Origin of the sequence: Dysgonomonas sp. (assembly GCF_035323175.1) — a bacterium.
Taxonomy (GTDB): Bacteria; Bacteroidota; Bacteroidia; order Bacteroidales; family Dysgonomonadaceae; genus Dysgonomonas.
Genome location: NZ_DAOKYH010000002.1, coordinates 403,700 through 461,370, shown reverse-complemented (window position 1 = coordinate 461,370; position 57,671 = coordinate 403,700). Strand labels below are relative to the sequence as shown.

Here is a 57,671-nt window from a genome sequence, read left to right as displayed (position 1 = left end):
AAAACAGCTTCAAGAATTAAATACCCCATATTATTTCTACAAAATAGAAAATGCTGCACATGAAATTGCCGAACGACCGATGAAAGAAAATATAAATGAGATCTGCTCATTTATTGATAAGTTGATTATAGGTAAAGGCAACCTAATAATAAATACAGGTGAGATGGAAATCGACAAACCCGAACTGAAAAAAGATTTCGACTTAATGGATTATATAAAAGCAAACTTTGGAGGGTAGCTTTTTAATCGTTATCTCATTTTATACAAACTCGTCGGGAAGATTTACTAAATACAGTTTCTTCCCGGCTCGGGTAATTGCCGTGTAGAGCCAACGATAAAAATTTATCCCTAAGTGTTCTTCCGAAATATAGCCTAAGTCAAGAAAAACGGTACTCCATTCACCCCCTTGTGCCTTATGGCAGGTGACAGCATAAGCGAATTTTACTTGTACCGCATTATAAAAAGGGTCGGTTTTAAGTTTTTTCATTTTACCTGCCTTTGTAGATATATCAGAGTAATCTTCTAATATATTTAGGAATAATTCTTCTGCACGCTCACGAGGTAAACCCGAAACATCAGAGTAAAGCGTATCCATAAGTATCTTGATTTCGAATTCTATATCATAATCGAGGCTCCTAACCAAGACATCACAAAAGCGGAATCCATACAATTCTTGTTCACGGCGAACACGAAGCACTTCTACTATTTCACCATTCGCTAAGAAATCTATTCCTTCTATGTTTTCTGTCCAATAATAATTGTTTTTGGTGATCATCAGCATATCTCCCGCCGATAATTCCTCCTCTCTGTATAGAATCCTGTTGCGTACCCCCTGATTGTAGATGTTGCATCGCTTATTGGAGCGGGAAACAATCATCGTATTGTCTAGCCCTTCTCTATCATAAGATGCGGATATCTCATCGATAAGATCTTCTCCGTTGATACGTACAATGTCCTCAAAATTATCGAGTATGAGCTTAGGATATGCTCCCGTTTCTCCCTTGCTCAACAGATTACGTATATTGGTGGCATTATAAAGGATGCCGGAACTTTCAGCTTGTCGCACGATCTGTGACAACATAGCCTCATGAACATCGAGTCCATAACCTTCGAGTACAGCCGTTTGCAGGGCAGGGCTGTCTTCTTCCATAACGGGTGGCAACTGTGCCGAGTCGCCAATAAGCAGTAAGCGGCAGTTTTCGCCTGAATAGACATAATGAATCAGATCATCGAGCAGATGCCCTGTACCAAAGAAGGATGCATCCATTCCACTGTTGCTGATCATAGAAGCTTCATCCACAATAAAAAGTGTGTCTTTATGCAGATTATCCATCAGTCCAAAGCTTCCAAAGTCTCCTGCATACTTCTGTTGTCGGTATATTTTCTTGTGAATGGTAAAAGCCGGATGGCTGGCATAGGATGAAAATACTTTTGCTGCTCGTCCCGTAGGAGCTAGCAATACTGTTTTTTGCTTAAACTCAGTCATTGTTTTCACTAAGGCTCCCAGCAAGGATGACTTTCCCGTTCCTGCATATCCCCGCAACAAAAACAGAGTCTCTTCTTTTTGCAAAAATAAGAAGTTTACGATCCTCTCCAAGGCTTCATTTTGTTGGCTTGTGGGTTCGAATGGGAAATTCTCTATTATTTTACTGCGGAAGAAATCATTGATCATAGCGGAAGGAAATGGTGAATTGAAGATCAAAAATAGCAGATAAAAATATCTTTTTCTAACTTTGTGTATAGAAATACCAAAATATGTTTTTACCGGAAAGTATAGACCTCGGACAATCAGATAGATATGTGTTGTCGATACGTATAACGCCCTATAGCTTTATGTTCTCTATTTCAGATCCAGAGACAAAAGAGAACTATTGTCTGCGTGAAACATCTTTTTCGATGAGCGATAACCTTCTGGCAAATATTCAACGGATCATTTTTGATTTTAATTTTCTTACGCAGGAGTTTAAGCAGACGAATGTCATTTTCGTTTCTTCAAGCTATGATCTGATTCCTGCCCGATATTTTGATCTTAAGGATAAAGAGCATTTGTATAATTTTACCCATGTTGAGAAAGCAAGCCATCTATCTACGGGTTTTATCAAAAACCAGGATGTGACTACATTGTTTAATTTGGATAAAGATATTTTTGACTTTCTATCCAGAAGCCTTTGGGCTCCGCACTTTTTTCATCATACTAATTTGCTTATCAATTACTTTGAAGATAAAAATAAGCTTAAAGGGAATGCTTCGAGAATGTATTTAAACTTTCACGATAATTTCCTTGATATTATTTGTTTTACCGGGCCAAAGTTGGTTCATAGCTTAACATATACGAATGAACAAATAACAAATCAGCTATATTATATTCTTAAACTTTGGGAGCAATGCAGATTCAGTCAACTGGATGATTATCTCTTTATAGTCGGTAATCCCGATCTGCAATTGGTGAAACTTCTGCAACAATATATAAAAAACATTGAGCAACAGAATATTCCAAGTGAGATTTTCTTGTGGAATGAAGACGCTCAAAAAGCTCCATTAGACTTACTAACATTATCATTATGAGAATTATCAGTGGGAAATATAAAGGGCGTAGATTTGATCCTCCCAAAAGTTTCAAAGCACGTCCTACAACAGATTTTGCAAAAGAAAATATATTCAACGTCCTGAACAACTCTATAGACTGGGAAGAAACTATAGCATTAGACCTTTTTGGAGGTACAGGCAGTATTAGTTTCGAATTGGTTTCGCGAGGGTGTCCACGTGTTGTATGTGTAGAGAAAAACTTTGCTCATGCTTCATTCATCGAAAAAACAAAAGCGGAATTACAAATACAATCGGAGCTAATGCTCTCCAAGATGGATGTATTCAGTTATTTGGTGCATTGTAAAGAGCAGTTTGATTTTATTTTTGCCGATCCTCCTTATGATTTAAAGCATTTTGAAGATGTGCCTAAGCTTGTATTTGAAAAAGAATTGATAAAGCCGGGGGGAATATTTATTCTAGAACATTCTAAGGATTATAATTTCTCTAATTATCCTTTATTCGAAGATCAACGAGTATATGGAAGTGTGAATTTCAGCGTATTTAGGAATGGTTCTATATAAAAAAGAAAAGGTTGTCATCTCGACAACCAATCTTCATTGTTAACCTTAAATCTAATACCATGAAAAACACAGTACAAAGATAGTGTATTTTTCATGTTGTAAAACATATTGTATAGTTTTTTTTAATCATTTTTTTCTATATTACAATAAATGTATATTATAACGTATAATTAACGTTATATAAAACAATAACTTAGCGAATTTTACCCCGATGATAAGGATTCTATCAATACCTCAATTTTTTTTATAAAGACTTTATTTGTAAATATCGTTTCCTCTTAATCTAATAGGATAGGAGATGGTTTGTTCTGTAATATTCTCTTTATGTGTTGTTTGTCTGTGTATTTTTTTTGTAATTTATTCCCTGAATTTATGCTCGATGAAAAATTCAGTGATGAGAAAGGAGGTCTAAATTATATCTTTATAGAATGGATAGTATATAAAAAAGAAAAGGCTGTCATCACGACAACCAATCTTCATTGTTAACCTTAAATCTAATACCATGAAAAACACAGTACAAAGATAAGTGAATTTTTATGTTGTAAAACATGTTTCACTATTTTTCTTTATTCGTTTAACTCTATTTAACTTATTCGATACTGTCTGGTAGTTCTTTTTGAGCTTTAACTCCTAGATCTTTAAGCATTTCTGCCTGTCGTATGAGATTTCCATTACCTTCTTTCAATTGAGACAGAGCTTTATCGTATGCTTTCTGAGAACGTTCTATGTTTTTTCCTACATCTTGAAGCGTTTCTACAAAGCCCGCAAACTTATCGTATAAGGCAGCTCCTCGTTTGGCTATCTCTATGGCATTGCGGCTTTGGTATTCACGTTTCCACAGGTCGGCTACTACTTTTAATGAGGCTACCAAGTTTGTAGGACTGATTAATAAGATACGTTTGCGATAAGCATAATCCCACAAGGTGGAATCAAGCTGCATCGCTAATATATAAGCCGGTTCGTTAGGAATAAACATCATCACAAAGTCGAGAGATTCTACATAGTCCTGATATGCTTTTTGGCTCAGTTCATCAATATGTTGTCTTACAGAAGTAATATGTTCTTTTTCGGCAGAGATTTTTACTGCATCTATTTCAGCTTCCACATACTTAATGTAGGCACTCAGGGATACTTTGGAGTCTATGATAATTTTTCGTCCACCGGGATAAACAACTGTAACATCAGGCTGCATATATTTATTTTGCGTGTTCTGAATACGTGTTCCGTTTTCGTCAGTGATAAATTCCTGTGTGAAATATTCTTCCCCTTTTTTGAGTCCCGATTTTTCTAATATAGACTCCAGAATCATTTCGCCCCAGTTACCCTGTATCTTATTGCTGCCTTTCAGTGCTTTCGTTAAGTTATTAGCATCTTCGCTTATCTGATTATTCAGAGCAACCAGATCTTTGATACGTTCTTCGAGCGAAAAACGCTGCTTCGATTCTTTATCGTACGTTTCTTCTACTTTTACTTTAAACTCAACCAGTTTTTCGTTCAGGGGTTTCAGTATAGCCTCCATATTCGCCTTGTTCACATCGGTGAAGCGAAGGGTTTTTTCTTCCAATATCTGTGTCGCTAATATTTGAAAATCTTTATTTAGCTGAGTCCGGGTATTCAATAACTCTTCTTGCTGAATGCGTAATTGTTCTTCTCTGGACTGTAGTAAAGCTTTATTTTCTGCAATCTCTTTCACATGCTCTAATTGAGCCATTTGTAAAGACTCCTTATCCCGAGTTAAGCGAACAACTTCTTCTTTCAGTTCAGATTCTCTCTGCTTATTGTTTCTTTGGATTAAATAAATGACAATTGCAGCCAGGATCAATATTACGCCGGCATAAACTAATTCCATATTGATTTGTTTTAAAAGAAACGGAAAGTTATTTAAAAGATTCCCTTTAACAAAATTTGCCTCAAAAAACTTGTGAACATCTTTGTTCAAAGATATTTTTGTCTGGTAAATGAAGGAATGAAAATATTATACAGTAAACATTTTCCTCCGGGGAACTTCGGAGCAATCAACCTGTTTGGAATAATCATTGCTCGTAAGGATTATGGTAGGCTGACTGATGCCGAAATAAACCATGAGTGTATACATACACGACAAATGGCTGAAATGCTCGTCATATTCTTTTATATAAGCTATTTGATAGAGTGGATCGTTCGCTTGATACAATATAGGAATATGTTTGATGCTTATATAAACATTTCGTACGAACGCGAGGCGTATAGCAATATGTATAATATTGAATATCTGAAAAAGAGAAGACCTTTTACTTTTAAAAATTATTATAAAAAAACGGTATGAAACTTAGATTATTCATATATTTATTATGTACCGTGATCGTAGGGGGAGTATCATGCGTACAGAGTCAAAATAAAATAGAACAAGGTAATATGAAATACAATAAACTGACACCCGAAGAAGAAAGGGTAATAATATATAAAGGCACAGAAGCTCCTTATACAGGAGAATATGTGAATAATAAGCGGGCTGGAGTGTATGTGTGTAGAAGATGCAACGCCCCTCTGTATAATTCATCTGATAAATTTGACTCTCATTGTGGGTGGCCTTCTTTTGATGATGAAATAAAGGGTGCTGTAAAACGTGTTCCTGATGCCGATGGAAGACGAACTGAAATAATATGTACAAACTGTGATGCTCATTTAGGACATGTATTCCTCAACGAAGGCTTCACGGCAAAAGAGACAAGGCACTGTGTAAACTCGATATCACTAAAATTTATACCTCAAGAGAATAAAATGATTAAGAAAGCTTATTTTGCCTCCGGTTGTTTTTGGGGCACAGAGTATTATTTCATGAAAGCCAAAGGTGTGGCACATACCGCTGTAGGCTTTATGGGTGGGCATGTAGATCATCCTAGTTACGAACAAGTTTGTCAGAAAAATACCGGACATTTAGAAACAACGGAAGTAGATTATGATACTTCGAAAACATCGTATGAAGATCTTGTCAAGCTGTTTTTCGAAACGCATGATTTTACTCAAACAAATGGCCAAGGTCCGGATATTGGGCCTCAGTATCTATCTTGTATATTTTATGCCGATGAGAATGAAAAAAATATTGCTGAAAAATATATATCGATTCTACAAAAAAAGGGATATAAGGTTGCAACAATGCTAAAACCCTTATCTACATTCTGGAAAGCAGAAGATTATCATCAGCAATATTACGAGCACAAAGGAACAACTCCTTATTGCCATGTATATAAAAAGATATTTGAATAGTTGGATTGCCTATTAATTAATAGGTTAATAAATATATTGTTAATTTGAATACATTAAATTATTATATTTAATGTATTCATATTATTTTTGTGGCTTAACTAAAAATCAGAAAAGTATTTTAATTAAATTATTTTTTTATGCTTAAAACAATCTTATCTATTTCTGGAAAACCCGGACTTTACAAACTTGTATCGAACAGTAAGAATATGGTTATTGTAGAGTCTCTCGCAGATAACAAAAAGATTCCTATTCATCCACGTGATAAAGTAGTATCATTGGGAGATATCTCTATATACACAGAAACTGATGATGTGTCTTTAAAAAGCATTCTTGCTTCTATCAAAGAGAAAGAAAATGGGGCTAAAGTATCAATCAGTGCAAACTCAAAGCCTGAAGAATTAAAGAGATACTTCGAAGAGGTATTACCTGAGTTTGACAAGGATCGTGTTTACCCGACAGATATCAAGAAAATAATAAACTGGTATAATATAATTATCGAGTCCGGTTTCGACTTCGAACAAGAAGATAACAGCAGCGAAGAGAATACGGAAGATAACGAGTAGTATTTGCTGTCGCTAATAATGTTTTCAGACCTTAAGGTATTCTTTATGTATTTCTGAGGTCTACGTTTTATAATAGGAACCCCTTCAAAGGCCTCCCCGAAAATGGAGAAGTTTGGAGGGATTCTTATTTTGTGGGCTCTCTATTTTTCCAAAGATAGTTGCGACTATTGTCTTATATTTTATAGATAAGCCTCTTTCTATTTCCGATGTGTAGGTATACAAAAAAAGCTTATCTGATTCCAGATAAGCTTTTTTATATTATATGATTTTTATATTTTCCTTATTCAGTAGGAGGTGTTGTAGGCTGTTGCGTAGGAGCCGGAGTAGTTGTACTTGCTGCACCTTGACCTTGATTAAGAGGTAAAGTAGTAGACATATCAGGCGTTCCTGTAGCAGGAGTAGTTGGTATGCTTATATCCGGTTTTGCTGTTCCTAAACCACCTTTAGGTCTGATCATAACACAAACAATACTCATTATCATGATGAAACCAGCCAATCCCCAAGTTGCTTTCTCCAAGAAGTCTGTGGTTTTACGAACTCCCATGATTGCATTTGAAGATGAAAATCCTGATGAAAGGCCTCCGCCTTTTGAGTTTTGAACAAGAACTATAAGTACCAAGGCTATAGCTGCTATCACAATTAATATGGTAATAAGTGCGATCATTTTTTATCTTTAGATTTTGAATTTATAATCAATTTTTCGAGAAAACTCAATTGGTCTGCAAAGTAAATATTTTTTTTTGGATAATTCAAACTTAAATGTTTAATTATTTTGTATGCTTTCTCATACTTCTGCTGCTTTATATATATTTTGGCAAGGGTTTCGGTGAAAAACAAGTCTTCATTTAATTCATCCTGATCTTCATTGCTGTCTTTTAGTTCATAAGTATGATCTCGGAGCGACTCATCTTCTTTCTCTATTTGGATGTGGATGCCATCTTCTTCCGATTTAGTAATGAAGGTATCTATAATATCTTGATGCTTGAGTTGCAGGTTACTCTCTTTTTTGTTCTCTTCTTCGTGAGGCTGATACTGTATGTATGAAAAATAATCGGTTGTGGCTATGCTCGAATGGGATATACTATACTCCAGTTGCATGTCATCGCTGATTGTTTCGCCTCGAGATTCAAAAAAAGCATTTAATAGAATGTTCGTCTTATCTTCAGCAATTTCTTTTTTACCTGTTTCTACAAAGAATTGTTGATATTCTTCACTGAATATATAATAGAACAGAGCTCTTCTGTCAGTTATTGTAATACTGAGCCTTTCCAGTTCTGTTTTATATCTTTCAGGTTCGTTTATATACACAGCTTTTAGATATATGAAAATGGCAGCTTGAAAAAAAGGGTATTCGAAAGCAATTCTCTCCAGACTTCCGATATCGGATTTGGAGGGAGATTTTTTTTGAATAATAAATTCATTAAGCTTCTGAATATCCATGTTTAAGATCTTATAGCAATATTTAAGATTATTGTTTATTACCAATTAGACATGGTTGCATTAAATATCTGGTCTACTATCTCTTTTGTGAGTTCTTCTCCGAGTTTATCTTGTACATCGGTAAGCATTTTGCTGCTCTCAAAATCTCGATATGCCGAGATGGTCTCCTCTTTATCCTCTTCCGGTCTCACATTGTTTCTAAATCGGAATTTAACCGCCATCGTAAGTCGAGTCTGCGAAGCCAGATTGTTTTCCTGCACAGCCAGAGGTGTCAGATCCCAACGTACAATCTCGCCTTCTATTTCCATTGACGGTGCTACGCTGGTAAACTGTAGTTTGGTTCCGCGTATAAACACATCTTTCATTTCCTCGTTAAACATTTGAGCTAACATAGGATATACGTTAGGCGACTGGTTTTGGAAGTCGCGAATTTCTAAAGTGGGTGTTTCGGAATAGTTAATGTTCGAACCGTTAAACTTGTATGAGATTGTACAAGCCGTCATCATGATTGACACTAGAATCAACAGGCCGATTTTTTTCATAAATTTTCCAGATTATATTCTTTTATTTTTCTGTACAGTGTACGTTCCGATATTTTCAGGTCTTGAGCCGCATTCTTACGCTTTCCGTTATGACGATCCAACGCTTTTATAATCATGTCTTTTTCTACATCCTGTAGAGAAAGTGTTTCTTCTTCATATTCGGGAGCTTCTATTATATCTACGTCAGCAATATCATTTCTGGTAGGGGTAATAGTATGAGGATCATTTTTTATAGTCAGAGGTGTAGTTGCTCCTTTGTCAGCTGCACTTACTACCATAGTGGGTAAAGTGTTATCGCTTTTGCTGATTGTGGATGCAGATACAGCATCTGAGGCTTTTAGATTTCCGGCAACAATATCATGAACAATTTTTTTCAACTCGTTCATGTCTTTTTTCATATCAAAAAGTACCTGATAGAGTATTTCTCGCTCATTACTAAAGTTTTTAGGATCATTATGTCCCGCAGAAGTGTGTATGGGAATTAAGCCAACCTCGTTTGCCGGAAGATAAAGTTTTAGTATATCCGGAGTTATTTCTCTTGCCTGTTCTATAATTGATATCTGTTCGGTAATATTTTTCAACTGGCGAATATTCCCCGGCCAATAGTAGTCTTTGAGCATTTGCTTTGCCAATTCGGTTAGAACAATAGACGGCATGTTGTATTTTTCAGCACAGTCGCTTGCAAACTTTCTAAAGAGTAGAGGAATGTCGTCTTTCCTGTCTCTTAGTGCAGGTATCCGAATGGGGACAGTGTTTAAGCGGTAATACAAGTCTTCACGAAAACGTCCATTTCGTGTAGCAGTTATCATGTCCAGATTTGTAGCCGCAACAACACGTACATCTGTTTTCTCTACTTTTGATGATCCTACTTTTATAAATTCACCCGTCTCGAGTACACGAAGTAAACGAGCCTGGGTAGAAAGAGGTAATTCTCCTACTTCGTCGAGAAATAGTGTCCCTCCATTCGCAACTTCGAAATACCCTTTCCGTTCGCCTGTAGCTCCAGTAAAGGATCCTTTTTCGTGTCCGAAAAGTTCTGAATCTATAGTACCTTCGGGGATAGACCCACAGTTGACCGCAATATAAGTTCCATGTTTGCGATGGCTGAACTGATGGATAATCTGCGGAAAACTTTCTTTACCCACTCCGCTCTCTCCTGTCACCAGTACAGACATATCGGTAGGTGCTACCTGAAGCGCTATGTCTATAGCTCGGTTGAGATCGGGTGTGTTCCCTATGATGCCGAAGCGTTGTTTTACCTGTTGTATATCTGGTCTTGCCATTTTATTAGATAGATAAGTCACAAATAAACAAAAGTTTATATGTGAAGTTTAACGAAACCTGACAAAATTACATATTAATTTCAGTTTTGTCAGTCTTTTTTAGTGAAGATTTCTAAAGGTGATGAGTTTAATCTGTAGATTTAGCTAAAGCGTATGTTTTAGCCTTCAAAAACTCTCCGAATTCTTTTATATCTGTATGTTTTGCCTGTTCTTCCGGTGATATTGGCTCACCCAATCGTAAGTATATAGTTTTACCCTTTTTATTATACACTTCATGTCCTAACCTCAATGAACGGAGTCTCCAATTTACAAGATCAAGAAAGTTAAAGAACCAAGAATTTTTACCGCTAAAGTACATTGGTATCACAGGTACTTTCGACTTTTTTATCAGTTTTAGTACTGGTTCTTGCCATTCACGGTCTTCAACCTCCATCCTGAAGTTTCTTACTTTTGTCTTAGATACAGCACCGGCAGGGAAGAATCCCAATGGATGTCCGCTTTTGATATGTTCGATGGATTGTTTTATCCCTTCGAGGCTTGACTTACTTGCCATTTTTCCACTTTGGAAAGGATTAACAGCAATGAAGTTGGGGGACATTGTGTCTATCATGCCGAGAATGAAATTTACCATCATTTTATAGTCGGGGCGAACCGATGCGATTGTGGCAATGGCGGCAATACCATCTATGTGACCGTATGCATGGTTCGAGACAGTGATAAACGCAGCTCCTTCGTATTGGTTAAGCACCTCTATATTTTCGACTACTATATTGACACCAATGTCTTGTAATAAATGTTTGCAAAATTCAGGGCCTTCGTATTGCTTCGAAGTATCGTAGATGCGGTTGACTTTATTCATCCCGGTCAGCCACATAGCAAATTTTATAAGTATATTTCCAAATGGACCACGCAAAATAGGGCTCATTTTGCGAACATCATCATAGCTCAGTAATTTTTCCTTCATGCTGCTGTTTTTTTACTGTTGCAAATTTCGTTAAAATAGAAATATTAGACAAGTATTAATTAAGATTCGTCATGAAGTTCGATGATATCCAAGTCGGAGATATTGCCTTCACTCAAGTTAAACTTAAGAAGGGTTCTGACTTTATGTATTCCATATTTGCCTGCTGCACCCGGATTGATGAATAATCCGTTTATTTTTTTATCGAATATGACTTTCAGTATATGTGAGTGCCCGGTTATAAATAATTTGGGCGGATTCATAAGTAATATTGATTGTACTTTTCGTTCATACCTACCCGGAGAGCCTCCGATATGAATCATAAACACATCTACACCTTCGAGTGTGAAGCGTAACGTTTCGGGGTATGCTGCACGTACACGACTGTCATCGATATTCCCGTACACTGCCCGAAAGGGTTTGCCCAAAGCTTCGAACTTTAAAGCCAACTCCATTGAACCTATATCTCCCGCATGCCATATTTCGTGACAGTCGGAAAAATATTTTGCAAACTTCTCATCCCACCAGTTATGGGTGTCAGAAAGTAATCCTATCTTTTTCATTATAGATTGATACAAATACAAAAACAAACAGATAGGATAAATGTTCCCATCGAAGTATATTTCAAGTATGAGTCGAGTAGACGATTCTCTTTTATTTTGATAATGTTAATTAACAATTTAAAAAATACAAGAAAACTTAATAGGTACATATATTGATACCAGTGGGTACTATATAATATAGAATATGCCGTAAGGGAAACGAACGCTCCTATAATTAATAGGGCGTGGTATATCTTCGCATTCTTGATTCCTATCCTTACAGGGATTGTGATTTTCCCCGATTTTCTATCATTGTCTATGTCACGCATATTGTTAAGATTGAGTACGGCAGCTGTTAGCAAACCCAAAGCTATAGCAGGTAGCCACGGCTTGAAATCTATGGCGTGGGTATGTAAAAAATATGTTCCAACTACCGATACAAGTCCAAAAAAGATAAAAGAGAAAATATCTCCCAATCCCTTGTATCCATAAGGATTTTTTCCGGCTGTATATTTTATTGCAGCGACAATACTACCCAGTCCCAAGCCTAGAAAGAGTAAAATATATTGCCATGCCATAAACTGAAGAGCAACGTAAACAAGCAATATCCCGATCACAATAGCACATGCTATAGCTATTTTTATAGCTTTAGCCATCTCTTCGGGAGTAATGGCTCCGCTTTGAACTGTTCGTTGAGGTCCTATTCTTTCGCCTGTGATATCTGTACCTTGTTGGTAGTCACCAAGGTCGTTTGCCATATTTGATAGCAGTTGTAATACATTCGCTACCAAAATAGTCAGAACAAATACAAATATGCTGAATTTTCCTGTGCTATATGCGATCCCGCTGCCACATAGTGCTGTAGCTCCCGCCAAGAATAGTGTGCGTGGACGCAGAGCCGATACCCAAGATTTTACAGATGCCATAATTAAATTTGTGCAAAGGTATGTATTTTAGTCTGATGAGAAAAATATTATTATCCTGTCAAATTCTAATATTACCTAAAAATAGAAAGGTGACGTTACGCTTACTTCTATCTGTTTATAGTTTTCTTTATATTGTCTAAATCGAACAATACTCTTATTCCGAAATCCTTATATTTTGTTTTCTTGAATGACGCAAATACTCCTACATTAAGCAGCTTTGTGAAGTTTAGTGAGTAGCCCATCTCACTATATTTCATGTCGGCGGTGTATAAGTTTTTTAGATGTAGGCTTTCTGTAAACATTTTTCCTTGAAGAAATGGCAGTCGCTTAATTAATATATACTTGCTTTCGTAGTTGAAATTGGTTCTGACCCAATATCTGTTTGTTGAAGCAACATAATTGTCTAACAGCATAAACGATACAAAGGGAGACTTTAGGTTCACTGTTACATTCGATGTGTTGAAATGTTGATAATCCACAAAGTGTATTTTGTCTCTTTCGCCCAGAAAGCGACCTCCTTCGAGTTGGTAGTTGAAGTTGCTAAACTCACTTAGCTTTATATTTTGTTTTATGCCTCCCGATAATTTTTGATATTGAGCATTGTTGGTTTGCCATCCGGAGAATGCCTGCTCATAATTAATATAGAATGTAGGAGAAGCGTATTTCTCATATTTTTTCGCTCCATCTTTTATCGAGTAATAAGCGTAAGGGGTGTATTCTATACCTAAGTTGAATGCTGTTTTGTCAAACCTGTCGTCAGGGTATATGTTAGGCGTGATTTTACTTTTCTTACCCCAGGTGTAATCTGTATTATTCGATAATCCATGACGCCTGTCTATCTCCAGTCCTACAGATACAGATAATCCGTTCGAAATATCTATACTATTTGTTGCGGAAATAAAATCTTTCTGATAGAAGTAGTTATAATTCTTACCTCTAATTAGTGAATTTGAAAAGTTATTGAAGCGGTGAATACCTAGTGTATTGAAATCTTCACTTGTACTTCCTATAGAGATAGTAAGGTTGCCTAATCTTAGTGGCGCATAAGTAAGATTTATATTACCTCCACCTACCAATCTTTTCCTTGATAAGGCATAATATATATAAGGTGTTATTTCAAGCTTGTTGTGTTTTCCGATATTACTCGTTAACCTGAATGATTGCCCCATCCATAGCCCATCTACAAAATTATACTCATAGATACTACCTTCGAGTAGCCCGTTGAATTTAATTTTTACTTTGCTGGAGTCACTTCCTATCTGCCCTCCGTTCATTATATTTGAAAATGTCAGCTTTGGATTACGGTGCTTCTCTCTCGCCGAATCGAGATGTTGCTGTATGGAATCCCTTTTTATTAATGTTTTTATCTCCCGTTCTCCCAAAGGTATCGTTCTTACATTGGTCCAATATGCCGTATCACGCTTGGATGCCAAACTATCAGATTTTACTATATATAAGGAGTCTTGACGTGCTATTTCAAAGTTTCTTTTCTCTTTTTTGTTTTTTGTACCACTTATTACCGATTCATTCGTTTTAATATTACTATAGGTTAGAGATGTGTAGTAGTTCATTGTAGCTTTAATGCCGAAGATGTCAATATCAGATGCTATCAAATAAGTGATAGGCAGATATACATTTGGTGCTAATTCCTGAAACGAGATTGTATATGCTTGTTTTGCTCCGTATGGATTAGAACGAAGTTCCGCAGAATATATATGCCATGTATAATCTGCTATATATATGAAACCTTCAAAAAGCGAAGGGTCTTTTAATTGGGGTTCTATTTTTATTTTATTTATTGTTAATCCATTCTCTTCTATAAATCCCTCGTATCTGAATTTGTAATAAGAAAATGCTTGAGGGTGCAAGGGCGAAATGTATGAACCAATCTTGGGATTGTACAAGGAAGTGCTTAATATTCCCATCACGTCTTTCGAATCTATATTGTCGGGAATACTGCTTGAGAATGCTTTTACTGTTTGTTCGTACTTGTTGGGTGCTGTAAAACGTATTTCGTTGAAGGATTCTTGTGTAAATAGCAACTCTTTAAAATCTGATAGTTTAACCCCTTCTTCTCTTTTTGCCATTCTGTCTATCAATGACGAAACTTTAAGCAATTCAGCGTTTACCTTTATGTAGGCTTCGGCAGTATATTCTTTTACTGAAGCAGCATATAATGGTGCTTTTTCTATTGCTTTCCGCATAATAGGGTAGGCCGGGTCTTCCTGATTTGATACGGTAATTTCTTTCAGGTTGAAAGGTGTTTCATATAGTACTATATCTAATGTAGTTACTTTATCTGTACTGATCTTGATTATTTGCACTTCGGGTTTAAACCCCAAACATTTATATTCAACTTCGTATTCTCCGTTGGGTATAGTCGTTTGATAGCTTCCTGTTTCGTTACATACCAACCCTTGATTTACACCTTTTATATATACTGTGCTTCCATATAACGGTTCGCCGTTTGTGTCTGTAATTTTTCCTTTAAAGTTTTGTGCGTCCAAATGTATGAAGCAAAAAAAGGATAAAACCAAGGCAATATATAATCTCATTATTAGTTTATTATTTAGGGACACTTTTTAACATTCTCTACAAATATATCGGAAATATCGATTTATTCTTTACTTATTTCCTGTTTTTATTCGATTTAATGTTACAAAGGAGTGACATTATTCTATATTCCCCTGTGAAATAAGATTATTTTATTATTTTTGCGCTAAATTTTTTTCAAAATATTAAAGATTAAAATGCTTACAGTTGAGAAAATTGGCGGAACCTCCATGTCGCAGTTTAAAGATGTGCTGGAGAACGTCATTGTAGGAAAGAGAAAGCCGGAAGAAATGTACAATCGGATATTTGTTGTATCCGCATATAATAATGTCACTAACTGGCTATTGGAACATAAAAAAACAGGAGAGCCCGGAGTATATGTTCAATTTCTCGAAAATGCAGATTATAGCATCGGATTAGATAGTCTGTGTCAAAGGCTTTTGCTTATAAATAAGGGTTTTGAAGAAATCGGCCTGAATCTATTAGAAGCAAGAGAATTTATTACCTTTCGCCTCAAACAGGCTAAAACAATGCTTCATAGTTTAAGCAAAGTTTTGGCTTCAGGATACGTAAATGCCGAAGATATCTGTTTAGCCGCACGCGAAATTTTAGCTTCGATAGGAGAGGCACATTCAGCGTGGAATACTGTAAATATTTTGAATAACAATGGTATCTCTGCCCGGTTTATCGATCTATGCGGATTTAATGACTCTCTGCCTCTTACGATAGATGAGCGTATTCATAGAGCATTCAAAGGCGTTGATTTCAGTAAGGATGTTTGTGTTGCTACCGGATATACAAAAGGTACTGAGGGTATTATGCGTGCGTTCGATAGAGGTTATACAGAGGTTACTTTTAGCAAAATTGCCGTAGAGGTAAATGCCGACGAGGCTATTATCCATAAAGAATATCACTTGTCGAGCGCTGATCCGAATATAGTAGGTGTTGATAAGGTGGTTCCTGTAGGACGAACAAATTTTATTGTTGCCGATCAGTTGGCTGATATTGGTATGGAGGCTATTCATCCGAAAGCGTCTAAACCTTTGGAACTTGCAAATATCGATATCCGTATCAAAAATACCTTTGAACCGGAACATCCGGGTACATTGATAACAAAAGAATATGTGTCGGAAATACCGAAGATAGAGATCGTTTCAGGTACAGATAAGGTGTTAGCTGTAGAAATTCATGATCCAATGATGGTTGGAGAGGTTGGATTTGACTTGAGAATCATGCAGATATTTGCTAAATATAATGTGAGTTATATTCTCAAATCTACAAATGCAAACTCTATTACAATGGTGGTTTGGGACAATTATAAATCACGCGAAATGATAACAGACCTGGAGGCGACATTCTATCAGGTTATTGTAGAGCGTGTAGCTTTAGTATGTGTAATGGGTACCAATATTGCATTGCCCGGATTCTTGTATAGAGCCTCGAAAGCCCTGTTTCAAAAAGGAATCAATGTCGAGAGTTTTGCTCAATCTCTACGGCAGGTGAATATGCAGTTTGTAATAAAAAGAGAATTTTATAAAGACGCGGTAATTGCACTGAATGATGAATTGTGTATAGAGAAATAGGTTAATAAGGGTTTTTTTATATTTTTTTTATTGTGTGAATTGATTTTTAGTTCTATTTTTGTTTGCTGAAACTAGAGTGATCGTTTAATACCTTGTGGGGCACTTAAATAAAAAAGAATATCCACAATTACAGATATATAGACCTTTGAATTTGCTTGAACATTCTCTATTACAAAAGTTGCTTTTATTGGAAAATAAAAAACTGATTTCACCGTTACATTTGATTAGAAGTGTGAATAAAAGTGCAATGTTAGATGCGAAATACTTAAAAAATCAAAATAATAGTATATTTGCATCCTATAATAATTGACACTGTGTAATTTTATTGTTTTAAAATAAGGAGACTATTGAAAATTAAAAGATATAAATTTAAAAATTGATTCACTAAACTTAAATTATTTATTATCATTATGGAAACTAAAAAACAACAACCAAAACAAAAACCAAGATCTAAAGGCGTTTCAGCTATGATAGTCGTTATTGGATGTGCGATTGTAGCTCACCTATTCTTCTACCTAGTTGCCGGGGATAAGGCTAACTTTGACGAAAAAGGTCATCCACTACCAGGCAATTCACTAGGTGCATTATTCCAAGGAGGATGGGTAATTCCTATCGTTATCACGCTGTTACTAACAACACTTACTCTTTCTGTAGAGAGATTCTTTGCATTGAACAGAGCTAGTGGAAAAGGAAACACAGCTAAATTCGTGATGAATGCTAAAGCTAAATTAGAAGCTGGTGACATCGCAGGTGCAACAAAGCTATGTGACGAACAAAAAGGATCTGTGGCTAATATATTAAAAGCAGGATTAATCAGATATGCAGATGTTGAGAAAATTGCTGACAAGAACAATGACGAAAAAGCAGCAATGATTCAAAAAGAATTGGAAGAAGCTACAACTCTTGAACTTCCATATCTACAACAAAACTTATCAGTTATCGCTACTATCTCTACTCTAGGTACTTTGATGGGACTATTCGGAACTGTACTTGGTATGATTCGTTCGTTTGGTGCGATGGGTCAAGAAGGAGCTCCTGACTCTACAGCTCTTGCAGTAGGTATCTCTGAAGCACTTTACAATACAGCTATGGGTATCGGTACTGGTGCTGCATCTATCATTTCTTATTCTTATTTCTCTGGAAAAGTTGAAGATATAACTAACGCTGTTGATGAAGTAGGTTTTGCTATCGGTCAAACTTATACTACTCTTCACGGAGGTCTATCTAAATAATTAACAATTTTTTTTCAGAACAATTTGTGGAATTCATATAAGATTCCACTCTAATAAGTAAAAGTAAGAAAATGGGAAAGACAAAAGTAAAAAAACAGAGCACATTCATCGACATGACGGCGATGAGTGACGTTACTGTACTCTTGCTCACATTCTTTATGCTTACTGCTACCTTCTTACCAAAAGAGCCGGTACAGGTAATGACTCCACAGTCAGTATCTGAGGTGAAAGTGCCTGAATATAATGTGTTGAATATATTGATAGATCCACAAGGAAAGGTATTCTTGAATATAGACAAACCAGAAAATAAAAAGGCGGTATTGGAAAAGATGGGGCAAGATTATGGTATTACATTCACCGATAAGCAGATTAGATCTTTCATAGAACAAACACACATTGGTGTGCCTATGAACAGAATGGCTGCTTTCCTTGATATGCCATTGAGCACTCAAGATAGTGAGATAAAGAAATGGGGTGTGCCATCTGATAGTGTAAACGATCAGTTTTCACGTTGGGTACAACATGCACGCGAAATTGGAGGCGATGATATGGGTATTGCTATCAAAGCAGACCAGTCAACAGCTTATCCATTGGTGGATAAGGTATTGAAAAGTCTTGTGAAGATGAAAGAAAACCGTTATAGCCTCATAACATCTCTAAGGGGAATGCCGGAAGGCGTATAAAACATGATTTAAACATTAAAAAAAGAAAAAATTATGGCAGAAGTACAACAGTCCGGTGGTGGAGAAGAGAAAAAAGGTAAACCCAAGAAACAGACCCTGAGAGTAGACTTTACTCCGATGGTGGATATGAACATGCTCTTGATTACATTCTTCATGTTCTGTACAACATTGAGTAAACCGCAAATCATGGATATTGCGATGCCTACAGATCAGAAACTTACTGAAGAGGATGAAGTGAAGGTCAAGGAGTCTAAAGCTATTACTTTGATTCTAGGAGAAGACAATAAAGTATATTACTATACAGGTATGCCTAACTATAGTGACTATACTACCTTGAAAGAAACTGATTATTCCCCTGAAGGACTTCGTAAAGTTTTACTGGAACGCAATGCCCCTATTGTAGCAAAAATGAGGGAATTGAGACAGGAGAAGTTTGAGAAGAAAAATAAAATGTCAGAGGAAGAATTTAAAACAAGATCGAAAACAATAAAAGAAGATAAGGATGGACAAGTAGTGGTTATTAAACCAACATCCGAAGCTAGTTATAAAAATCTTGTTGATGCTCTTGATGAAATGCAAATTTGCAGTATTGCAAAATATGCAATTGTGGATATGACCGAGGGTGACCAATTCTTGCTTGAGAACCTGAAAAGTAAAGGGGCTTATGGCGCTAGTGCTGCACCACCAAAAAATTAATCACATTAAGAAAGGAGTAAAATTATGGGAAAAGATATAAAATTGAATTCCTCCGAATGGTGTGATGTAGTTTTTGAAGGTAAGAATAAAAACTATGGAGCTTACAAGCTACGTCAATCATCATCGAAGAGACATATCGTTGCGTTTTTAGTAATCCTTGCGCTTGCAATATTTGTGTCGGCTTTACCGAGTCTGGTATCAGTAGTAAAGAGCCTTACTCAAAGCAATACAGGGCCAATGGAGGATACTTTCGAGTTATCTAATATTCCGGTAGATCAAGAAATTCCGGAAGAGAATAAGATTAAACAAGAAACAGCTCCGCCGCCTCCACCGTTGAAAACAACAGTGAAGTTTGTGCCTCCTAAGATTGCAAAAGACGACGAGGTGCGTGAAGATCAGGAAATGAAGTCACAGGATGAAATCCAGGAAACTAAAATCCAAATTTCGGTGGCTGACGTGAAAGGTACAAATGATAAAACAGGTGTCGATATCGCTGAGTTGAGAGAACACAAGGTGATAGTAGAAGAAAAACCTGCCGTTGAAAAACCTTTCGTTACTGTAGAACAGATGCCAACTTTCCCGGGAGGCGAGATGGAAATGCAAAAGTATATTGCTTCCAATCTCAAATATCCGGTAGTGGCTCAAGAATCAGGTATTCAAGGACGTGTAACAGTACGTTTCGTTGTTTCTAAAACAGGAGCAATTGAAGATGTAAACGTGATTCGTGGTATCGACCCATCGTGCGACAAAGAAGCTGTACGTGTGGTTAAATCGATGCCGAAATGGATACCGGGAAAACAAAATGGATTGAATGTACCTGTGTACTTTACTCTCCCTATCGTATTCCGTTTGAAACAGTAAAAGTGAATATCTATTGAGATTTTTATAAAAAAATTGTAAATAAGACTTAGTAAAGAAGAGAAGTTGGAGTATGAAAGACACATCTTCTCTTCTTTTTCCAATAAAAAAAGGTATGAAAGAAGGAAAAAAAATATCGGGAAAAGCAATATTTGGTATATTTATGGTATTGTTTTATCTATGTGTGTCAGTTTTGATGGTATTTACCCCTATTTTTGATAATGTACATATCTTGCTTCGTGTGGCCATGGGTGTGCTGTTGTTTTTGTATGGCATATTTAGAGGATACCGTGCATGGAAACAATTTTAAACGAATTATCTGTTTTTTGTTATGAAAAATCTTAGTCTTATTGTATGTATTTTTGCTTTTATCTTTCTCTTTTCTTGTAGCGACCAGAGAAAGATAACACGAACAGATACGCCCACAAGTGGTATAGCTGAGATAGCTGTTGATGAATGCTTTGCTCCTGTAATACAAGAACAGGTTGATGTTTTTGGAGCTTTAAATCACGAAGCTCTGGTTATTCCCATATTTACCAGTGAAAATGAAGCATTTAATTTATTTATGAAAGATAGCTTGCGTGTAATAATTGCTACACGACAACTTACTGCCAACGAAACACAAATTATAAAAGAACGCAAACAAGCTCCACGTACACAGCGGCTTGCTATTGATGGTATTGCCCTTATTGTAAACAAAGAAAATATGGACACTTTGATTACAGTGTCTGATATTAAAAAAATAATGACAGGTAAGATTAAGGATTGGAAGGAGATAAATCCGAAATCTAAACTGGGTGAAATATCGGTCGTATTCGATAGCCCTAATTCCAGTACTGTCAGATTTATAAAAGATTCGATCTGTGGAGGCGAGCCTCTCAGTCAGAATGTGAAAGCGAGATCGGCAGACAGCGTTAAAAATGTCAACCTGCAAGAACGTACACCCAATCAGCAAGTGATAGATTATGTTGCTGCTGTCCCTAATGCAATAGGTGTTATCGGTGTCAACTGGATTAGCAATCCATCCGATCCTAAAAATTTAAGCTTTATTAATAGTATAAATGTTATGTCGGTAAGCTCAGAAGATAAAGCCACTGAGGAAAACAGTTTTAAACCATTTGCCGCATATTTAGTCTTAAAAAAATACCCGCTAACGAGAGATATTTTTATTATAATCTCAGATGTCAAAGGTGGATTACCTTCAGGTTTTGTTACCTTTGCTGCAGGAGAGAAAGGACAACGTATTATACTCAAGGCCGGGCTTTATCCCGCAAATGTACCTACCAGACTGGTAAGAGCAAACCCAACATTTTAGGATAGGCCTGATATCTGTCACATATAAATAAATATTAATAAAAATAGTATAGAAGATGAAAATGAAGTATTTAGTGAGCGCATTTTTGAGCTTAGCGATAAGCTTGTCGGCATTTGCGCAAAATAGCCCGGGAGCAGATTATCTGAGCCTTGGTGAAACCAAACTAGCGAAAGAATATTTTACTAAAAACGTAGGGCAGAATCCTGAAGAATCTCATTATTATCTGGGAGAAATTGCAATTCTGGAAAATAACTTGACTGAAGCTAAGTCTCAGTTTGAGCAAAGTGCGGCAGCAACTACTGAGCTAGGTCTTGGTGCTGTAGGATTGGCTAAATTGCAATTAAAGTCAAACCCTAAGGTTGCAGAAGATCAATTAAAAGAAGTTCAAAAAAAGAATAAAAAGAATGTAACTGTTCTTTTAGCCATAGCAAAAGCATATTTTGATAATGGCATGAAAGACAAAGCCACTTTGATGATTGCTGAAGCTAAGAAGGCAGATAAGAAATCACCATATTCATACATTCTCGAAGGAGATATGTTAGCCAAAGAAAACAATCCGGGCGGAGCAGCAGGTCAGTACGATCAGGCTATCAACTTTGATCCTAACTGTGTATTGGCTTATATGAAAGGTGCTAAGGTATATGAATATATTAATCGTAACACAGCAGCCGATTTGTTGAAAAAAGCGATAGAAATCAAACCTGAATATAAGATTGCTTACAAAGATCTTGCTGACTTGTATTACAGAGATGGTTTTTATCCGGATGCTATTGCTGCATACAAAGAATTCTTCAAGGGTGGTGATTACACTGTAGATGATATTACTCGTTATGCTGCATCAGAGTACTTTACACAAGGATATTCAGGTGCAAAGAATCTGATTAATGAAGGTTTGAAACGCGAACCAAACAGCTTTGTGTTGAATCGTTTGTTGATGTATATCGAAAATGAAACTAAAAACTATCAGGACGGTTTAGCTGCAGGAGACAAGTTCTTCAGTATACCTAGATCTGAGGTTGATACAGTGAAATATCTGGTTTCAGACTATATGGCTTATGGAAATATACTATCTGAAACAGGCAATAAAGCTAAGGCTATAGAGCAATATCAGAAAGCGATAAAATTAGATCCTAGCAAAGTAAGCTTGTTTAAAGAGATCGCTACAGCTTCTGCCAAAGATCAGATGTACGCTGAAGCGGCTAATTATTACAAAGAATACATCCAGATGCTTGGAGAAAGAGCAGAAGCAACTGATTATTATCAATTAGGTAGCTACTATCTATCTGCAGCATCTAAAGTTGAATCTGATAAATCGTTAACTCCGGAGCAAGTAAAAGAACAATCTATTGCGCTATACAAACAAGCAGATGCAGCTTTTGCTGTAGTTGCAGAACGTAAGCCGGATAGTTATTTAGGATTCTATCAGAGAGCACGTACAAACTATCAGATGGACCCGGACTCGGAGCAAGGGTTGGCAAAACCATTCTATGAAGAAACAATTAAAGTTCTGTTGGCTGATCCGGAACCAAGCAGCAAAATATTGATAGAAGCATATAGCTATTTGAGCTACTATTATTATTTACAGTTCGAGAAAAGCAAGAAGGCTGATGATAAAGCAAATGTAAAACTATATGCAGAAAAGGTTCTTGAGCTAGATCCTGAAAATGCAAATGGTAAAGCTTTATTTGAATTTGCTAATGGCAAGTAAATAAATAGATATAAAATATGAGAAACAGCCTGTATCAATTTTGATGCAGGCTGTTTTTTTATATAGAATAATTTTAAATTGAGAAAAAGATGTATCTTTGCACTCAATTAAGTGGATAGATTTGTATTGATTGCAACCACATGAAAAAATGCTAAACCATTTTCTGCACTGCATTATAATACATATCTTCCTGTTTTTATTACAATAAAACAATATTTATGAGTTATTTATTTACATCTGAATCTGTATCAGAAGGTCACCCTGATAAAGTGGCAGATCAGATATCAGACTCCTTATTGGACGAATTCTTGGCCTATGATGCTGATTCGAAGGTCGCATGCGAAACATTGGTAACTACCGGACAGGTGGTTTTGGCAGGAGAAGTAAAATCAAAAGCATATATTGATATTCCCGAAACGGCACGTAAAGTGATCGAGCGTATAGGGTATACTAAAAGTGAATACCAGTTTGAGGCTCAATCTTGCGGGGTGCTGTCTGCCATACATGAGCAATCCGATGATATCAACAGAGGTGTTGATGGAAAATCCGATCCGATGGATCAGGGAGCGGGAGATCAGGGTATGATGTTTGGCTACGCAACAAACGAAACAGACAATTATATGCCATTAGCACTAGACTTGTCTCATGCATTGTTGAGAGAATTAGCCGTTATACGCAAAAATGAATTGCATTTGATGCCATACCTTCGTCCTGATGCCAAATCGCAGGTAACGATCGAGTATGATGATAATGGCACGCCTTTGAGAATAGATACTATCGTTATTTCTACTCAGCATGATGATTTTGCTGACGACGAGGCAATGCAAGCTAAAATAAAAGAAGATGTGATCAATATCCTTATACCTCGTGTGAAGGAGAAGTATAAGTTCAGAGATGATATTACGAAGCTCTTTACAACGGATATTACTTATCATGTAAACCCTACCGGACGTTTTGTTATAGGAGGGCCTCATGGAGATACCGGCCTGACAGGACGTAAAATCATAGTTGATACTTACGGAGGTAAAGGTGCGCATGGCGGTGGTGCTTTTTCGGGTAAAGATCCTTCAAAAGTAGACCGTTCGGCTGCTTATGCGGCACGTCATATTGCAAAAAACCTTGTTGCTGCCGGTGTGTCTTCCGAAATACTTGTTCAGGTATCGTATGCGATCGGTGTTGCCAAACCTATGAATATTTATGTAAATACATATGGCAAGGGTACCGTAAATCTTTCGGATGGAGAGATAGCGGTTAAGGTAGAGGAGCTGTTCGACATGCGACCAAAAGCAATCGAACAACGCCTGAAATTACGCAATCCTATCTATGCTGAGACTGCTGCTTATGGGCATATGGGGCGTGAGCCGGAAACCGTAACTAAACATTTTCAATCACGCTACAATCCTCAGGGAATGACTCGCGAAGTAGAGTTGTTTACATGGGAGAAGCTAGACTATGTAGATGTGATAAAGAAAGAGTTTAATCTGTAATATAATAATATAGCACATACTTGTTCTGCAATAGAGCAAGTATGTGCTTTCAACTATATAAGAGCTTTGATTAACGATACAGTACCATACATAGGTGTAATGAAAGATAGTGTCTTGTTGCAGGATACTATCTATATTCATCGTTTTTCATTAAATCCAGTAGAAGGTGAGATTGTGAATATGACTAACAAACAATTATATTCTGCTCATCAAGATAGCATTGGAGATGTTGTAAGATATTCCGGCGATCTTCTGCCTTTCAATCTGGAACAAGTAGATGGGATTTTCTGCCTGTTGCTTTTATGCTTATTTCTTTTTACATATATATATAGTGGCGGGTTATCTTTCTTGAAAGAGAGTATCTCCTTCCTGTTTACTCCTGTAAAGGCCTCAAGAATACATAGTCAGACTACATCGAGGGAAATGATATATAGCTATTTCCTTATCTTTCAGTCTGCTGTTTTATCTGCAATATGTATTTATGATGTTTTTGTAGAGTATGAATCTTCTGTGCAAAGCAATAGTAAAGCTTTTCTGACTATTGTCACATTTATCGTTGCCATAGCTTTGTTTTTTGGAATCAAAGATTTTATTTACAAACTGATAGGTTATATCTTTAATCAGAAGAAAGCGATGAATTCGTGGCGAAGAATGCATATGGTGTCCATCGAGGTGCTGGGGATACTATATTTTCTGCCTACGTTGCTCTTGATTTATTCTAATTTTTATCATACTGAGATATTAATACTTATATTAATACTCTTCTTAATTGTTCAAATAACACTTTTTTATCAAATAATAGTCTTTTTTATTGGTCAAAAATTTAACTTTTTGTATTTGATTGCCTACCTTTGCACCTTTGAAATATTACCTTATGTGTATTTAGCGATAGGATTGATTCAATTATATAGAACCGACGTATTTAACACACTATTATGACCTTGAAAGTAAAGAAGATATTAATCTCTCAACCTGCTCCGACAACAGAGAAATCGCCTTACTTTGATATTGCCGAGAAATATCATGTGCAAATGGATTTTCGTCCGTTTATTCGTGTAGATGGCATTGATGTAAAAGAGTTTAGGCAACAGCGTATTAATATACAAGATTATACAGCAGTCGTTTTTACAGCAAGGATTGCAATAGATCATTTCTTCTCTCTGTGTGAGGAACTTAGAGTAACAATGCCCGAAACAATGAAATATTTTTGTATATCGGAAGCAGTCGCTTTGTATCTGCAAAAATATATTGTTTACAGAAAGCGCAAGATATTCTTTAGTGCAACAGGTAAGATGGATGGTCTGGCAACAGCTTTAACAAAACACAACAAAGAAAAATTTATTGTACCTGTCTCGGATGTACATACAGAAGACCTTACGGCAGTATTGGACGAGAAAAAAGTTGATTATACAAAATCAGTGATGTACAGAACAGTTAGTAATGAAATAACCGAGTCTGAGATCTTATCTTACGATATGATGATATTTTTTACTCCGGCCGGTATTGTTTCTTTATTTAAGAATATGCCTAATTTTGAACAAGGAGAGAGGGCTATCGGCTGTTTTGGTACCGCTACCGCAAAAGCTGTTCGCGATGCGGGTTTGAGGCTCGATTGTGAAGCTCCGCTTCCGGGCATGCCATCTATGACGGCTGCATTAGAAGCGTTTATAAAGGAAAATCATAAAGCCAAATAGGTTTGAAGCAAATAAAATATAAAGCTTAACTTTTGGGTTAAGCTTTTTTTATATCATTTCTGATGGTTATTGTAGATAAAGATTTGGGGGAAATAAGGCTTGTTAAGAATGCAAGAGCCAAAAGGATAATCGTTCGAAAAAAAGATGGTTATCTACAACTTACATATCCACCATCAGTAAGTATGTCCTTTGTAGAGAAGACTATTCGTGATATGAAGCCTCGTCTGATGTCGTTAGTGGAAAAAAAGACTACCCGTATTTTATTTACTCCCGATATAGAATTTAACACCTTTAGTTTTACCTTGAAGTTGATTACCGGAACATCGACCAAGAATTATTATATGAGTCTGAAAGAAGGCATACTATCCATCTCATGTCCGGCTGATATAAATTACAATGGTTCAACAGTTCAATCGACAATAAAAGGATTTGTAGAAAAAGCCCTTCGCTATGAGGCAAACAGGCTATTTCCTGCAAAAGTGAAATCATTTGCAGAAAGGTACGGTTTTAAATATACCGAAGTAAAGATTAATAAGAGTCGTACCCGATGGGGAAGCTGTTCATCAAAGAAGACAATAAACCTGTCGTTTTACTGTATGCTCTTACCTGAATACCTTGTGGATTTTGTAATCTTGCACGAACTATGCCATACGGTAGAAATGAATCATGGAGAACGTTTTTGGCAATTGCTGGATAAAGTATCGGATGATAAAGCAAAAGAGTTGACAAAGGCTTTAAAAGACCATAAAACAATGTTATAAATTAGTCGTCTAGCGATTCCTTCCCAAATCCTACAGGAAGAAGTGCTTTGGCAGATTTTAATTCATAGATTTTACTTTCACCGTACAATATTACTCTCATTGGGGAACTATGTCTATTCTCTGTTTCTAACAAAACTTGTCTGCAACCGCCACACGGGCTACAAGGGTTTACAGTAAAGGCTCCGTCATGACAAGCGGCAACAGCAATTGCTTCAATCGAAGCCTCCGGATATTGTGCATTTGCATAAAACACAGCAACCCGTTCGGCACATAACCCTGAAGGGTAAGCTGCATTTTCCTGATTGTTGCCCGTAACAATTTTTCCATTGGAAAGAAGAACTGCCGCTCCTACATGAAAGCCTGAGTAGGGCGCATATGCTTTTTCTGCAACCGCTTTAGCCTCTATTATAAGTTTTTTTATACTTTCGGTAGCCTCTTCAAAGGTGTAAACGAGTATCTTTGTTGTTAAATTTAAATTTTCCATTTTATTACTGTTACAAATAAAATACTTCTAAATATATGAAAAAAGCAAATAGCTCGGATATATCTCTCAAATTTATTATCCTTTCTGTACTTGTTTTTCTGTCTACTACATCTGCCTATTCTCAGGCAAAACGATACAAGATATACGAAGAGTATATTGAGACTTACAAAGGCATAGCTGTAGATCACATGAGAAAATATAAAATTCCGGCAAGTATAACGCTCGCTCAGGGGTTGTTAGAATCAGGTGCGGGTAAAAGTGCTTTGACTAAAAATTCGAATAATCACTTTGGTATTAAGTGTCACAACGATTGGACAGGAGGAAAAGTCTATCAAGCGGATGATACCCCGAATGATTGTTTCAGAAAATATAAAAGAGCTGAAGATTCATTTGAAGATCATTCGAGATTTCTAGCCGATAAACCACGATATAAAAGTCTGTTTGCTTTGGAAATTACTGATTATAGAGGATGGGCAAAAGGATTGCAGCAAGCAGGCTATGCAACTGATAAAGCTTATGCGAACAAACTGATAAAGCTAATTGAAGATTATGAGCTTTACCAACACGATAAAAGAGGATTCTCCAAGGAGAAAATAAGAGAAATAGAAGAGACTCAGGTAAGAAATAAAGAATATCGTCATATTCCATATAAAACACACAACCTGGTTTATGTGATAGCAGAAGCGGGTGATACGTACGAGGGTATTGCGGGCGAATTTGATTTTAAGCCAAAAGACTTGTATAAGTACAATGAAGTACCCGAAGGCTTCCCTTTGAAGGCAGGTGATTTGGTCTATTTTGAGAAAAAAAAATCGAAAGCCGATAAACCATATTATGAGCACGAAGTTCAGGTGGGAGAGTCTATGTATAGTATTTCTCAGCTGTATGGTATCAAGGTGAAAAACTTGTACAAAATGAACAAAAAAGATTTTGAATATGTCCCTACCGAAGGAGATGTCTTAAAACTAAGATAAATTTTATAATACAGTAAAGAAAAGAATGAATATAGACTAAAATGGTATTGACAGTAACCGATCGATACCATTTTTTTTGTTTTAATATTCTATTGTCTTGTTTCTGAAATTATACTACTTTTATGGTATATAACATAATAACTCTGATAAAATGAAAAATAGTCTTCTGTTTTTTTTATGTGCAATGTTCTCGTTGGTAGTAAGTGCACAAGACAACCCGAAATATCTAGTAGGAGCTGTACCCGAAGTGGACGGTAAGATTGTTTTTTCGAAGAAGATACCTGTAAAGGGACAAATCTCCGACGAACAGCTTTTTTCATTGATGGAAAAATGGGCAATAAACAACTATGATAATGCACAGACTGATGAGAAAGATTTGAATAATCGGGTTCTGCTAAGTAAGGCTGACGATAAAATGATCGCATGTTTTGGAGAGAAATATCTTGAGTTTAAGCGAAGTTCTCTTGTGCTTGATCGGGCTAAGATGATTTATCAGTTGATCTTGGAAACGAAAGATGGAGCATGCGAAGTAACGTTGAGAAATATAAAATATAGCTATTCTGATAGTAAGAAACTGCTTCCGGCTGAGGAGATGATCTCCGACAAAATAGCTCTCAACAAAAAAGGAGATAAACTAAATCGCTATTATGATAAATTCAGAATACATACTGTAGATTCTGTAAACAGCATATACAAATCTATAGACATTTATCTGAACGGTATAAATACAACAGGTGCAACAACCTCATTGCAAGCAGAGGCGAAAACTTATTCAGCTCCTGCAGTACCACAAAAAGAAAGTCCGGTAGAAGTGCCTTTAGCCGCTGCCGCTCAATCTATACCTGATCCTGTTCAGGTTGCGGCATCGATTCCGGTAACATCTAATAATACTCCGCAAACGATTGCCGCTGGTGCGGTTGCTACAATGGAAGGATTCAGGCAGATAACGCCCGATAAAATACCGGGCAATATTATCAAGCTGTTAGGAGATTGGACATTGATCACTTCGGGTACTGCCGATCAAATGAATGTGATGACTGCCTCGTGGGGTGGACTTGGTACATTCTGGGAAAAGCCTGTATCATTCTGTTTTCTCAATCCTTCACGCTACTCGGTACAAACAATGGATAAAGGTGAGACCTATACAATATCTTTTTACACTGAAGCGTATAAAGATGCTTTGCGTTATTGCGGTTCGGTAAGTGGGCGTACTACAGATAAAATAAAAGGATCGGGATTGACACCGATCAAAACTCCATCAGGTGCTACAGCATTTGCTGAAGCCTGGATGATCTTTGAATGTAAGAAAATAGTAGCGCAGCCAATTACTCCGGAAGCTGTAGTTGATAAATCTTTACCTAACAAAGATTGGAGTAAAAGCGGATATCATAAAATGTATATCGGTGAAATATTGAATGTTTGGATTAAATAAACTCAAATGAAAAAAATAGCATTAATAACCGGTGCAACGTCCGGTTTGGGCAAGGCAATTGCTTTGCGGCTCGGCAAGGAAGGGTATAACCTTATTATTACCGGACGAAGAAAGGATAAATTAGAAGAACTGGATAAAGAAATAAGCATAAACTATGGTTCTACGGTTCTCCCTCTATGCTTTGATGTAAGAAAATACGATGAGGTAGAGGCTGCTTTGGGTAACCTTCCCGAAAAATGGAAAAATATCGATGTCCTTGTCAATAATGCGGGGCTTGCTGTAGGGTTAGACCCAATTTATAAAGGCCAAGTTGATGACTGGGAAAGAATGATAGATACAAATGTCAAAGGTTTGTTGTATGTTACTCGGGTGGTTACTCCCGTTATGGTAGAACGTTGCTCGGGGCATATAATCAATATAGGGTCTATTGCCGGAAAGGCTGTTTATCCGAATGGTGCTGTATATTGTGCGACTAAGTATGCCGTGAATGCATTGCATCAAGGTATGCGTATGGATCTGCTGCCTTATAATATTCGGGTGACTCAGATTTGTCCCGGAGCTGTGGAAACGGAATTCTCGTTAGTTCGCTTCAAAGGAGACAAAGGTCGTGCCGATCAGGTATATACCGGTTATGAGAATTTGGTTGCTGACGATATTGCTGAATCTGTTTATTTTGCCATATCACAACCTCCGCATGTAGATATTCAGGATATGCTGGTGATGCCTACGGCACAAGCTACAGGGAATATGTTCCATAAAAAGGAGAAGTAGGAAGAGCAGAGCATAAAAGGCGTAGTTTCTTGTTGTAAAGAAATATATAAACTTTCCGATGTGTTTTGCATGAAGAAATAAATATTGTAATTTTGCAGTACCAAAGCGTATATAATAAGTCTTGAGTTTATTGTATGCGAACGAAAATGTAAATGGAGGGGGTATCCGAAAAAGGGTATTCCTTTTTTTTGTGTTTACCTCTGAGGTATAATGATTTAGAACTTAACATAAATAATGGATCAAAGAATAAAAGGCGGATTGTTAGTGTTTATTGGAGCGGCAAGCTTCGGGCTGCTTTCCACTATCGTAAAATTTGCATATGCCGAAGGTTACACACTCGGCGAAATCACAGGAACGCAATCTTTCTCGGGAATGGTCATTTTATGGCTATTGTATTTTATTACCAAATCGGTAAAGAAAGGTGATAAAAAAGAAACGATTGATAATACCCAACCTAATACTAAATGGTGGAAAATAGTGATTGCCGGAAGCTTTACGGGGCTGGTTGGTATATTCTATTACCAATGTGTGAAACTATTGCCTGCATCGCTCGCTATTATATTGCTGATGCAGTATCTGTGGATAAGTATGGTTATAGAGGCTGTGGTTTTCAGGAAGAAACCCGGACGTAAGCAATTGCTGTTACTTGGCATTGTTTTGATAGGGACACTGCTTGCCGGTGGAATATTCAGTCAGGAAATTATGCTCAATTTCAAAGGAGTCGTTTTCGGCTTGCTGGCGGCTACTAGTTATGCTATTTTCTTGATGACAAGCGGACGTGTAGGTAACGATCAGCCTGTACTGAAAAAGAGCGCTTTGATGATTACCGGATCATGCGTTATTACATGGATAATTTTTCCTCCATTGTTCTTCTTTAATGGAGTGTATTTCGGTGGGCTTGTTTTTTGGGGGCTGGCATTGGCTCTGTTGGGTACGGTAGTTCCTCCTCTTTTCTTTTCTATGGGTATGCCCCGTGTGGGTGTCTCGATAGGTGCAATCCTTAGTGCTGTCGAGTTGCCTGTCGCAATATCATCTTCGGCGTTTATATTGCAAGAATCGGTAGATGTATTTCGCTGGCTCGGAGTAGCCCTCATTTTGTTGGCTATAGTGGCTACAAATATTAGAACAAAAGGAATAAGCGGTTGAGTGTAATTTAAACTACAGTATAGGAAGAAAAGTAATAATGAGAGTTTATAGTTTATATGAAAAAGATTATCTATTATAAACGCTCTTTGATTTATTGGATCGTAAAAAAGGAATTGTTGTCGCATTCGTTCTCATCTATTCTTTTTAATCACAGAGTAAAAATAGTAATACGGAGTTTCTTGCGTCGTTCCTAAAGCATGAGAACAACGTATAGTATTAATTATTATTGACTTCTTCGAAAGAAGAAAAAGTGACAAATAAAAACAACTTAAAAAGTGTCACTTTTGTCACCTTTTGTCCGTAATGTATTGATTATTTGCATTGTGCTGTTTTGTGCATTTGTCACTTTTTTACTTATATCCCGGGCTCTTATTTATTAATTGAAAGAAAACTCTACCTTTGCAATTCATTTTACTATAAGTATGCGCATAGATATAATAAGTGTTTTGCCTGAAATGTTTACAGGTCTTTTGGATTGTTCTATTCTTAAGAGAGCTCAAGACAAAAGCTTAGTAGAAATAGTTGTTCACAATCTTCGTGATTATACAACGAACAAACACCGACGTGTGGATGATTATCCTTTCGGGGGCGAAGCAGGCATGGTAATGCAGATAGAACCGATCGATAATGCTATTTCAGCATTAAAGGAACAACGAGTGTACGATGAAGTAATCTATACCTCACCCGATGGAGAAGTATTTGATCAGAAAATAGCAAACCAAATGTCGTCGTATAACAATATTATTATCCTGTGTGGGCATTACAAAGGTATCGATTATCGCGTTCGCGAACATCTGATAACCCGCGAAATATCTATAGGTGATTATGTTCTTACGGGAGGAGAATTGGCTGCTGCTGTTATGGCTGACGCTATTGTCCGGCTTTTACCCGGCGCAATAGGAGATGAACAATCAGCTTTGTCCGATTCTTTTCAGGATAATTTACTGGCTCCGCCTGTCTATACACGTCCGGCAGAATATAAGGGTTGGCGTGTACCTGATATTTTGTTGTCGGGTCATCAGGCTAAGATGGATGAATGGCGCTTGCAGCAAGCTATGGAGCGCACCGAACGTTTGCGTCCTGATTTGCTCGAAAAGAAAGATTAAAATATTACCCTTACCATAACACGCTCAGTGCCAGTAGTCCATTTGGCTCCGTTTTGTATCAGGCGAATAGCTTCATTGTCACAAGTTCCGCAAAGACTTTGTTTTACTTCAAATAGATATGGGCGTCCTTGTTCGTCAACCGAAAATTCAATGGCTACTTTTCCTTTCCTGTCTTTGCACGAATCGTCAGTAGGTCGGCGCATTGCCGTTTTTAAATAGGCATTGTATCTGTTATATCCACCTATTGGTTCAGGTTTCCCTTTCTTTATAGTAAGAGAAGTATTTGCTTCGTCTTTGAAATTCTCGGGCGCATAAACCTCTACCATGCCATCGTCCTCTTGTTGGGATAATACAGTCAGAGCTTCGGTATTGATAGACTCCTCTTTGTCTAGTCTGAACTTGCTTATGTTGGGCTTATATGTTTTGGTTGCTTCGGTATTGTGTTTTGCTATTACAACTATATTCTCTACATAGTATTCCTCAGGTACGTATATGTTGATAATAGAGCTCATGCCTTTATCTTGTGCCTGTAGGTCGTTAGACTCATGGTATCCGATAATCATATATCCGGCTATAGCAAAAATCACAACAGCCGCCGCTGCTACACTTTGCCATATAGGATGATGTTTCTTGATTGTTTTTGTTTTGGCATTCAGGCGTTCCTGTATATTGTTGATACTTGCCAAGTGATCATCATCGATGCTGTCGAAACCTTCTATAGCCTCATACATAAACGGATCTTTCATCGAATCTTTTTCGATCCGATGAGCATCAACGCCTTTCCTTTGTCCTTTTATGTAATCTAAAAAATTCATTCTTTCAGGTTTTTCTCAATGCAGATTTTTAAATTCCTTTTTCCGTTTTGGATATAACTTTTTACACTCTTCAGATGAAATCCAGTTTCATCCACAATCTCAGCATAGGATTTGTCTTCGTAGAAGAACTTCTCCACCGATATGCGCTGAGGTTCGGGAAGCTGCTCCAAGCATTTGTTCAACGCATCTTCTTTGTCTTCATTCGCATTCTCGCTTAATAGATCCAAAATAGGTTCAGATTCCATAAGTTGAGAGTCGAAATTTACTATAATTTCTCTTTTATTTTCTTTTAAAATGTGAAAACAGTGATTTTTAACAACACTATACAGCCAGTTCTTGAAAATCTTTATTTCATAGCCCTGTATTTTTTGTGAGAGGTTCTCAAATATATCTATTACAGCGTCTTGCGATTGTTCGGTGTTTTGCAGATACTTCAGGCACAACCCATAGATGAGAGGTATGTAGCGTTCGTAAAGCTGTTGGAAGTATTCAGCTTTACTCGTATCTTTAAACAGTGACAAAAGTTCTTCGTCACTATACTCCTTTCTCTTATGCAGACTAAAAAAACGCAAGGCAATTATTTTTATCACAAAACTACAAGAATTTGGTTAAAATCCAAATAAATGATCCCTTTAACTACTTTGTCATAATATTATCTATTTGCTAATAAATGTAATATTAAATTGTTGGGGTAGTTAATTTTATGTATTTTTGTAAGTGATAATTAATGATGAGTTTAATTTTTTAACTTACACCCATTATGAAAGAAAAAATTGGAACAAATGCAGGAATCATTTGGACTTATCTTGATGCGGAAGGTAGTAAATCTTTAAAGGAAATCAAGAAAGCCTGCAAACTTACAGAAAAAGACATGTATGCAGCTCTTGGCTGGCTAGCCAGAGAAGGGAAAATTGCGTTTAACGAATTAAAGGACGACTTGCAAGTCGTTTTGCTTTGAAAGACCTAAACAAGCTTACAAAAGAGGGGTGCTTATTACATATAGTAAGTGCCCCTCTTTGTTTTTTTTCGGTATAATGTATTTTTCAATAATTAAGGAGCGTAATAATTTTGTTAATTCGTTGGTATTATCTATTTTTGTGTAGCATTTTGGCTATTATATGACTGAAAATGATGAAAAACTTCTTGCCGAGTTTGAGATAAGAATGAGGCAGTTAATGTATCTCTGTGATATGCTTAAAGAGGAAAATGCACAGATGAAGCAGGAATTGAAGCAAAAAGAAACAGCGATAGAAGCATTATCATTAAAGTTGGATGCGTTAAATGCTAAATATGACAATTTGAAGTTTGCAAAATCTTTTTCGTCAGCAGACCCAGAGGAGAGGATGAATGCTAAAAAACGGTTGTCGAAATTAGTGCGAGATGTAGATAAATGTATCACCATGCTGAAAGCGTAAAAGAAAAATGATGTTATGGATGAGCATTTAATTATTAATCTACGAGTGGCTGATATGAGATACCCTCTTCGTATAAAACGTAGAGATGAGGAAGTTTATCGTAGAGCTGCAGACGAAATAGATTATAAGTTAGTACAATATAAAAATTATTTTACAGGAGTTTCTACTCAGCCGTTGAGGGATGTCGACTATATGGCAATGACATCAATTCAGGCAGTGGCAGAGAAAGTTGAACATCAACTGCGAGCCGAAACTTTCGAGCATAGAATCCAAAGTTTGACAAATGAACTGGATGAATATTTGAAAGCGCAGGTAAAGTAAAGTTTTAAATTGATGATATATAAAGCACTAATTTCAGATATGAGATAAGTTTCATATTTGGGTTGGTGTTTTTTTGTTTATTGAATATAAGTTTTTATCAAAGAAAAATAGAATATGGATATATTATTGTATGGAATTACCTTTCTTGTTGGAGCAATACTGACTTGGGTGGTTTTGAATTTTATGGCGAATTCAAAATTCAAACGTCAAGTAAAAGAGGCGGAACAAGAAGCAGAGGTGATCAAGAAAAATAAACTACTTGAAGTAAAAGAGCAGGCTTTACAGATGAAGTCTGAATTTGAAAAGCAAGTGAATAGTAGGAACTCGAAACTGCAAGCTGCTGAGGCTAAGATTAAGCAACGAGAATTAAGTTTGACCCAGAAGCAGGAAGAGCTTCAACGCAAGCGTAGCGAGGTAGATACAATCAAAACTAATCTAGAGGCTCAATTAGAGGTGATAGATAAGAAAAAGCAAGATCTGGATAAGCTTCACAAACAAGAGGTGGAAAGGCTTGAGGCGTTGTCGGGATTGTCGGCAGAAGAAGTGAAGGAAAAACTGGTAGAAGCTTTGAAAGATGAGGCTCAGTCTCATGCTCAGTCTTATATCAGTGAGATAATGGAAGAGGCTAAAATGACAGCCAATAAAGAAGCTAAGAAGATTGTTATCCAATCTATTCAGCGTGTGGCAACAGAGACTGCAATTGAAAATGCCATAACAGTATTCCATATAGAGTCTGACGAAATAAAAGGTCGTATAATCGGACGTGAAGGACGTAATATTCGTGCATTAGAGGCGGCTACAGGGATTGAAATTGTAGTTGATGATACTCCGGAAGCAATTGTTCTTTCAGGATTTGATCCTGTGAGACGTGAGGTTGCGCGTTTGGCTTTGCATCAGTTGGTTGCAGACGGACGTATTCACCCGGCACGTATCGAGGAGGTTGTAGCCAAAGTGAGAAAGCAAATCGAAGAAGAAATAATAGAAACAGGAAAACGTACGACTATTGACTTAGGTATACATGGTTTGCACCCAGAGTTGATACGCTTAGTTGGTAAGATGAAGTATCGTTCATCTTATGGACAGAACCTGTTGCAGCATGCTCGTGAAACTGCTAATCTTTGTGCGATTATGGCATCCGAGCTAGGGCTGAATGTGAAAAAAGCAAAAAGAGCCGGATTGTTACACGATATAGGTAAAGTTCCAGATGATGAACCGGAACTTCCACACGCTTTGCTTGGTATGAAGTTGGCTGAAAAATATAAAGAAAAAGCCGACGTTTGTAACGCGATAGGATCTCACCACGATGAAGTGGAAATGACAAGCTTATTGGCGCCGATCGTGCAGGTTTGTGATGCGATATCCGGTGCTCGTCCGGGTGCTCGTCGTGAAATTGTTGAGGCTTATATCAAACGTTTGAATGATCTGGAGCAATTAGCTCTTTCGTATCCGGGCGTATTGAAAACTTATGCTATTCAGGCTGGTCGTGAGTTGAGAGTTATAGTTGGAGCAGATAAGATTGATGATGTGGAAACTGAAAAACTATCTGCAGATATCGCTAAACGTATTCAGGATGAGATGACTTATCCGGGACAAGTGAAAATCACTGTCATTCGTGAAACCCGTGCAGTAAGTTACGCTAAATAATAAATTAGACTTAAGATTATAAATGAAGGGAGCTTTTTCGCTCCCTTTATTGTTTTTAGAGTGTTACGGGGTGGCGGGCTAGTTATATATACTTTCTGATTGTATAGCAGGATTGACTAATGAGTGGGGTATATGTGAAAAATATTTTAAATGTAATACTGTAAAACAAATAGCTCAATGATAGTTTTGAGGATAAAAGTTATTTTGTTTACTTTTGTGACTTAGTGTTATAAGAAATAAAAAAATAAAATCATGGCGTACAAAATCGCAGTTTTTGATGCAAAACCATATGACAGAGTTACTTTTGATAGAGTAAATGAAAAATATGGATTCGAACTAACATATCACAAAGAACATCTCGATATAAATAATGTTGTGCTGGCTAACGGTGCAGATGCTGTATGTATTTTTGTTAATGCTGTCGTTGATTCAGATGTTGTAGCAAAATTGAAATCATATGGAATTAATCTGATAGCATTACGTTGTGCCGGTTTCAATAATGTAGATATTTTGGCTGCTGAAAAGCATGGAGTAAAAGTGGTACGTGTACCCGATTATTCTCCGCATGCTATAGCAGAACATACTTTGGCTTTGATGCTTTGTCTTAACCGCAAAGTCCACCGTGCTTTTTTAAGAACACGCGACGGAAACTTTTCTCTTGTTGGGTTCGAAGGTTTTGATATGTACGGAAAGACTGTCGGTGTAATCGGTACAGGCAAGATTGGTAAGGTAGCTATAGGTTTATTCAAAGGTTTAGGAATGAATGTTTTGGCTTATGATCTGTATCCTGATAATGCTTTTGCCGAAGCAGAAGGTATTAAATATGTTACTTTGGATGAGTTGTATGCCAATTCTGATATAATTACCTTGCATTGCCCGTTGACAAAAGAAACAGAGTATCTCATCTGCGATGAGTCTATCAACAAAATGAAAGACGGCGTGATGATTGTTAATACAGGTAGAGGAAAGTTGATTCATACAAGACATCTGATTGATGGATTGTTAAGCCGAAAGATTGGCTATGCCGGATTAGATGTATATGAAGAAGAAGGAGCATACTTCTACGAAGACCACTCTGATGCGGTGATGACAGATGATGTATTGGCTCGACTTTTGTCTTTTAACAATGTGATAGTAACTTCGCATCAGGCATTCTTTACTCAGGAGGCGATGGAGAATATCGCAAATACGACAATGAATAGTATTTCTGATTTTTTTGCAGGCAAAGAACTTAAAAACCAAGTAGTTTATAAAGCGTAACTTTATACATCGATTAATTTCCTTATGAACAAAGTTTTGAGTCTTCTTATTTTACTCTTTATTGCAAATGTAACTTATGCAATAGACTCAAGATTTGTTGTAGTAATTGATGCCGGGCACGGAGGAAAAGATACCGGGGCAACCAGAGGTGGATATAAAGAGAAAGATATAAATCTTGGAGTTGTCTTAGCTTTAGGTCAATTGATAGAGCGAAATCATAAAGATGTAAAAGTTGTATATACTCGAAAATCAGATGTTTTTGTAGATCTTGATAAAAGAGCTGATATAGCAAATAAGGCTAAAGCTAATTTATTTATCTCAGTTCATACCAACTCTACAGCAGCAAAGTCAACTTCAGTATCAGGCGCTGATACTTATATTTTGGGGTTGGCTCGTAGTGAAGAAAACCTACAAGTTGCCAAGCGAGAAAACTCTGTAATATTATTAGAAGATAATTACAAAACCAAATATGAGGGCTTTGATCCTAATTCGCCCGAATCGTATATTATTTTTGAATTCATGACGAACACCTTTATGGAGCAAAGTCTACAATTTGCTTCTTTTGTTCAGTCTGATTTTAGGAATGTAGCAAAGCGAGTGGATAGAGGGGTTCGTCAGGCCGGGTTTTTGGTGTTAAGAAAAACAAGTGCTCCGAGTGTGTTGATTGAGCTAGGTTTTATAAATAATCAATCGGAGGCACAGTTTTTATCAACAAAGTCGGGACAACAGTCGATGGCTACAGCTATCTACTCCGGTTTTAGAAAATACAAACGTGACTTTGATAAAAAACAAGGGAAATTAGTTGTAGAATCTACAGAAGTAGAAGATATTAGTTTTGATGATGTAGAAGAAGAAACGATAACCGTTAAGAATGATCAGAATGAAGACAGGATATCCCAAGTGTCAGTTTCTGAAAAAGTAAGAAACAATACTGCGTCATCAAATAAAAAAATAGAAAAAGATCAAATAGAATATAGAGTGCAGTTTCTTGTATCGCCTCGCAAGTTATCTGGAAATTCACCGGCTCTGAAGGGATTGTCTCCCGTGTCTTTTTATAAAGATGGTAGTGTGTATAGATATACATACGGTTCTACTACCAATTTTAATGAAATAACAAAGATACAGAATCAGGTAAGGTTGAAATTTAAAGATGCATTTGTTATAAGAATGAAGAATGGGAAGCGTATAAAGTAATAAGCACCGGATTAACTAACATACAATAGAGATACATTATGGGTAAAATATCTAAAGAAGTAAAAATAGGCATGGCTTTTGTAATTGCAATATTTATATTGTATTACGGAATCAGTTTCTTGAAAGGAATTAATTTGTTCAGGCCATCTAATTCGTATATGGTAGTTTTTGACGATGTTGCCGGATTAACACAGGCTACACCGGTAACTCTAAACGGTTATTCGATCGGTTTGGTATCTTCTATGAAATTGGATACAGAACACGGAAATCGTATCATTACTTATTTGGATATGAACAAAGGAGTGCAACTACCTAAAGGTAGTAAAATGATATTAGATGTATCTATGTTGGGCTCTGCCACAATAATTGTTAAAGAAAGCGATAATAAGATAGAGTTTATTTCCCCTTCGGACACTATAATTGGCATTCGAAATAAAGGTATGCTGGATGCTGCAGGGGGGATGATCCCTCAAATACAGAATCTCATGCCGAAGATAGATTCTATTTTGACCGGTATAAATGTGCTGGTCAATAATCCTGCTTTATCTCAATCTTTGTCTGATGTGAATCAAATAACAGGAGATTTAGCTAAAACAACAAAACAGCTGAATGTAATGATGGCAGCATTAAATAAAGATGTGCCTACAATTACCGGAAACCTTAGTCAGGCTTCAACCGATTTTGCTACTATGTCGAAACAATTCAACCAAATTGATTTGGCTTCTACTTATAAGTCTGTTGATGCAACCGTGAAAAGCTTAGAAAATCTTTCAGCAAAAATGAATTCGAAAGACGGATCTATTGGTCTGTTGCTGAATGATAGACAACTCTATGATAGTATTGTCAATACCATGAGTAACGCATCTCTGCTTCTTAAAGACGTAAAAGAAAACCCTTCCCGTTATATTAATGTCAAGGTGTTTTAAGGTCATTGTTTAGAATTATTCTAAATAAGCAAAAAACATTATTTTTTGTAAAGGTGTAACACGAATGCTTTCTGAGAGATATTTCGGAATTGTTAAAATTTTGTTACATTTCATTATTGGCTACTAAGGTCTTGATTTAGATAGGCTTTTGAAGGTACTTCCCCTCTGATTGGGTTAAAGCTCTATAAGTAGTTGATATTAAATGAGATGCTTGCTTGTGGCGAATTCCAAATTTATACCCACTTTTTTTTATTGAAAATATTTTAGAAATTTACATTCGGAAGCAATTAATAAATATTCAAATTCATATTAAATAACGTAAATGGAACAAGTGTCAGCTCAGAAATTATGGTCAAATTGTTTGAAGGTTTTTCAGGATAATGTAACTGAGGCCGCTTTCAAGACATGGTTTCTGCCTATTGTCCCACTCTCGTACGAAAACAGGGTGTTTACGATACAAGTTCCCAGCCAATTCTTTTACGAATATTTAGAAGACAAGTTCATTGATTTGCTCAAAGCCACATTATATAGAGAAATAGGCAGCGATACGATATTGCAATATCGCATACTTATGGAAAATACTACAAATACATTAGTAGACTATCGTGGCGATGCAAAATCTTCTACAGATAAGATTGTACTAGGAAAGAATACAAACAAAGTACCTAATCCATTCCAAAAAGTAGTGGCGGATGATTTCGATTCGCAACTGAATAATAAATATACATTCGATAACTTTTTTGAAGGAGAAAGTAACAAGCTGGCTCGTACCGCAGGGGAAACTATAACAAGAAATCCAGGGAAGACAGCCTTCAATCCTTTGTTTGTTCATGGAACATCAGGTGTGGGTAAAACACATTTGTGTCATGCAATAGGAAATAGCATTAAGGAACAATATCCGGAGAAACGTGTATTGTATGTATCTGCTCATTTGTTTAAAGTACAATATGCGGATGCCGGACGATACAATACGACCAATGATTTTATCAATTTCTATCAGGGCATAGATGTCCTTATTATAGACGATATTCACGAATTGGCCGGAATAGAGAAAACGCAGAATACATTATTTCATATATTCAATCATTTACATCAGAACAATAAGCAGCTTATTCTTACTTGTGATAAGTCTCCTTCGGAGCTACACGGTGTTGAAGAACGATTGCTGACTCGCTTTAGATGGGGATTAACTACTAAAGTTGATAATCCGGACAAGCTGTTAAGATTGAAAATCCTTCAGAATAAGATATTACACGATGGATTGTCTATTCCTGAGGATGTAGTAGATTATATAGCTGAAAATGTAACAGATAATGCTCGTGACTTAGAAGGTATTATTGTCTCTATAATGGCGCACTCTTTGGTGTATAACAAAGAGATCGACTTGCCTTTGGCCAGACGAGTTATTGGTCAGGCAATAAAGAAGATAGAAGCAAAGAAAATCACAATTAATACAATAGAATCTGCTGTTTGTGATTTCTATAATATCAAAAGCGAACTTATTCATACAGCATCAAGAAAACGTCAGATTGTGCAAGCAAGACAGGTAGCAATGTATCTTTCTAAGAGTTATACGGAAATGTCTCTTGCTCAGATTGGTTCTCTGATAGGAAAGAAAAACCATGCGACGGTACTCCATGCATGTAGAACAGTACGGGAGCAAATGGAAGTAGATAAAACGTTCCGAGAGGAAGTCGCTGAAATAGAAAAGAAATTAAAAGGTTGAATTTGAGAATTCAACCTTTTTTCTTTGCCTTTTTTTTCTTTGCAAAATCATGTATCCGCAAACTAGCTTTACAATATCAAAATTCTTCTTTTTTTCATAATCAACGCTTGAGATTATCTTCTTCTGAATGCATCAACTAAGAATATTGAGGTTGAAATAGATACTTAAGCCTAATATTTAGTATTTTTGTAAGTTTGGATAAGAATGCTTATATAATTATGAATCAATCAAACATAAATATAAAGAATAAACGTGCAAGTTTTGATTATGAATTTATCGAAACATATACTGCCGGCATTGTGCTTACAGGAACAGAAATAAAATCTATTCGCCTTGGTAAAGCCAGTCTGGTGGATACATTTTGTATGTTCGAAAAGAATGAGCTGTGGGTACGTAATATGTACATTGCAGAATATTTTTATGGTTCGTATAACAATCATGCTGCACGTAGTGATCGCAAACTTTTGTTGAATAAGAAAGAGCTGAAAAAAATACAGCGATTGGTAAAAGAAACAGGATATACGATCGTACCTACCCGTATTTTCTTAAATGAACGGGGTTTAGCGAAGGTAAATATAGCTGTAGCACGAGGTAAAAAACAATATGATAAACGTCAGTCGCTACGCGAGAAAGACGATAAGCGCGCTATGGATCGTGCTATGAAGCATTAATTGTATAGGTAATGTTGCAGGGATTTAAAACGATTTTATTGGAACAAAAATACATTGTTCTGGCTTCCATATTACTGTTCTTCGGTATTTATGGACTGAATCATTATTTCCCTATTACCCTCGATGATTGGACATACAGTATGACAGCCGAAGGCAATAGAGTCGGTTTCTCTGACATTATTCCGTATCAATATGTTCATTACTTCAAGTGGGGAGGACGTTCAGTTGTTCATGCGATAGCTCAGTTTATGCTTGCTGCAGGTGTTTTCTGGGGTGATATCATCAATAGCATTGGGTGTATAGTATTAGTTGTAACAATCTATTATATAGCAAATAAGGGAAACAAGAGTAATTTGTCACTTTTTGTTGGAATAAATCTGTTGATCTGGTTTCTTACGCCTGCATTGATCGAAAATGTTTTTTGGATTACGGGGAGTGCAAACTATATGTGGGGAACCTTACTTATTCTGTTGTTTCTATCTTTCTATTGCTCTGCTTACCTTACAGGAAAGTCTAACGATAGTTGGATAAAAGCCTGTGCAATGTTTTTGCTTGGTATTATCGCCGGATGGACAAATGAGAATATGGCTGTGGCGATGATCTTCTTCGTTGTATGCTTAATTATATTAGCGAAAAAGGAAAAGCAAACGCTACACAAATGGATGATATTAGGGTTTATAGGAGCTATTGTAGGGTGTGCTTTTATGCTGTTAGCGCCAGGTAATTATATAAGAAATGCAGGAGAACTTAGCAACCTGAATTCGGGAGGCACTGAACCTATATACATGTTTTATGTTTATAGGTTTACAAGCATTTTGAAAATGTCTACTTGGTATGCACTTATTCCAACAGTTATATATGCAATCTTTTTATTTCTATATTTCAAATTCAAAAAGAAAGATAGTAATAAGAAGATACTGTTTCTGTCCTTGTTATTTGCCTTTACAGCAGGTGTGGGAACGTTGGCTATGACTGGTGCTCCAACTTTTCCTACTCGGGTGTGGTTTGCTATACTGATATTCCTGTTTATTGCTACAGGGTTGTTATATGCCAATCTTGATTTCTCCATTTTATTTATAAAGAGGTCTTTATACTCAATTATTGGAGTTGCTTCTTTAGTGTTTATTTATTCATATTGGCTAAGTCTCGAAGACTTTAAACGAATACATGGAATATGGGCAGAAAGAGATCGGATTGTGCTTGCTGAAAAACAAAAAGGAATAAAAGATATTATAATATATGGACGTTTTAATGCATCTGAATCGATATTGGTACGTCCTAAAACGGGAGATATTCCTTTAGATTCGATTGTGTGGATGCAGAATGCGTATGGAAATTATATGGGTGTAAACTCAGTTAAAATTTTTGATTTAGAAAATAAATAAATTGATGCAAAAGATACAAGATATATTGAAAGAGAGGATACTTATCCTTGATGGTGCTATGGGGAGCCTTATTCAGCAGTATAAACTGAAAGAAGAAGATTTCAGGGGCGAGCGTTTTTGTGATAGCGCAATATTACAAAAAGGGAATAATGATCTGCTAAATCTCACACGACCCGATATAATAGAAGAAATTCATCGAAAGTATCTGGATGCTGGAGCTGATATTATTGAAACAAATACATTCAATGCAACAGCTATATCCCTAGAGGACTATAACATGTCGCATCTGGCAAAAGAAATAAACAGAGAGGCAGCGAAAATTGCAAAAAAAGCTGCTATAGATTATACAAACCTGAATCCGGATAAGCCTCGTTTTGTTGCGGGTTCTATTGGGCCGACCAACAAAACGGCATCAATGAGTCCTAAGGTTGAAAATCCGATCTATCGTGCTGTTACTTTTGACGACTTGTCTTCTGCTTATAAGGAACAGATAGAGGGGCTTGCGGATGGCGGTGTCGATCTATTGCTTATAGAAACGATATTTGATACGCTAAATGCAAAGGCTGCCTTATTCGCTGCCGAAGAGGTTCGCAAAGAAAGAAATATTGAACTGCCGATAATGATATCTGTGACTTTATCAGATAAAGCAGGGCGTACATTATCAGGGCAAACAATAGGAGGATTTTTGGCATCGGTCAATCATATAGACTATCTTTCGGTCGGGCTTAATTGCTCTTTTGGAGCATCGGATATGAAGCCATTCTTAAAAGAATTGGCTCGAATGGCTCCAAGTTTTATATCAGCGTATCCAAATGCCGGATTGCCAAACCAGTTTGGAGAATATGACCAGACACCTGATATAATGGCTGAGCAAATCAGCGAATTCATCGGAGAAGGATTAGTAAATATTATTGGTGGTTGTTGTGGTACGACACCCGAGCATATTGCAAAATATGCTGATTTGGTGAAGGATTCAAAACCTCACAAACCAGCTGAGAAGCCAAAATATATGTGGCTCTCAGGTTTGGAGTTGCTAGAGGCTAAGCCTGAAATTAATTTTATCAATATAGGAGAACGTCTCAATGTTGCAGGTTCTCGCAAGTTTCTTCGCCTGATAAAGGAAGAGAAATATGAAGAGGCTCTAACTATTGCTCATAAGCAAGTAGAAGATGGAGCACAGGTACTCGATGTGAATATGGATGAAGGGTTGCTTGATGGAGTAAAAGAAATGACTACTTTCCTCAACCTGATGGCTTCCGATCCTGATGTCTCTCGTATTCCTGTGATGATCGACTCCTCGAAGTGGGAAGTGTTGGAAGCCGGGCTAAAATGTGTTCAAGGGAAGGCTATTGTAAATTCAATATCGCTGAAAGGAGGGGAGGAAGAATTTCTTCGTCACGCTCGTCTTGTCCGACAATATGGAGCAGCAGTTATTATAATGGCTTTTGATGAAACAGGACAAGCTGATACATTCTCCCGTAGAATCGAAATCTGTGAGAGAGCATACAAATTGTTGATAAATGACGGATTCGATCCGCTTGATATAATATTCGACCCTAATATTTTAGCTATAGCTACTGGGATAGAAGAACACCGTAATTATGCTGTTGATTTCCTAGAAACTATTACATGGATAAAGAAAAACCTTCCGCATGCAAAGATTAGTGGGGGAGTAAGTAATTTATCTTTCTCTTTCCGTGGCAACGATTATGTTCGTGAAGCGATGCATGCCGTATTCCTCTATTATGCTATTCAGAGGGGTATGGATATGGGAATTGTTAATCCGGGACAATCAGTGGTGTATGATGATATTCCACTCGAACTTAAAAATCTGGTAGAAGATGTGATCTTTAACCGTAGACCGGAAGCTACTGACGAACTTATCGAATATGCGGAACGCATTAAAAATGAAAAGACCGGGCAGACTGAGCAAAAAGTGGAAGAGTGGAGATCGTTCCCGCTTGATGAACGTATTCAGTACTCATTAATAAAGGGTATTAGCGATCATTTGGAAGAAGACTTGGAAGAAGCTCTCAAAGTATATCCTAAGGCTGTGGATATAATTGATAAGCCTCTCATGGACGGTATGAACAAGGTCGGAGACCTGTTTGGTTCGGGTAAGATGTTCTTGCCGCAAGTGGTGAAAACTGCTCGCACAATGAAACGTGCTGTGGCCATTCTTCAACCAACATTGGAAGCGCAGAAATCATCTTCGGCTGGGAGCAATAAGGCCGGAAAGCTTGTTATTGCGACTGTGAAAGGCGATGTACATGATATAGGTAAAAACATCGTAGCTATAATTCTTGCATGTAATAACTATGAAGTCATAGACTTAGGGGTTATGACTCCTCCTGAGGTTATTATTCAGAAAGTAAAGGAAGAGCAGCCGGATATTCTTTGTCTAAGCGGACTGATTACACCATCGCTGGAAGAAATGAGTATTGTTGCTCACGAGATGGAAAAGGCAGGATTCTCTATTCCATTAATGATTGGCGGTGCAACTACATCTAAACTGCATACTGCAATAAAGATAGATCCTAAATACAATAATGGGTCGGTAGTGTATGTAAAAGATGCATCTCAGGCTCCTGCTGCTGTAAGTAAATTAATAAATCCGAATACAAAAGAAAATTATATAAATGAAGTAAAACAGGAATATTCTCAATTAAGAGATAATGCCGGAGATAAGAAGGCTGACCTGTTACCTTTGACTCAAGTTTTAGATAAAGGAATGCCAGTAGACTGGTCTGGATATACAACACCGGAGCCCATAGTAAAAGGGCGACAGGTTTTAAAGCGTATTCCGGTGGATGAGATAGTTCCGTATATCGACTGGAAGTTCTTCTTCCATTCTTGGAATTTATCGGCTCGTTATGCATCTGTGCAGCATATTGATGATTGTTCTTCGTGTAGTACAACATGGTTGAATTCTTTTCCCGAGCAGGAACGAGAAAAAGCAGCCGAAGGCATGCAGCTTTATAAAGATGCTAAGGCTTTGTTAGACCAATTGATATTTGAGAAAGTAGAGTATATAAATGCTGTTTTTGGTGTTTTTGAGGCATATAGCGAAAATGAATGTCTCTACATCAATGACGTCTGTTTTCCGATGCTGCGTCAGCAAAAAAAGAATGACAGAGGAGAATATTTGTCTCTTTGCGATTTTGTTGCACCTAAATCATCAGGGAAGAAGGACTATGTAGGAGGTTTTACAGTAACTGCCGGAGTCGGCTCGAATGAATTGATGAGCGAATTCGAGCAGCAGGGTGACGAATACAAGGTTCTATTACTAAAATCAGTTTTAGACCGATTGGCAGAAGCCACAACCGAGTGGTTGCATGCAAAAATAAGAAGAGAGTATTGGGGCTTTGCTGCCGAGGAAAATATTTCTGTAAATGACATGTTTACTCTTAAATATCAGGGTATTCGTCCGGCAGTAGGCTATCCGTCTATTCCCGATCAGTCTATTAATTTTTTGTTGAATAATGACCTGCTACAATCGAAAGAAATAGGAGTAGAACTTACCGAAAATGGCGTTATGTTACCCAATGCTTCGGTAAGTGGAATAATTATATCTCATCCTAAATCGAAATATTTTAATATTGGAAATATCCTTGATGATCAGATGGAATCCTATGTTGAAAGAAGAGGAGAGGACGCAGAGGTTATTCGCAAATTTTTAAGTGCGAATCTGATATAAATATAAAATAAGTGACAAAACAGGTAAATAAGAAACCTTCAATAAAGTGTTACTTTTGTCACTTTTCTGGAAAATAGAAATGATGATTATTTCTCATTCTAGAAATGTCTGATTCAGAAAAAATAATATTATCACAATGGAATTTTTTGATCTTCTATCCTATAGCTTTTTTCAGAATGCTCTTCTAGGTAGTCTTTTTGCCTCTGTTGCATGTGGAATTATAGGATCGTATGTTGTTATCCGCAGATTAGTTTTTATTAGTGGAGGGATAACACATGCTTCGCTCGGCGGTATTGGAATGGGCTTCTATTTTGGATGGAATCCAATTCTGTCTGCAATGATTTTTTCTATACTGTCGGCGTTTGGTATTGAGTGGCTTTCTTCAAGGCAGGGAGTTAGAGAAGATTCTGCTATTGGTTCATTCTGGTCTTTAGGGATGGCTGTTGGTATTATTTTTATCTATCTTAAGCCCGGGTTTGCACCCAACCTTTCCGATTATCTCTTTGGAAATATTTTAACTATAACAAAACCAGATATTGTATATCTGGCTGTTTTATCATTGGTGCTTATCATTGTTTTCCTGCTTTTTGGGCGACAAATACTTTTTGCAGCATTCGATCCTGATTTTGCAAAGACACGCAATCTTTCTGTCAATCTGATTAAGTATGCGATGATGATGGGTATAGCAATAACAATCGTTTTGTCTATCCGTTTGGTTGGAATTGTTTTACTTATGTCTATATTGACGGTTCCTCAGATGACAGCAAATCTATTCACTTCTAATTTTGTAAAGATGATTTTGCTGTCTATTCTTATAGGGTTCTTGGGTTGTTTGGTTGGATTATTTCTTTCTGCTGTTTTGGATGTACCGTCTGGTGTATTTATTATTTTTACTCAGATAATAGTATTCCTTATATCCCGATGGATCGTCAAATTAATACATAAGAAACAATTAATCGGTTCTTTATAGGGGAACTGAGATAGATAATAAAGTAAACTAGAAGAGTATCAGCCCTTTCCTATTATATCTTTCAGTGATATATTTTTTACACTCGACTTTCGGAAAAGCAGCGCACTGATACATATTCCTATTGCCAAGGTAAATAAAAGAGACATTGTCAACATCAGATTGTGTGACATCTCTATGAGTATCCGAGGGTTCTGCTCTACAATCGTTAGATCTGTAACCTTTATTCCGGCAAGCATAGTTTTATAAGCAAACATACCCGGTATCATCGTAATACAGGCCGGCATTGTAAATACAACAGGTGGACTATCTACCTTATGCGCAGCAAAAATGCCTATCAGCCCTATCAGTACAGACCCTGCCAGAGTTGCGGTTATTAACCCGAAATCGAGCTGAACCAAAATAAAACGGATACAATGTCCCATTCCTCCCAGCAGGCCGGCTACCCATAACAAACGTTTAGGTGAACCAAATAATATAGCCCAACAGAAGCCGACGATGAATGCAATGCCAAAGTCGCGTAGTATATTTATAATAGTAAGTTCTTCCATCTTTTTCTAAAAATTATTGATCCCCATTAATGTAATACATAAGGTCATTCCTGCGGCAATACAAAGTAAAATAAACCCTCCGAATAAGGCTCTGTTGATTGCAGACGAGAGGTAGCCTTCTATCAGGTCTATAACACAATTTATAAGAGGGACTCCGGGTATAAGATATAATACACCTGTAGCCATGGCAGCTTCGGGGTGTGCTCCGATTCCATATAGTCTTCCAAGCCCTGTAATCAGAGTGGTAACAAAAGCTGCTATCGAGATACAAATCATAGAGTTGAAATTCTTCTTAGAGAAGGCAACACGTACAAAATATCCTAAAAAAGCGGCAATAAAAGTAACCATAGCGTTCATCGAATCTCCTAATGAGAAAAGGCATAGCCCTGCGCATGAAAGTCCGACAGCTATAGCAACATATATATCTTTATAATATGGTTTAGCTTTGATTGCAGCAAATTCATTTTCTGCTTCAGTGATGGAAAGTTTCTCTTCTTTTACTTTCCACGACAAATGTGATATTTCGGTCAAAACAGCAAGGTGGACATTGTGAGGGGGCGAATTCTTAAATCTGGTGACTGTATTTGCAGGGTCGTTCATATCTTTTACAGTAATTAACAGCCCTTTGAACGTAGGATCTATATGTAGATCAAACTCCCATGTCGAAGCCATTCTCCCCAGATTACTATTGAGTCTTCCGCAGTGCGCTCCCGATGCAAGTAGATAAGTACCTATATCTAAAATGAGATCGGCTAAGCGTTGCGCTGGTATTTTTACTTTTTCTGTTGTATCTTTATACTCTAACATTCCAACCTTAATTTTACGACAAAGATATTAAAGAATATTTAATGTAGTAAACACTTATAATTGAGTTTATAAACGTGAATTTAATTTATAATAATATATAGCTTTAAATTAGTAATTTAAAAAGAAAACCATGTTTAAAAAGATTTGTTCAACCTTTTTTATATTATTATTCGTTTTTTCCATCAGTTCTTTTTCTCAGAAGAAACATACGTTTGAGATTAAGAACGGAGATTTTGTATATGACGGAAAACCGGTAAGAATAATTTCAGGCGAAATGCATTATCCGCGTATTCCTCATCAATATTGGCGTCATCGTATGCAGATGCTGAAAGCAATGGGACTGAATGCTGTGGCTACTTATGTATTCTGGAATATACATGAACCCGAACCTGGTAAGTGGGATTTTACAGGAGATAAGAATCTTGCGGAATATATAAAAATAGCAGGTGAAGAAGGATTGATGGTGATACTTCGTCCCGGTCCGTATGTATGTGCTGAGTGGGAATTTGGAGGTTATCCTTGGTGGCTTCAAAATGTAGAGGGTTTGGAATTGAGACGTGATAACGAACAATTTCTAAAATATACCCAGTTATATATAAACAGATTGTATAAGGAAGTTGGAAACTTGCAAATAACTAAAGGTGGCCCTATTGTTATGGTGCAGGCAGAGAATGAGTTCGGATCTTATGTCTCCCAACGTAAAGATATTCCATTAGAAGAGCATCGCCGATACAATGCAAAAATCGTTCAGCAATTAAAAGATGCAGGTTTCGATGTTCCATCTTTTACTTCGGATGGAAGTTGGTTATTTGAAGGAGGCGCTGTTCCAGGGGCTTTACCAACAGCAAATGGGGAAAGTAATATAGAGAATTTAAAGAAAGCCGTAGATAAGTATAATGGAGGACAAGGACCTTATATGGTTGCAGAGTTTTATCCCGGATGGCTTGCTCACTGGCTCGAACCTCATCCTCAGATAAGTGCTACAAGTATAGCCCGTCAAACAGAAAAGTATTTACAAAATAATGTGTCTATCAACTATTACATGGTGCATGGCGGAACTAATTTTGGTTTTACCAGTGGTGCTAACTATGATAAGAAACATGATATTCAGCCCGATCTCACTAGCTACGATTACGATGCACCTATAAGCGAAGCCGGATGGGTAACGCCAAAGTACGATTCGCTTCGTAATGTAATTAAAAAATATGTCAATTACTCTTTGTCTAAGGTTCCCACTGCTATACCTGTGATAGAGATCCCATCTATTAAACTTGACAAGATAGCTACATTAGACGGATTGAACTCAAAAGTAGTGGAAAATAATAAACCTATGACGTTCGAACAGTTGAACCAAGGCTACGGTTATGTTCTGTATAAAAAGCACTTCAATCAGCCAATAAATGGAACTCTGGAAATAAATGGATTACGTGATTATGCCACTGTATATGCAAATGATGAAAAAGTAGGGGAACTTAATCGATACTTTAATAAATATTCTATAGATGTCGAAATACCATTCAATTCTACGTTAGAGATCTTAGTAGAGAACATGGGGCGTATCAATTACGGATCTGAGATTGTTCATAACACAAAAGGAATCATCAGCCCTGTTGTAATAAACGGAATGGAGATAGAAGGTGATTGGCAAATGTATCAGATACCGATGGATGAAGCTCCTGATTTTAGTAAAATGCAACAATCAAGTGTGTATAGTAATACAGAATCAATAGCTAAACGTCTTCTGGGTGCTCCGGCTTTATATAAAGGAACATTCAATCTTACAGAAACCGGGGATACATTCCTCGATATGGAAGATTGGGGGAAAGGTATTGTCTTTATAAATGGTAAGAACATCGGGCGTTATTGGCATGTAGGACCTCAACAAACATTATATATTCCCGGTGTATGGCTGAAAAAAGGACAAAATGAGATTGTAATTTTTGAACAACTGCATGATAAGCATCACACAGAAGTAAGAACAACAAAAGTTCCTGTGTTGACAAATCTTAAGCTGCCTCAATAAGGTAACTACTATAGAATGAAAGGGTGAGAAATCACCCTTTCTTACTTTTATGTTACTCAATAGACATTTGCGTCATAAAAATCTCCTGTAGTATATCTAGCTCTTTCTTATAGATTGTCTTCTTGCGTTGGGCGAAATATAATATGTTCTCGAGAGGCGTATACCCTTCCCATACTAGTTGTATATTACCATCTTCTAATTCCTTTTTTGCTAAAAAGTCCGGTATAATGGCAAATCCTTCTTTGCCTGAGATACAACGTATAATAGAGCTTATATTGGGTACAATATAATTCGGTTTAAAGTCCGGCCTTTTCTTGAAATTATGTAGCCAGAAATTTCGCAAATGTTCCATATCTCCCGTTGTGCCAAACCATGTTTGTTTATTTAGCCAATCTTCTACTTTTTCAGGTTTTTGCATCACCTGATAGAATTCCGTAATATTACTTTTCGATCCAGCTATCAATGTGATTTTTTCTTTCGAAAATGGAATATACTGTATATTAAATGATTCATCTTTTTGGGGTGATATCACAAAATCCAGTAAACCTTTATCCAGATCATTCAACATATCCTGATATATACCGAATTTTGATATGAGGTTAAATGGAAGTTCACTTATAAAAGGCTCCAGTACGTGTTGGAATGTTTCAAAACACATGCCAATACTAATACTCGATTTGCCTGAATCGGCATTCCTGTAAAAATGTTTTTCTGCTTCCTCCAGTTTTTTTACGGCATCCACAATTGAGTTATAGAGCATATTGCCATGTTCGGTGGGTAGCATCTTCCGTGTTCCTCTGTCAAACAATTTATTCCCGATATGTGCCTCTAAAGAATTCAGATGCAGACTTACTCCTGGTTGTGATATATATAACCTATTCGCTGCTGATGTGAGCGAACCGGTTTCATATATTGCTTTAAAGGTTCGGAACCATTCAAAATTTACCACTTTATTTTGTTATTATAATTATAATACAAATATATAATTTATATTATTTTACTGATCGAAAAAAAGGCTTTATTTTTGCAACACTAAATATTAAAAGGTAAGAATAAACATGAAGAAAATATTTGTAATAAATGGAGCTCCTAAATTTGCCCATTCGGGCGGAGAATTTAATAAGACATTGTCAGATTGGACTGTAGATTACTTTAAAGATAAAGATTATGATGTGAAATATACTGATATCAATGATGAATATAATCTATCTGATGAAGTTGAAAAGTTTGTATGGGCAGATGTTATTGTATACCATACCCCTATTTGGTGGTTTCAGATTCCGAATGATTTTAAACGATACATTGACGAGGTCTTTACCGAAGGTCATCAAAAAGGGGTTTATTTTAGTGATGGTAGGCGCTCGGCTAATCCCACCCGCAATTATGGTACGGGAGGTTCATTGCAAGGACGTAAGTATATGCTTACTACTACATGGAATGCTCCTTTAGAGGCATTTACTATCGAAGGTGAGTTTTTTAAGCAACATAGTGTTGACGAAGGTGTTATGTTCGGGTTTCATCGGATGAATGCTTTTGTAGGAATGGAGCCTGTAAAAAGTTTTCACTTCTATGACGTGATGAAGAACCCCAATATAAAACAATCTCAAGAAGATTATGTAACACATTTGAATGATGTGTTCTAAATATTATTTTCTGCCCTAAGATTGATTAATGGTACTTATATAGAAAAAGGATAGTAATTTTTTTTACTATCCTTTTTTATTTTCAAAGAAACGGAATCTTATTCAGATTTTTGAACTTCTTGTATTATTTCCATACCTTTCATTATTGCCTGCTCATTCATTGGCAGTAAACCATGGTGACGTTCCGGCAAAGATTTTTTCAATCCTTTCATAACGTTTTCGAGTTTTACCATTGGGCTTACTTTCAATAATCCACCTAGAACAATCATATTGAATGCTTTCGTATTTTTCATCAATATAGCTGTATCCACAGCTTCAACTTTATAGATATTGATATCCTTACGTGTTGGTGGATGTTGAAATCCGTTCGGGTCATAAATTAATATTCCTCCCGGTTTTACATGCGATTCGAATTTATCCAATGACGGCTGATTTAAAATAATCGCAATATCAAACTCATTTACTATCGGCGAGCTGATGGGGCTGTCGCTCAATATTACAGTCACGTTAGCTGTACCACCACGTTGCTCCGGTCCGTAAGAAGGGAACCATGAAACTTCTTTATCTTCCATCAGACCTGAATAAGCAAGGATTTTACCCATAGATAATACACCCTGTCCTCCAAAACCTGCTATAATTATTTCTTGTGTCATGTTTCTTTGTTTAAATATTTTTCAAATCGCCTAATGGATATGCAGGAAACATATTTTCTACCATCCAATCGTTAGCTGCCTGAGGAGACATTTTCCATCCTGCATTACATGTAGATACAATTTCTACAATAGATGTTCCTTTATTCTCCATCGAGTTTTCGAACGCTTTACGTATCATGCGTTTTGCTTTCTTTACAGAGGCTGCCGTATGAACGCTCTGACGAGTAGCCAGACAAACTCCTTGTAACTGAGCCAACAAATCGAGAATCTTGAGAGGGTATCCACTCTCGTGAGTATCGCGTCCGTTAGGAGATGTTGATGTTATCATTTGGCTAAGGGTTGTTGGAGCCATTTGTCCTCCGGTCATGCCATAAATTCCGTTATTTATAAAGATTATAGCAATATTTTCACCTCTATTTGCCGCATGTATTGTTTCACCTGTACCAATGGCAGCTAAGTCTCCGTCTCCCTGATATGTAAATACCATTTTATCGGGATTCAGTCGTTTTGCTGCTGTAGCCAGTGCCGGAGCACGTCCGTGTGCAGCTTCCTGCCAGTCGATATCCAAATAGTTGTACGCAAACACAGCACAACCAACCGGAGCTATACCGATTGTTTTATCACGCAATTCCATATCATCAATAACCTCAGCTATCAACTTATGAACTACACCATGTGAACAACCCGGGCAGTAATGCATGTCCACATCGTTCATCAATGCAGGCTTGGCATATACTAGGTTAGCCGGATCTATAATATTTGTACTCATAATTGTTTAAACTTTGAATTTTAAGGTCTCAGACCTACTTACTATTCTCGCAAATGCGATAAACACTTGCCTATCTTAATATCGTTTTTCAACAATCAAATTTATTCTGCAAGGCGTCTACTACTTCGCTTGGTGTAGGAACAATTCCACCCAAACGTCCGTAATGTTCAACCTTTACTTTACCGTTTACAGCCAAACGAACATCCTCGACCATCTGTCCGGCGTTCATTTCTACTGTAAGCATTCCTTTTACCTTTGTTGAATATTTGTCAATCTCCTTCGATGGGAATGGCCACAAAGTTATTGGGCGTATAAGACCCACCTTTATTCCTTGAGCACGTGCTATCTCCATTGCCTTTTGACATATACGGGCAGCAGACCCGAAAGCAACAAGTATATAATCTGCATCTTCGCAGTTTACCTCCTGATGCAAACAAACATCTTTCTCTATCTTCTTAAACTTAGCTTGAAAACGGAGGTTATTTATCTCCATCTTATACGGATCAAGTTCCAGCGAAGTTATTACATTCGGTTTTCTATCAGCTGGTTTTCCTAGGGTAGCCCAAGGACATTGTTCGCGTATCTCTTTTTCGGTTCTTCTGCGTTTAAATTCCGGAAGTTTTACCTTTTCCATCATTTGCCCGATAACACCATCGGTAAGTATCATAGCAGGTGTTTGATATTTGAATGCGAGATCGAATCCCAATGCAACAAAGTCCACCATTTCTTGTACCGATGCAGGAGCAAGAGTTATCAGGTTATAATCGCCATGCCCTCCTCCTTTTACAGTTTGGAAATAATCGGCTTGCGATGGCTGTATTGTACCCAATCCGGGTCCTCCACGCATAACATTCACTAACAAACAAGGCAATTCGGCTCCGGCAAGATAAGACACCCCTTCGAGCATTAAACTCATACCCGGGCTTGAAGATGAGGTCATCACGGCTTTGCCGCATCCGGCTCCCCCGTAAACCATATTTATAGATGCTATTTCGCTTTCAGCCTGAAGTACAACCATACCGGTAGTATTCCACGGTGCTTCGGCCATCAACGTTTCCATTATCTCCGATTGAGGAGTAATAGGATAGCCAAAATATCCGTCTGTCCCATATCTAATTGCAGCATGAGCTATGGCTTCATTGCCTTTCATTAAAACTATTTCTTCTGACATAATTTTTGGTTAATTAAAAAAACGAATCTACTAAGCGAAAAAGCTGTATTGATTCGTCATCATTTATTCAAATTTTTTCTTGTAGACTGTGAGACATCCGTCAGGACATACATAACCACAATTGGCACAACCTATACAAGCATCTGGATTTTTCATGTAAACGTAGTGATAACCTCGGCTGTTAACTTCACGAGGTTGAAGTTCTAAAACATCACAAGGACATGAAACCACACAGAGGTCACAGCCCTTACAACGTTCTTCGTTTACAACTACTGTTCCTTTTATTTTGGCCATTTTTTCTTTATAATAATTTTTTTAGTAATCGCTAACTATAATAAAGTTCTCATTTGATCTCCACGCAAAGGTAGAGGTTATTCTTATTATATTCCTTTTTTTTATGAATAAAGATGTTAAAAAAAAGATGTCTTAAAACATATTGAGATAGCATTTTATCATACAAGATCTAATAATCTATGTCTTTAGAGATGTTTAATCTTTATTTAGTGAGGCTACCGGTTGTTATGCTTACTATTTGTATTAAATCCAGCGGATTTAACTGAATCTGTAAACCTCTTTTTCCGGCACTTATGTAAATATATTCGAACACTTCATAAGATTTATCGATATAGGTCGGAAACAATTTTTTCATACCAATAGGAGAACAAGCGCCTCTTATATATCCTGTGATATTAAGAAGCTCTTTCATCGGTATCATATCACAACTCTTATTTCCTGAGATTTTAGCAGCTGCTTTCAAATCGAGCTCTTCAGCTCCGGGTATAATACAAACAAAATAGCCGGACTTATCTCCTTTCAGTACCAGTGTTTTAAAAACCTGCTCAACAGGCTCGTGTAACTGTTCGGCCACATGTATGGCACTAAGATCGGACTCGTCAACCTGATATGGAATAAGCTTATATTCTATTTTCTCTTTATCCAA

General features: G+C 36.9%; 58 protein-coding genes (2 of these 58 running past the window's edge). 37 read left to right on the top strand and 21 right to left on the bottom strand.

The annotated features are described in order from the left end of the window. On the top strand, nucleotides 1-238 hold the final stretch of the coding sequence (locus PKC55_RS05010; RefSeq protein WP_291126357.1) for an alpha/beta hydrolase. It extends 728 nt beyond the left edge of the window; the window shows 238 of its 966 coding nt (coding positions 729-966); its start codon lies off the left edge, out of view; it ends in the stop codon at nucleotides 236-238. A gap of 21 nt (nucleotides 239-259) precedes the next feature. Here the strand turns inward: PKC55_RS05010 and PKC55_RS05005 are convergent, their stop codons facing one another. After that, nucleotides 260-1,672: an ATP-dependent DNA helicase gene (locus tag PKC55_RS05005; RefSeq protein ID WP_291126388.1), complete on the bottom strand. Its 1,413-nt coding sequence runs from the start codon at nucleotides 1,670-1,672 to the stop codon at nucleotides 260-262. Between the two features lie 83 nt (nucleotides 1,673-1,755). Between PKC55_RS05005 and PKC55_RS05000 the strand changes: the two genes are divergently transcribed. Both PKC55_RS05000 and PKC55_RS04995 read left to right on the top strand, forming a co-directional pair. Next, the gene (locus PKC55_RS05000; RefSeq protein ID WP_291126359.1) at nucleotides 1,756-2,565 is read left to right on the top strand and encodes a DUF3822 family protein; all 810 of its coding nucleotides are present in this window, start codon (nucleotides 1,756-1,758) and stop codon (nucleotides 2,563-2,565) included. Beyond that, nucleotides 2,562-3,107 carry an RsmD family RNA methyltransferase gene (locus tag PKC55_RS04995; protein ID WP_291126361.1) on the top strand — a complete coding sequence of 182 codons (546 nt, stop codon included), beginning with the start codon at nucleotides 2,562-2,564 and terminating at the stop codon, nucleotides 3,105-3,107. The genes PKC55_RS05000 and PKC55_RS04995 overlap by 4 nt, the downstream gene beginning before the upstream one ends. Nucleotides 3,108-3,696: 589 nt before the next feature. On the opposite strand, the gene PKC55_RS04990 is transcribed toward PKC55_RS04995, so the two are convergent. Next, nucleotides 3,697-4,956, bottom strand: coding sequence for a DNA recombination protein RmuC (locus PKC55_RS04990; protein ID WP_291126363.1), 1,260 nt, complete (start codon nucleotides 4,954-4,956; stop codon nucleotides 3,697-3,699). 117 nt (nucleotides 4,957-5,073) lie between these two features. Between PKC55_RS04990 and PKC55_RS04985 the strand changes: the two genes are divergently transcribed. From PKC55_RS04985 to PKC55_RS04975, 3 genes are all read left to right on the top strand, one after another. Then, complete coding sequence (locus PKC55_RS04985; RefSeq protein ID WP_291126365.1) at nucleotides 5,074-5,412, top strand: hypothetical protein; 339 nt, start codon at nucleotides 5,074-5,076, stop codon at nucleotides 5,410-5,412. Next, nucleotides 5,409-6,353, top strand: a complete 945-nt coding sequence (locus PKC55_RS04980; protein WP_291126367.1) for a bifunctional methionine sulfoxide reductase B/A protein — start codon at nucleotides 5,409-5,411, stop codon at nucleotides 6,351-6,353. The genes PKC55_RS04985 and PKC55_RS04980 overlap by 4 nt, the downstream gene beginning before the upstream one ends. Before the next feature lie 137 nt (nucleotides 6,354-6,490). After that, nucleotides 6,491-6,916: a DUF5606 family protein gene (locus tag PKC55_RS04975; protein ID WP_291126369.1), complete on the top strand. Its 426-nt coding sequence runs from the start codon at nucleotides 6,491-6,493 to the stop codon at nucleotides 6,914-6,916. Nucleotides 6,917-7,196: 280 nt separating this feature from the next. Here PKC55_RS04975 and secG read toward each other — a convergent pair whose 3' ends face one another. From secG to PKC55_RS04935, 8 genes are all read right to left on the bottom strand, one after another. Continuing rightward, nucleotides 7,197-7,580, bottom strand: a complete 384-nt coding sequence (gene secG, locus PKC55_RS04970) for a preprotein translocase subunit SecG (protein ID WP_135103754.1) — start codon at nucleotides 7,578-7,580, stop codon at nucleotides 7,197-7,199. Further along, the gene (locus PKC55_RS04965; RefSeq protein WP_291126371.1) at nucleotides 7,577-8,356 is read right to left on the bottom strand and encodes a DUF8458 domain-containing protein; all 780 of its coding nucleotides are present in this window, start codon (nucleotides 8,354-8,356) and stop codon (nucleotides 7,577-7,579) included. The genes secG and PKC55_RS04965 overlap by 4 nt, the downstream gene beginning before the upstream one ends. Before the next feature lie 38 nt (nucleotides 8,357-8,394). Next, complete coding sequence (gene lptE, locus PKC55_RS04960; RefSeq protein WP_006842353.1) at nucleotides 8,395-8,898, bottom strand: LPS assembly lipoprotein LptE; 504 nt, start codon at nucleotides 8,896-8,898, stop codon at nucleotides 8,395-8,397. Next, complete coding sequence (locus PKC55_RS04955) at nucleotides 8,895-10,181, bottom strand: sigma 54-interacting transcriptional regulator (protein ID WP_283686235.1); 1,287 nt, start codon at nucleotides 10,179-10,181, stop codon at nucleotides 8,895-8,897. The genes lptE and PKC55_RS04955 overlap by 4 nt, the downstream gene beginning before the upstream one ends. 127 nt (nucleotides 10,182-10,308) lie before the next feature. Further along, on the bottom strand, nucleotides 10,309-11,145 hold the full coding sequence (locus PKC55_RS04950) for a lysophospholipid acyltransferase family protein (protein ID WP_291126373.1): 837 nt from the start codon (nucleotides 11,143-11,145) through the stop codon (nucleotides 10,309-10,311). 59 nt (nucleotides 11,146-11,204) lie between these two features. Continuing rightward, on the bottom strand, nucleotides 11,205-11,705 hold the full coding sequence (locus PKC55_RS04945; RefSeq protein ID WP_283686237.1) for a metallophosphoesterase family protein: 501 nt from the start codon (nucleotides 11,703-11,705) through the stop codon (nucleotides 11,205-11,207). Further along, the gene (gene menA, locus PKC55_RS04940) at nucleotides 11,705-12,610 is read right to left on the bottom strand and encodes a 1,4-dihydroxy-2-naphthoate octaprenyltransferase (protein WP_324372109.1); all 906 of its coding nucleotides are present in this window, start codon (nucleotides 12,608-12,610) and stop codon (nucleotides 11,705-11,707) included. Before menA ends, PKC55_RS04945 begins: the two co-directional genes overlap by 1 nt. Before the next feature lie 107 nt (nucleotides 12,611-12,717). Then, nucleotides 12,718-15,165: a DUF5686 and carboxypeptidase regulatory-like domain-containing protein gene (locus tag PKC55_RS04935; RefSeq protein ID WP_291126377.1), complete on the bottom strand. Its 2,448-nt coding sequence runs from the start codon at nucleotides 15,163-15,165 to the stop codon at nucleotides 12,718-12,720. Between the two features lie 195 nt (nucleotides 15,166-15,360). On the opposite strand from PKC55_RS04935, the gene PKC55_RS04930 reads away from it, so the two are divergent. From PKC55_RS04930 to PKC55_RS04875, 12 genes are all read left to right on the top strand, one after another. Continuing rightward, nucleotides 15,361-16,746, top strand: a complete 1,386-nt coding sequence (locus PKC55_RS04930) for an aspartate kinase (RefSeq protein WP_135103762.1) — start codon at nucleotides 15,361-15,363, stop codon at nucleotides 16,744-16,746. Nucleotides 16,747-17,156: 410 nt separating this feature from the next. Beyond that, nucleotides 17,157-17,978, top strand: a complete 822-nt coding sequence (locus PKC55_RS04925; RefSeq protein ID WP_135103763.1) for a MotA/TolQ/ExbB proton channel family protein — start codon at nucleotides 17,157-17,159, stop codon at nucleotides 17,976-17,978. Nucleotides 17,979-18,049: 71 nt separating this feature from the next. Next, on the top strand, nucleotides 18,050-18,661 hold the full coding sequence (locus tag PKC55_RS04920; RefSeq protein WP_135103764.1) for an ExbD/TolR family protein: 612 nt from the start codon (nucleotides 18,050-18,052) through the stop codon (nucleotides 18,659-18,661). 33 nt (nucleotides 18,662-18,694) lie between these two features. After that, entirely contained in the window at nucleotides 18,695-19,357 is a 663-nt protein-coding gene (locus PKC55_RS04915) for an ExbD/TolR family protein (RefSeq protein ID WP_135103765.1), read from the top strand. Nucleotides 19,358-19,381: 24 nt separating this feature from the next. Further along, a complete protein-coding gene (locus tag PKC55_RS04910) occupies nucleotides 19,382-20,218 on the top strand; it encodes an energy transducer TonB (RefSeq protein ID WP_135103766.1) in 837 nt (278 codons plus the stop codon). Between the two features lie 112 nt (nucleotides 20,219-20,330). Then, nucleotides 20,331-20,525 carry a hypothetical protein gene (locus tag PKC55_RS04905; protein WP_228093666.1) on the top strand — a complete coding sequence of 65 codons (195 nt, stop codon included), beginning with the start codon at nucleotides 20,331-20,333 and terminating at the stop codon, nucleotides 20,523-20,525. Between the two features lie 21 nt (nucleotides 20,526-20,546). After that, complete coding sequence (locus tag PKC55_RS04900; protein ID WP_252637666.1) at nucleotides 20,547-21,530, top strand: PstS family phosphate ABC transporter substrate-binding protein; 984 nt, start codon at nucleotides 20,547-20,549, stop codon at nucleotides 21,528-21,530. A 55-nt stretch (nucleotides 21,531-21,585) separates the two neighbouring features. Beyond that, nucleotides 21,586-23,238: a tetratricopeptide repeat protein gene (locus tag PKC55_RS04895; RefSeq protein WP_135103769.1), complete on the top strand. Its 1,653-nt coding sequence runs from the start codon at nucleotides 21,586-21,588 to the stop codon at nucleotides 23,236-23,238. A 218-nt stretch (nucleotides 23,239-23,456) separates the two neighbouring features. After that, nucleotides 23,457-24,725, top strand: coding sequence for a methionine adenosyltransferase (metK, locus tag PKC55_RS04890; protein WP_291126380.1), 1,269 nt, complete (start codon nucleotides 23,457-23,459; stop codon nucleotides 24,723-24,725). Between the two features lie 99 nt (nucleotides 24,726-24,824). After that, nucleotides 24,825-25,664 (top strand): DUF4271 domain-containing protein, encoded by an 840-nt coding sequence (locus PKC55_RS04885; RefSeq protein ID WP_291029397.1) that lies wholly within the window; start codon nucleotides 24,825-24,827, stop codon nucleotides 25,662-25,664. Further along, nucleotides 25,661-26,419, top strand: a complete 759-nt coding sequence (locus tag PKC55_RS04880; protein WP_135103772.1) for a uroporphyrinogen-III synthase — start codon at nucleotides 25,661-25,663, stop codon at nucleotides 26,417-26,419. Before PKC55_RS04885 ends, PKC55_RS04880 begins: the two co-directional genes overlap by 4 nt. Nucleotides 26,420-26,481: 62 nt before the next feature. Beyond that, nucleotides 26,482-27,180 carry a M48 family metallopeptidase gene (locus PKC55_RS04875; RefSeq protein WP_291126382.1) on the top strand — a complete coding sequence of 233 codons (699 nt, stop codon included), beginning with the start codon at nucleotides 26,482-26,484 and terminating at the stop codon, nucleotides 27,178-27,180. A 1-nt stretch (nucleotide 27,181) separates the two neighbouring features. On the opposite strand, the gene cdd is transcribed toward PKC55_RS04875, so the two are convergent. Further along, a complete protein-coding gene (gene cdd / locus PKC55_RS04870) occupies nucleotides 27,182-27,664 on the bottom strand; it encodes a cytidine deaminase (protein WP_291126384.1) in 483 nt (160 codons plus the stop codon). Between the two features lie 35 nt (nucleotides 27,665-27,699). Here cdd and PKC55_RS04865 point away from each other — a divergent pair, with 35 nt between their 5' ends. From PKC55_RS04865 to trmD, 5 genes are all read left to right on the top strand, one after another. Then, entirely contained in the window at nucleotides 27,700-28,638 is a 939-nt protein-coding gene (locus tag PKC55_RS04865; protein WP_252637672.1) for a glucosaminidase domain-containing protein, read from the top strand. A 151-nt stretch (nucleotides 28,639-28,789) separates the two neighbouring features. Beyond that, the gene (locus PKC55_RS04860; RefSeq protein WP_324372100.1) at nucleotides 28,790-30,070 is read left to right on the top strand and encodes a DUF4468 domain-containing protein; all 1,281 of its coding nucleotides are present in this window, start codon (nucleotides 28,790-28,792) and stop codon (nucleotides 30,068-30,070) included. 6 nt (nucleotides 30,071-30,076) lie between these two features. Continuing rightward, nucleotides 30,077-30,841, top strand: a complete 765-nt coding sequence (locus PKC55_RS04855; RefSeq protein ID WP_291125870.1) for an SDR family oxidoreductase — start codon at nucleotides 30,077-30,079, stop codon at nucleotides 30,839-30,841. A 234-nt stretch (nucleotides 30,842-31,075) separates the two neighbouring features. After that, on the top strand, nucleotides 31,076-31,987 hold the full coding sequence (locus tag PKC55_RS04850) for an EamA family transporter (protein WP_324372097.1): 912 nt from the start codon (nucleotides 31,076-31,078) through the stop codon (nucleotides 31,985-31,987). A gap of 422 nt (nucleotides 31,988-32,409) precedes the next feature. Next, a complete protein-coding gene (trmD, locus tag PKC55_RS04845) occupies nucleotides 32,410-33,093 on the top strand; it encodes a tRNA (guanosine(37)-N1)-methyltransferase TrmD (RefSeq protein ID WP_283686250.1) in 684 nt (227 codons plus the stop codon). Here the strand turns inward: trmD and PKC55_RS04840 are convergent. Next, nucleotides 33,090-33,908: a hypothetical protein gene (locus PKC55_RS04840; RefSeq protein ID WP_283686251.1), complete on the bottom strand. Its 819-nt coding sequence runs from the start codon at nucleotides 33,906-33,908 to the stop codon at nucleotides 33,090-33,092. The two genes, trmD and PKC55_RS04840, sit on opposite strands and share 4 nt — an antisense overlap. After that, complete coding sequence (locus PKC55_RS04835; protein WP_252637678.1) at nucleotides 33,905-34,498, bottom strand: RNA polymerase sigma factor; 594 nt, start codon at nucleotides 34,496-34,498, stop codon at nucleotides 33,905-33,907. Before PKC55_RS04835 ends, PKC55_RS04840 begins: the two co-directional genes overlap by 4 nt. Before the next feature lie 170 nt (nucleotides 34,499-34,668). On the opposite strand from PKC55_RS04835, the gene PKC55_RS04830 reads away from it, so the two are divergent. The 12 genes from PKC55_RS04830 to PKC55_RS04775 all read left to right on the top strand — a co-directional run bounded on the left by PKC55_RS04830 (nucleotide 34,669) and on the right by PKC55_RS04775 (nucleotide 49,117). Next, entirely contained in the window at nucleotides 34,669-34,866 is a 198-nt protein-coding gene (locus tag PKC55_RS04830; RefSeq protein WP_006842379.1) for a winged helix-turn-helix domain-containing protein, read from the top strand. 160 nt (nucleotides 34,867-35,026) lie between these two features. After that, nucleotides 35,027-35,323, top strand: a complete 297-nt coding sequence (locus PKC55_RS04825; RefSeq protein ID WP_135103781.1) for a coiled-coil domain-containing protein — start codon at nucleotides 35,027-35,029, stop codon at nucleotides 35,321-35,323. 15 nt (nucleotides 35,324-35,338) lie between these two features. Beyond that, complete coding sequence (gene zapA / locus PKC55_RS04820; RefSeq protein ID WP_006842381.1) at nucleotides 35,339-35,644, top strand: cell division protein ZapA; 306 nt, start codon at nucleotides 35,339-35,341, stop codon at nucleotides 35,642-35,644. A 114-nt stretch (nucleotides 35,645-35,758) separates the two neighbouring features. Continuing rightward, entirely contained in the window at nucleotides 35,759-37,288 is a 1,530-nt protein-coding gene (rny, locus tag PKC55_RS04815; protein WP_006842382.1) for a ribonuclease Y, read from the top strand. Nucleotides 37,289-37,540: 252 nt separating this feature from the next. Next, entirely contained in the window at nucleotides 37,541-38,548 is a 1,008-nt protein-coding gene (locus PKC55_RS04810) for a 2-hydroxyacid dehydrogenase (protein ID WP_135103782.1), read from the top strand. A gap of 24 nt (nucleotides 38,549-38,572) precedes the next feature. Further along, nucleotides 38,573-39,742 (top strand): N-acetylmuramoyl-L-alanine amidase family protein, encoded by a 1,170-nt coding sequence (locus tag PKC55_RS04805; RefSeq protein WP_291125880.1) that lies wholly within the window; start codon nucleotides 38,573-38,575, stop codon nucleotides 39,740-39,742. A gap of 38 nt (nucleotides 39,743-39,780) precedes the next feature. Then, nucleotides 39,781-40,668, top strand: a complete 888-nt coding sequence (locus PKC55_RS04800; protein ID WP_291125882.1) for an MlaD family protein — start codon at nucleotides 39,781-39,783, stop codon at nucleotides 40,666-40,668. Nucleotides 40,669-40,990: 322 nt separating this feature from the next. Beyond that, nucleotides 40,991-42,394: a chromosomal replication initiator protein DnaA gene (gene dnaA / locus PKC55_RS04795; RefSeq protein WP_252637680.1), complete on the top strand. Its 1,404-nt coding sequence runs from the start codon at nucleotides 40,991-40,993 to the stop codon at nucleotides 42,392-42,394. A gap of 218 nt (nucleotides 42,395-42,612) precedes the next feature. Further along, entirely contained in the window at nucleotides 42,613-43,065 is a 453-nt protein-coding gene (gene smpB, locus PKC55_RS04790; protein ID WP_006842387.1) for an SsrA-binding protein, read from the top strand. Nucleotides 43,066-43,103: 38 nt separating this feature from the next. Continuing rightward, the gene (locus PKC55_RS04785; protein WP_324372088.1) at nucleotides 43,104-44,450 is read left to right on the top strand and encodes a DUF3329 domain-containing protein; all 1,347 of its coding nucleotides are present in this window, start codon (nucleotides 43,104-43,106) and stop codon (nucleotides 44,448-44,450) included. Between the two features lie 4 nt (nucleotides 44,451-44,454). After that, on the top strand, nucleotides 44,455-48,147 hold the full coding sequence (metH, locus tag PKC55_RS04780) for a methionine synthase (RefSeq protein ID WP_291125891.1): 3,693 nt from the start codon (nucleotides 44,455-44,457) through the stop codon (nucleotides 48,145-48,147). Between the two features lie 136 nt (nucleotides 48,148-48,283). After that, nucleotides 48,284-49,117, top strand: a complete 834-nt coding sequence (locus PKC55_RS04775) for a metal ABC transporter permease (protein ID WP_291125894.1) — start codon at nucleotides 48,284-48,286, stop codon at nucleotides 49,115-49,117. A 38-nt stretch (nucleotides 49,118-49,155) separates the two neighbouring features. On the opposite strand, the gene PKC55_RS04770 is transcribed toward PKC55_RS04775, so the two are convergent. Both PKC55_RS04770 and PKC55_RS04765 read right to left on the bottom strand, forming a co-directional pair. Further along, complete coding sequence (locus PKC55_RS04770; protein WP_006842391.1) at nucleotides 49,156-49,665, bottom strand: threonine/serine exporter family protein; 510 nt, start codon at nucleotides 49,663-49,665, stop codon at nucleotides 49,156-49,158. Between the two features lie 6 nt (nucleotides 49,666-49,671). Then, nucleotides 49,672-50,472, bottom strand: a complete 801-nt coding sequence (locus tag PKC55_RS04765; protein ID WP_135103789.1) for a threonine/serine exporter family protein — start codon at nucleotides 50,470-50,472, stop codon at nucleotides 49,672-49,674. Between the two features lie 130 nt (nucleotides 50,473-50,602). On the opposite strand from PKC55_RS04765, the gene PKC55_RS04760 reads away from it, so the two are divergent. Continuing rightward, nucleotides 50,603-52,495 carry a glycoside hydrolase family 35 protein gene (locus PKC55_RS04760; protein ID WP_291125899.1) on the top strand — a complete coding sequence of 631 codons (1,893 nt, stop codon included), beginning with the start codon at nucleotides 50,603-50,605 and terminating at the stop codon, nucleotides 52,493-52,495. 52 nt (nucleotides 52,496-52,547) lie between these two features. Here PKC55_RS04760 and PKC55_RS04755 read toward each other — a convergent pair whose 3' ends face one another. Next, a complete protein-coding gene (locus tag PKC55_RS04755; protein WP_291125902.1) occupies nucleotides 52,548-53,444 on the bottom strand; it encodes a LysR family transcriptional regulator in 897 nt (298 codons plus the stop codon). A gap of 109 nt (nucleotides 53,445-53,553) precedes the next feature. On the opposite strand from PKC55_RS04755, the gene PKC55_RS04750 reads away from it, so the two are divergent. Continuing rightward, nucleotides 53,554-54,138 (top strand): NAD(P)H-dependent oxidoreductase, encoded by a 585-nt coding sequence (locus PKC55_RS04750; protein ID WP_291125905.1) that lies wholly within the window; start codon nucleotides 53,554-53,556, stop codon nucleotides 54,136-54,138. Nucleotides 54,139-54,236: 98 nt separating this feature from the next. Here the strand turns inward: PKC55_RS04750 and PKC55_RS04745 are convergent, their stop codons facing one another. The 5 genes from PKC55_RS04745 to ybaK form a co-directional block, all read right to left on the bottom strand. Continuing rightward, nucleotides 54,237-54,791, bottom strand: a complete 555-nt coding sequence (locus PKC55_RS04745; RefSeq protein WP_006842394.1) for a 2-oxoacid:ferredoxin oxidoreductase subunit gamma family protein — start codon at nucleotides 54,789-54,791, stop codon at nucleotides 54,237-54,239. 10 nt (nucleotides 54,792-54,801) lie between these two features. After that, the gene (locus tag PKC55_RS04740) at nucleotides 54,802-55,560 is read right to left on the bottom strand and encodes a thiamine pyrophosphate-dependent enzyme (RefSeq protein ID WP_006842395.1); all 759 of its coding nucleotides are present in this window, start codon (nucleotides 55,558-55,560) and stop codon (nucleotides 54,802-54,804) included. Between the two features lie 88 nt (nucleotides 55,561-55,648). Next, nucleotides 55,649-56,731, bottom strand: coding sequence for a 3-methyl-2-oxobutanoate dehydrogenase subunit VorB (gene vorB / locus PKC55_RS04735; protein WP_006842396.1), 1,083 nt, complete (start codon nucleotides 56,729-56,731; stop codon nucleotides 55,649-55,651). Nucleotides 56,732-56,794: 63 nt separating this feature from the next. Then, entirely contained in the window at nucleotides 56,795-57,025 is a 231-nt protein-coding gene (locus PKC55_RS04730; RefSeq protein WP_006842397.1) for a 4Fe-4S dicluster domain-containing protein, read from the bottom strand. Between the two features lie 202 nt (nucleotides 57,026-57,227). Beyond that, a protein-coding gene (gene ybaK, locus PKC55_RS04725) for a Cys-tRNA(Pro) deacylase (RefSeq protein ID WP_135103793.1) crosses the window boundary here: on the bottom strand, nucleotides 57,228-57,671 show its 3' portion. It continues 33 nt past the right edge of the window; 444 of the gene's 477 nt are visible here — the last part of the coding sequence; its start codon lies off the right edge, out of view; the stop codon is at nucleotides 57,228-57,230.

What these genes read in the sequence shown, in the direction of transcription:
- PKC55_RS04775 (WP_291125894.1), top strand. Translation starts at nt 48,284, where the DNA reads ATGGAATTTTTTGATCTTCTATCCTATAGCTTTTTTCAGAATGCTCTT.
- PKC55_RS04840 (WP_283686251.1), bottom strand. Translation starts at nt 33,908, where the DNA reads ATGAATTTTTTAGATTACATAAAAGGACAAAGGAAAGGCGTTGATGCT.
- PKC55_RS04995 (WP_291126361.1), top strand. Translation starts at nt 2,562, where the DNA reads ATGAGAATTATCAGTGGGAAATATAAAGGGCGTAGATTTGATCCTCCC.
- cdd (WP_291126384.1), bottom strand. Translation starts at nt 27,664, where the DNA reads ATGGAAAATTTAAATTTAACAACAAAGATACTCGTTTACACCTTTGAA.
- PKC55_RS04955 (WP_283686235.1), bottom strand. Translation starts at nt 10,181, where the DNA reads ATGGCAAGACCAGATATACAACAGGTAAAACAACGCTTCGGCATCATA.
- PKC55_RS04800 (WP_291125882.1), top strand. Translation starts at nt 39,781, where the DNA reads ATGGGTAAAATATCTAAAGAAGTAAAAATAGGCATGGCTTTTGTAATT.
- PKC55_RS04830 (WP_006842379.1), top strand. Translation starts at nt 34,669, where the DNA reads ATGAAAGAAAAAATTGGAACAAATGCAGGAATCATTTGGACTTATCTT.
- metH (WP_291125891.1), top strand. Translation starts at nt 44,455, where the DNA reads ATGCAAAAGATACAAGATATATTGAAAGAGAGGATACTTATCCTTGAT.
- PKC55_RS04975 (WP_291126369.1), top strand. Translation starts at nt 6,491, where the DNA reads ATGCTTAAAACAATCTTATCTATTTCTGGAAAACCCGGACTTTACAAA.
- PKC55_RS04770 (WP_006842391.1), bottom strand. Translation starts at nt 49,665, where the DNA reads ATGGAAGAACTTACTATTATAAATATACTACGCGACTTTGGCATTGCA.
- metK (WP_291126380.1), top strand. Translation starts at nt 23,457, where the DNA reads ATGAGTTATTTATTTACATCTGAATCTGTATCAGAAGGTCACCCTGAT.
- PKC55_RS04895 (WP_135103769.1), top strand. Translation starts at nt 21,586, where the DNA reads ATGAAAATGAAGTATTTAGTGAGCGCATTTTTGAGCTTAGCGATAAGC.
- PKC55_RS04880 (WP_135103772.1), top strand. Translation starts at nt 25,661, where the DNA reads ATGACCTTGAAAGTAAAGAAGATATTAATCTCTCAACCTGCTCCGACA.
- dnaA (WP_252637680.1), top strand. Translation starts at nt 40,991, where the DNA reads ATGGAACAAGTGTCAGCTCAGAAATTATGGTCAAATTGTTTGAAGGTT.
- PKC55_RS04765 (WP_135103789.1), bottom strand. Translation starts at nt 50,472, where the DNA reads ATGTTAGAGTATAAAGATACAACAGAAAAAGTAAAAATACCAGCGCAA.
- PKC55_RS04740 (WP_006842395.1), bottom strand. Translation starts at nt 55,560, where the DNA reads ATGAGTACAAATATTATAGATCCGGCTAACCTAGTATATGCCAAGCCT.
- PKC55_RS05000 (WP_291126359.1), top strand. Translation starts at nt 1,756, where the DNA reads ATGTTTTTACCGGAAAGTATAGACCTCGGACAATCAGATAGATATGTG.
- PKC55_RS04905 (WP_228093666.1), top strand. Translation starts at nt 20,331, where the DNA reads ATGAAAGAAGGAAAAAAAATATCGGGAAAAGCAATATTTGGTATATTT.
- PKC55_RS04750 (WP_291125905.1), top strand. Translation starts at nt 53,554, where the DNA reads ATGAAGAAAATATTTGTAATAAATGGAGCTCCTAAATTTGCCCATTCG.
- PKC55_RS04930 (WP_135103762.1), top strand. Translation starts at nt 15,361, where the DNA reads ATGCTTACAGTTGAGAAAATTGGCGGAACCTCCATGTCGCAGTTTAAA.
- PKC55_RS04980 (WP_291126367.1), top strand. Translation starts at nt 5,409, where the DNA reads ATGAAACTTAGATTATTCATATATTTATTATGTACCGTGATCGTAGGG.
- PKC55_RS04935 (WP_291126377.1), bottom strand. Translation starts at nt 15,165, where the DNA reads ATGAGATTATATATTGCCTTGGTTTTATCCTTTTTTTGCTTCATACAT.
- secG (WP_135103754.1), bottom strand. Translation starts at nt 7,580, where the DNA reads ATGATCGCACTTATTACCATATTAATTGTGATAGCAGCTATAGCCTTG.
- lptE (WP_006842353.1), bottom strand. Translation starts at nt 8,898, where the DNA reads ATGAAAAAAATCGGCCTGTTGATTCTAGTGTCAATCATGATGACGGCT.
- PKC55_RS04810 (WP_135103782.1), top strand. Translation starts at nt 37,541, where the DNA reads ATGGCGTACAAAATCGCAGTTTTTGATGCAAAACCATATGACAGAGTT.
- trmD (WP_283686250.1), top strand. Translation starts at nt 32,410, where the DNA reads ATGCGCATAGATATAATAAGTGTTTTGCCTGAAATGTTTACAGGTCTT.
- PKC55_RS04860 (WP_324372100.1), top strand. Translation starts at nt 28,790, where the DNA reads ATGAAAAATAGTCTTCTGTTTTTTTTATGTGCAATGTTCTCGTTGGTA.
- PKC55_RS04855 (WP_291125870.1), top strand. Translation starts at nt 30,077, where the DNA reads ATGAAAAAAATAGCATTAATAACCGGTGCAACGTCCGGTTTGGGCAAG.
- PKC55_RS04875 (WP_291126382.1), top strand. Translation starts at nt 26,482, where the DNA reads ATGGTTATTGTAGATAAAGATTTGGGGGAAATAAGGCTTGTTAAGAAT.
- PKC55_RS04745 (WP_006842394.1), bottom strand. Translation starts at nt 54,791, where the DNA reads ATGACACAAGAAATAATTATAGCAGGTTTTGGAGGACAGGGTGTATTA.
- PKC55_RS04985 (WP_291126365.1), top strand. Translation starts at nt 5,074, where the DNA reads ATGAAAATATTATACAGTAAACATTTTCCTCCGGGGAACTTCGGAGCA.
- PKC55_RS04730 (WP_006842397.1), bottom strand. Translation starts at nt 57,025, where the DNA reads ATGGCCAAAATAAAAGGAACAGTAGTTGTAAACGAAGAACGTTGTAAG.
- PKC55_RS04805 (WP_291125880.1), top strand. Translation starts at nt 38,573, where the DNA reads ATGAACAAAGTTTTGAGTCTTCTTATTTTACTCTTTATTGCAAATGTA.
- PKC55_RS04910 (WP_135103766.1), top strand. Translation starts at nt 19,382, where the DNA reads ATGGGAAAAGATATAAAATTGAATTCCTCCGAATGGTGTGATGTAGTT.
- PKC55_RS04920 (WP_135103764.1), top strand. Translation starts at nt 18,050, where the DNA reads ATGGGAAAGACAAAAGTAAAAAAACAGAGCACATTCATCGACATGACG.
- rny (WP_006842382.1), top strand. Translation starts at nt 35,759, where the DNA reads ATGGATATATTATTGTATGGAATTACCTTTCTTGTTGGAGCAATACTG.
- vorB (WP_006842396.1), bottom strand. Translation starts at nt 56,731, where the DNA reads ATGTCAGAAGAAATAGTTTTAATGAAAGGCAATGAAGCCATAGCTCAT.
- PKC55_RS04965 (WP_291126371.1), bottom strand. Translation starts at nt 8,356, where the DNA reads ATGGATATTCAGAAGCTTAATGAATTTATTATTCAAAAAAAATCTCCC.
- PKC55_RS04850 (WP_324372097.1), top strand. Translation starts at nt 31,076, where the DNA reads ATGGATCAAAGAATAAAAGGCGGATTGTTAGTGTTTATTGGAGCGGCA.
- PKC55_RS04925 (WP_135103763.1), top strand. Translation starts at nt 17,157, where the DNA reads ATGGAAACTAAAAAACAACAACCAAAACAAAAACCAAGATCTAAAGGC.
- PKC55_RS04950 (WP_291126373.1), bottom strand. Translation starts at nt 11,145, where the DNA reads ATGAAGGAAAAATTACTGAGCTATGATGATGTTCGCAAAATGAGCCCT.
- PKC55_RS05005 (WP_291126388.1), bottom strand. Translation starts at nt 1,672, where the DNA reads ATGATCAATGATTTCTTCCGCAGTAAAATAATAGAGAATTTCCCATTC.
- zapA (WP_006842381.1), top strand. Translation starts at nt 35,339, where the DNA reads ATGGATGAGCATTTAATTATTAATCTACGAGTGGCTGATATGAGATAC.
- PKC55_RS04900 (WP_252637666.1), top strand. Translation starts at nt 20,547, where the DNA reads ATGAAAAATCTTAGTCTTATTGTATGTATTTTTGCTTTTATCTTTCTC.
- PKC55_RS04945 (WP_283686237.1), bottom strand. Translation starts at nt 11,705, where the DNA reads ATGAAAAAGATAGGATTACTTTCTGACACCCATAACTGGTGGGATGAG.
- PKC55_RS04760 (WP_291125899.1), top strand. Translation starts at nt 50,603, where the DNA reads ATGTTTAAAAAGATTTGTTCAACCTTTTTTATATTATTATTCGTTTTT.
- PKC55_RS04825 (WP_135103781.1), top strand. Translation starts at nt 35,027, where the DNA reads ATGACTGAAAATGATGAAAAACTTCTTGCCGAGTTTGAGATAAGAATG.
- PKC55_RS04990 (WP_291126363.1), bottom strand. Translation starts at nt 4,956, where the DNA reads ATGGAATTAGTTTATGCCGGCGTAATATTGATCCTGGCTGCAATTGTC.
- PKC55_RS04865 (WP_252637672.1), top strand. Translation starts at nt 27,700, where the DNA reads ATGAAAAAAGCAAATAGCTCGGATATATCTCTCAAATTTATTATCCTT.
- smpB (WP_006842387.1), top strand. Translation starts at nt 42,613, where the DNA reads ATGAATCAATCAAACATAAATATAAAGAATAAACGTGCAAGTTTTGAT.
- PKC55_RS04885 (WP_291029397.1), top strand. Translation starts at nt 24,825, where the DNA reads ATGAAAGATAGTGTCTTGTTGCAGGATACTATCTATATTCATCGTTTT.
- PKC55_RS04915 (WP_135103765.1), top strand. Translation starts at nt 18,695, where the DNA reads ATGGCAGAAGTACAACAGTCCGGTGGTGGAGAAGAGAAAAAAGGTAAA.
- menA (WP_324372109.1), bottom strand. Translation starts at nt 12,610, where the DNA reads ATGGCATCTGTAAAATCTTGGGTATCGGCTCTGCGTCCACGCACACTA.